This is a genomic window from Lysinibacillus capsici, assembly GCF_003367505.1.
Taxonomy (GTDB): Bacteria; Bacillota; Bacilli; order Bacillales_A; family Planococcaceae; genus Lysinibacillus; species Lysinibacillus capsici.
This window is the reverse complement of record NZ_PXXX01000007.1, coordinates 57,672-115,342: the sequence shown is the minus strand read 5'-3', so window position 1 is coordinate 115,342 and position 57,671 is coordinate 57,672. Positions and strand designations below refer to the sequence as shown.

Genomic DNA, 57,671 nt, shown 5'->3' with positions numbered 1-57,671 from the left:
ACTGAAAATATCGTGATCTCTAACCAATTTTCAGAGTACTTTGATCTGAATGCAGCAACAGCTGATGGTACTTCGACAACAACAGCTGAAGGCCAATTACAAATGAAGAAATTGGTAGAACGAGATCTACAACGTCAAGTACAAAATATGCTTGGAACGTTGATGGGACAAGATAAAGTAATGGTTTCTGTCACAACGGATATTGATTTCAAGAAAGAAAATCGTGAAGAAAATCTTGTGACACCTGTTGATGAAGAAAATATGGAAGGGATTGCTATAAGTGCTCAGCGAATTACAGAGCAATATTCTGGTACAGGAGCAGCTGCCGCTGCTGGAACACCTGAAGCTGAAACAACTACTGATAACTTCACAACTTATAATGAAGGTACAGCAGGAAATGGTGATTACGAACGTACGGAAGAAACGATTAATAATGATGTGAACCGTATACGTAAGGATATTCAAGAAGCTCCTTATAAAATTCAGGATATTGGTATTCAAGTAATTGTTGAACCACCGACAGCAACTGACGCAGCGTCATTACCAGACGGTGTTCGAGAAGATATTGAGAAAATTTTAAGTACAATTGTACGTACAACAATTTCCAAAGACGTAGCAGCAGAACTTACTCAAGAGCAGATCGATGAAAAAGTGGCGGTATCTGTACAACCATTATATGGTAAGGCAACAGAGATAGCTGATGAAAAACCAATCATTCCATGGTGGGTTTGGGTTATCGGAGGTATCTTGTTAGCTGTTATCTTATTACTAGCATTCTTCATTATCCGTTCACGTAAACGTGCGAAGGAAGAAGAAGAGTTAAGTATCCTAGAAGAACAAGAAGAATTAATGGTTGATGATATTAATGAAGAAATTGAAACGGAAGCTACAATGCGTCGTAAGCAGCTAGAAAAAATGGCCAAAGAAAAGCCAGACGATTTTGCAAAGTTACTGCGTAGTTGGATTGCTGAAGACTAACTAGGAGGTTCGGCTGTGTCCAAGAAAGATAAAGAATTAACCGGAAAACAAAAGGCCGCTCTCTTGTTAATTTCATTAGGGCCTGAAGTTTCAGCTTCTGTCTATAAGCACTTAACAGAGGAAGAAATTGAACGTTTAACATTAGAAATTTCAAGTGTTAAAAAAGTAGAATCAAATGTAAAAGAAGAGATTATTGAAGAATTTCACAATATTGCACTCGCGCAGGACTATATCACACAAGGTGGTATTGGCTATGCAAAAACAGTATTAGAAAAAGCACTTGGCGTAGAACAAGCACAAACAATCATCAATCGACTAACATCTTCATTACAAGTACGCCCGTTTGATTTTGCTAGAAGAGCTGATCCAGCGCAAATTTTTAACTTTATCCAAAATGAACATCCTCAAACAATTGCCCTAATCCTCTCTTATTTAGAGGCAGGGCAAGCGGGGGTTATTTTATCTTCTTTACCACAGGAAGTACAAGCTGACATTGCTAAACGTATAGCGGTCATGGAATCAACTTCACCAGAAGTGATTAGCGAAATTGAATCTGTGTTAGAACGTAAATTATCATCAACCGTTACGCAGGATTATACAGAAACTGGTGGTATTGATGCAGTCGTTGAAGTTTTAAATGGAGTAGATCGACAAACAGAAAAAACAATACTCGATGCACTGGAAATACAAGACCCAGAACTTGCAGAGGAAATCAAAAAACGTATGTTTGTGTTCGAGGATATTGTTACACTCGACAATCGTTCCATTCAGCGTGTTATTCGTGATTGTGAAAACGAAGACTTACTGCTTTCAATGAAGGTATCAAGTGAAGAGGTAAAAGATATTATATTCCGCAATATGTCACAACGTATGGCTGAAACATTTAAAGAAGAAATGGAAATTATGGGACCTGTACGTTTACGTGACGTAGAGGAGGCACAATCTCGAATTGTTGCTGTTATTCGTCGTCTAGAGGATGCTGGAGAGATTATTATTGCTCGTGGTGGAGGAGATGACGTCATTGTCTAGAATCATCCGTTCTATTTACACTAAGTCTGATAGCGATAATGTCAAAGAAATACAAATCCGTGATATGTTTGAAGCGATGGAAGAATACCAAGAAGAAGGACCTCCTCAGCATCAATTAACGTTAGATGAAGTCGTGGCAGAGCGAGATCGTTTACTTACTGAAGCAAGAACTGCTTTGCAAGCTGAACGAGAGATGTTTGAACAGGAAAAGCATAGGCACTTTCAAGAAATTGAACATTTAAAGCTAAATTGGGAGGAAGAGAGACCCAATCGTGTTCAAGAAGCTTATGATGAGGGATTTGGACAAGGCTATGAAGATGGCGTGAATAAGGCCACTGAAGCAATGGCTCAGTCACTTCAAACAGCGAACGAAATAATGATGTTAGCGAAAGAAAATGCTCAAAAATATATTGAAGATCAAGAAGCGGTAATTTTAGAGTTAGGTTTAACTGCTGCAGAAAGAATTATTGGTACTTCGTTAGAACAGGATAACGAACTATTTGTATCGATTGTGCGTAGAGGGCTAAAAGAAGCAAGAGAAATGAAGGAAATTAAAATTTATGTTTCGCCAGCTTATTATGCTTTAATTACGACCAACCGAGATGAATTAGCAGAAATGTTCCCAATAGACGTACCATTAATGATTTTTGTTAATGAAGATTTGGATAATGAGACAGATTGCTATATTGAAACAAATCATGGAAGAATTATGGTTAGCATCGATGAGCAATTAAATGCTCTCAGATTAAAGTTACATGAAATATTAGAGAGTAAGGAATGATCTTGATGAAAGCGGCTCAATTAATTGAACAAATTCCGCATATCCCAACTTTTAAAAAGTTCGGTAGGGTTACTAGAGTTGTTGGCTTAATGATTGAGTCGCAAGGTCCAGATAGTTCTATAGGTGATGTCTGTAAAATTCATGTGGAAACTGTAAATCATGGTCACCAGATTATTTTAGCAGAGGTCGTTGGTTTTAAAGATGAAATAGTCGTCTTGATGCCTTTTACCTCCTTACGTGAAATATCTATTGGCTGCCTTGTTGAAGGAACGGGAGCTCCACTGGAAGTAAAAGTGGGTCCTGAGTTAATCGGCAAAGTATTGGATTCTATGGGGAATCCAATTGATGGCACTCTATTACCTAAAGGTCTCATGACAGTCCCTACAGAACAAGATCCACCAAACCCACTAACTCGTCCACCAATTAATGAAAGGCTTGAAGTGGGAGTCAAGGCTATTGACGGTATGCTAACAGTTGGAAATGGACAACGTGTTGGTATTTTCGCTGGTTCTGGGGTAGGTAAAAGTACTTTACTTGGTATGATCGCAAGAAATACACAAGCAGATTTGAATGTTATTGCGCTAATAGGTGAGCGTGGTCGTGAGGTTCGGGAATTCATCGAACGTGATTTGGGTGCTGAGGGCTTAAGTCGATCGATTGTTGTTGCAGCCACATCTGATCAACCAGCATTAATGCGGATTAAAGGGGCATTTACAGCTACAGCAATCGCCGAATATTTTAGAAATCGAGGCTTAAATGTCATGCTGATGATGGATTCCGTGACACGTGTGGCTATGGCACAACGTGAAATTGGACTTGCCACAGGAGAACCACCAGCACAAAAAGGTTATACGCCTTCTGTTTTTGCGATATTGCCTAAATTACTAGAACGTACAGGCACCAATGAAAAGGGTTCTATAACAGCATTCTATACTGTTTTAGTAGATGGTGACGATATGAATGAACCCATTGCGGATACTGTGCGAGGGATATTAGATGGTCATATTGTATTGGATCGAAATCTTGCCAACAAGGGGCAATATCCAGCCATAAACGTCTTGAAAAGTGTGAGTCGTTTGATGAATCATGTTGCAGAGCCAACTCATAAGAAAGCTGCTGAACGATTAAGAGAACTCTATTATACTTACGACAAATCAGAGGATTTGATCAATATTGGTGCTTATAAAAGAGGAACCTCTAAAGAAATTGATGAAGCAATTCATTATGAACCGCTCATTACTGCTTATCTTAAACAGGGTTACTTAGATAAAGTGACACTAGAACAAAGTGTCAATGAGTTAATAACATTATCGAACGGTGGTGCGAAATAGATGGTCAGTTATGTGTATCGTTTTGAAAAAGTGTTAACTATTCGCGAACAAGAAAAAAACGAAACCGAAATGGCTTATAAGGAATCTGTCCGTTCTTTTGAAGAAATAGCAACGAAATTATATGACTTGCTAAAAAAGAAAGAAGATTTAATTGCATTTCAGCAGGAGCGTTTAATGGTTGGTTCATCCATAGATGAAATCCATCATTATAGTCGTTTCATTGATAGTCTCGAAAAAACAATTGCAGATGTACAACAGAAAGTGATACAAGCTCGTGCAAAGATGAATTGGCACGAAGAAAAACTATTAGAAAAAAACTTGGAAGTACGTAAATTTGAAAAAATGAGAGAAAAGGATTTTAAGCATTTCCAACAAGAGCAAGATCGTATAGAAAGCCTTTTTTTAGATGAAATTTCATTACAAACGTATAACAAGAAAGAAATCAGGTGATTTCATGGCAAAGAAAGACAATCGATTAGCAACAGAGTTAGTAGAAGAGCAACCAAAGAAAAAATCTGGGGGCTTTCTTAAGTTTTTTACTTGGATTGTACTGCCGATTATGTTTGTAGTAGCGGTTTTGCTTGTTGTGGCAACTTTAATGAATACAAATGTCTTTGATTTAGGAAAAAAGGCAATTGGTAGTTTACCTTTTATTCCCTCAGAAGAACAACAAGCAAAGGATGCTGTCGTTAATAACGACTCTAAAATAGTGAGTTTACAGGCAGAGGTACAAGAAAAAGAAGCAGAGATTACCCAGCTTCAAAAAAAATTAGATTCAACAATAACTGAAAAAGAGAAGCTGCTGACAGAAAAGGAACAGCTTCAATTTGAAATTGAAAAACTAAATCGTGAACAAGATGATGTGAAGCGTGACTTTAACGATATTTTATCAACATTTGATAAGATGTCGCCGAAAGCTGCGGCACCTGTGTTAATCAATATGAGTGATACAGAAGCACTGCGGATTTTAACGAATTTAAAGCCAGATAAATTAGCAGCTATTTTAGAAAAAATGGATGCAAAAGATGCAGCAAAATATACGGAGCTTATGGCTAAACAGTAGGATAATTGAAAGGAGGTGAAAAATAGTGGATGTAGCAATGATGCAAATGATTAATAAAACAGTACCTACTAAAACTGCAGCAACAAAGTCAACAACAGTTGGTAACGCTGAAGGAAAAATAGGCAGCACTCCGAAGAAAGAAAATTTATCAAATTTTGGTTCTGTTTTTGGGCAAGTATTAACTTCTTCAAATGAAACAACTCAAACATCAAAAACGACTTCATCAAATGAACTTGCGGATTTACAAGCATTATTAAATGCTGACTCAATGGAGGAAGTACTAGATTTACTGGGGATTTCTCACGATGATGGCTTATTAATGCTTCAATTTGGAGAAGACGGTAAGGCAGTGGCACTGGATGAAATGCTTCATTTAGAAAATATATTAAATGCATTAGGGATTGATGAAGAGCAGCTTCAAAAAATCGTCCAACAGCTACTAGGAGAAGAAAAGGAAGCAAGTGATGTTTGGGAGCTCTTAACATTAGTAGATGCCCAAGCGCCGGTATTACAGGCGAATATAAGCACTGCTTTACAAGGCGAAGGTCAAGTGACACCAAAAGAGGCATCACAACTTCTTCAAGTGTTGAAATTAGTGCAATTAGTAGGGCAAAAGACAGACTTAACAGCATCCCAAGAAGACCTGCTAACGACTGTGAAGAGCCTATTAACGTCATTACAAACGCAGGTAGGAACTTTGCAGGTAACAACAAAAACAACTGTTACATTGCCATTACTAGGCTTCCAGCAAGTTGTTCAGCAAGTCCAAGTAACGAAACAAAGTGATACAAATACAAATGACATGCTTACGCCACAAACTGTACAAACGAAACCAGACACATTTCATGTAACGTTACCAACGGCTAAGCCTGCTCAATCAGAAGCTTTACTAAAAGAAATGCAAGCCATTATCAATCGAGCTCAGATTTCGAACGCTCAAGGTATTACACGTTTAACCATAAAATTGTATCCAGAAAATCTAGGGACGGTTCGTATTGAACTTGTACAAAATGATGGTGTCCTTACAGCCCGTTTGCTGGCTTCTACAGCTCATGGACGTGAATTGCTTGATAGTCAAGCACACCAGCTAAAACAGGCATTTGCTCAGCAAAATATACAAGTAGATCGCCTTGATATTGCACAATCATTACAAGATGCCGATCGTCAACAACGTGATCAAAGCTTCTTCAATAATTTCTTTAAACAACAACAGGACGAAGAACAGGATCAAAAAAGTGATGATGAAGATGAAGGAATGTCCTTTAGTGACTATTTAATAAGTGAGGAGGTGTAACAATGGCAGATACTACAACAAAAGTGACAAATACATCCATAACAGATGATCTTTATTACTCAAATTATAGAAAGCCAACGAAGCAAACAGGAAATAGTGAGCTCGGTAAAGACGCCTTTTTACAATTGTTGATTACACAATTACAGCATCAGGATCCTACAAATCCAATGGACGACAGGGAGTTTATTTCTCAAATGGCGCAGTTTTCTTCTTTGGAACAAATGCAAAATATGACAAAGGCAATGGAATCATTATTGTCATCACAGCAACAATCACAAATGATGAACTATGCAACCTTTATTGGCAAGGAAGTCAAATGGCATGAAATAACAGAAGAAAAAGATGAAAAAGGAAATCCTGTGGTCAATGAAGGAACAGGTGTAATTGAATCACTTAAATTTGTAGATGGTAGTGTTGTTTTCAAATTAGCAGATGGAAAAGAAATTTCACCTGGTAATATATCTGGAATTTTAAGTGGAGCTAGCAATCCTAGTTCAAATGGCAATAATAATGTACAAGAATCTCCGTTAGTGAAGGCTAGCCAATTAATTGGAAAGAATGTAACGTATAAAGACGGTGACCAAGAGCTAACAGGACGAATTGTCTCTGTTTCTAATAAAGATGGGGTCATTAATTACGTACTAGACAATGATAAAAAGCTAACAGATAAAGATTTTACAGTTATTAGTGAATAAAGGTGGAGAATAGTGATGGATAAGTTTTCAATTCATCGTGTACCCTTGCATCCATCTATTCGCACAGTACAGCCTAAGCCAATCAATACACAACAATCGTTTAAAGCTCATTTACAGGAAGCGTCTAGACAAGAGCTAAAAGTGAGCAAACATGCACATGAACGTATCATGGAGAGAAAAATTGATATCTCTGAACTAGAATGGCAGGTTGTATCGGATAAGGTATTTGAAGCACACTCAAAAGGTGTCAAACAACCATTAGTCTTGATGGATCAAGCAGCTTTAATTATCAGTGCTAAAAACGCTACGGTAATTACAGCAATGGATCGCACGGAAGCAAAGCAACAGTTATTTACTAATATTGATGGCACAATTGTGCTTTGAAGGCTGGACCTTCTTACGTAAGGAAGCCTTGGTGAGCTGACTGATAGAGGCTCACCCTATATAAAACGAAGGGAGAACGAAAACATATGTTACGTTCTATGTACTCAGGTATTTCAGGTCTTAAAAACTTCCAAACTAAGTTGGATGTAATTGGTAATAATATAGCGAACGTTAATACAATTGGCTTTAAAAAAGGGCGTGTAAATTTTAAAGATTTAATGTCTCAAACGCAGGCAGGTGCATCCGCAGCAACAGCTACGCGAGGAGGAGTGAATCCACAACAAGTTGGTTTAGGTGCCCAATTAGCAGCAATTGATACAATACATGGTGGTGGCTCATTACAAGGGACTGGTCGAGGACTTGATTTAGGGATTGAAGGAGATGGTTTCTTCATGGTTGCCGATGCAAATGGAGCTCCAGACCCTGATAGTGGCTTTATTGATGAAGAGGGCTTCAACAATACCCTATTTACTCGTAATGGTGTGTTTTATATGGATAGCAATGGCTATTTAGTTAATGCTGATGGTAAATATCTAGTAGGTGTATCTGCTGGAGATGAAATTGTAATGGAAGCTGATGATGATGGTATTAATCCAGATGAGGCACCAGTTGCCTCAGGTGATGAAGGTGCAAACTTATTCGATGATGATGGGGTATTAACACCTGATGATGGAACTGTTGGTCCAATTCGTATTCCAACAACTGCTAAAGAGATTAGTATAGGAGCAAATGGTACGATTGAATATGTAGACTTAAATGGTAATCGTCAATGGGCAGGACAGCTGATTATGGCTAAATTCCCGAATGCTGGGGGTTTAGCTAAGGTAGGAGGCAACTATTACCAACAAACAGCTAACTCAGGAGCTGCTTATGCACAAGTAGCCACTGTTGCAGGTATGGGTAAAGTAGTACCTGGGACAGTAGAGATGTCAAATGTTGATTTATCAGAAGAGTTTACAGAGATGATCGTTGCACAGCGTGGTTTCCAAGCGAACACACGTATTATTACAACTTCAGATGAAGTGTTACAAGAACTAGTAAACTTAAAACGATAATAAAATAGTCCTTTCAAAACGGACGTTTTAACAAACATATTTTCATATGAGGGAGGGTCGGGCCGGCTCTCATGCTAGACCCGGCCCTAATTCATGATTGAACTAACACGTCTAAATGGCAAAGCATTTACATTAAATGCTTTATACATAGAAACAGTCGAATCATTTCCAGATACGACTATTACATTAACAACTGGAACAAAATTAATTGTTTTAGAGAGTGAAGATGAGGTGCGACAAAAGGTTACTGCCTTTTATAACAATATACAAATACTATCCAACCCGCATCTACGAGGTGAAGAAGATGAAGAATAATAAAATGCTAACAATGATTATTATTTTACTAGTAGCAGTCATTCTGATTGGGGTTATTTTGTTTGTATTGCTTACGCAATTTAATAAGCCCACAGGAGCTGTTGAGCCGTCCATTGATGAGATTGTAGAGGCAACAGTGGAGATACCAGAGATCACGACAAATCTTGCAGATAAAAGAGTTGTTCGCTTGTCATTGAAAATTCAAACGACAAGCAAAGATGCTGCTGCAGAATTAACAAAGCGCGTTTTCCAAGTGCAAAACATCGCCATTCAAGAGCTTTCTGAAATGGAGCAAAAGGACTTAGAAGGTAAGCAAGGGAAACAAATTTTCCAAAAATCATTAAAAACAAGATTAAATGAGTTGATGCAAGAGGGAGAAGTCCAGGAAGTATATTTTACCTCCTTCATTACTCAATAAAACAGAAACTGCTTGAATTGGAGGTGGGCAAATGGCAGGAGATGTGTTATCTCAATCCGAGATAGATGCGCTGCTTTCCGCTATATCGACAGGGGAAATGTCAGCGGATGACATAAAAAAAGAGGACGAGGGACGTAAGGTTAAAGTTTATGATTTTAAACGAGCACTTCGATTCTCAAAAGATCAAATCCGAAGTTTGACCCGAATACATGAAAATTTCGCACGACTATTGACAACCTTTTTCTCTGCACAGCTTAGAAGCTATGTACAAATTACGGTTGCATCAGTAGACCAAATACCATTTGAAGAGTTTGTTCGTTCCATTCCAAATATGACACTCATTAATGTATTTGAAGTGCCACCATTAGATGGTAATATATTAATGGAAATTAATCCGAATATTGCCTATTCGATGTTAGATCGCCTAATGGGCGGTAGTGGGGCAAGTCATAGTAATGTAGATAACCTAACGGAAATAGAAACAAAAATTATGACAAACCTTTTTGAACGCTCATTCGACAATTTACGCGAAGCATGGGAAAATGTTGCGGAAATTGATCCTATATTAGTGGAACTTGAAGTAAATCCACAATTTTTACAAATGATTTCACCTAATGAAACGGTTGTCGTAATTTCATTAAATACGATAATTGGTGAGACAAGCGGTATGATTAATATTTGTATTCCGCATGTTGTATTGGAGCCAATTGTTCCAAATCTTTCGGTTCGCTATTGGATGCAAACCAATACGAAAGAGATGTCACCAGAGCAAACAAAAATGCTTGAAACACGTGTGAAACAAGCCCAATTACCACTCTCAGTTGAATTAGGATTAACGGACATCACTATTGAAGATTTCCTAACAATGCAAGTTGGGGATGTCATACAGTTAGATCAAAAAATTGAAGCGCCATTACTACTAAAAGTAGGTACATTGCCGAAGTTCACTGTTCAACCAGGTAAAAAGGGCAAAAAATTAGCAATCCAGATTATCGACCCTTTGAAAGGAGGAGACGAAGATGAGTGATGAAATGCTCTCCCAAGAAGAAATTGAAGCGCTATTAAGGGGCGAGACGTTGGGAGATAAAAACAACGACACTGATGCTTCAACAAATGAAGAAATAAATGAGATACGAGTGGAGGATTACCTTGATTCGTTTGCACAAGATGCATTAGGAGAGGTAGGCAATATATCCTTTGGTAGCTCTGCCACAGCTCTTTCAGCGTTATTGGGTCAAAAAGTAGATATTACAACTCCTAGTATTTCGATGATTAATCGTAATAAATTAGAAGAGGAATTTCCTCATCCATATGTAGCTGTACAAGTTGAATATACAATTGGTTTAACAGGTATGAATTTACTTGTTATTAAACAATCTGATGCAGCAATTATCGCAGATTTAATGTTAGGTGGCGATGGATTAAATCCGAAGCCAGACTTAGGTGAAATTCAGCTAAGTGCTGTTCAAGAGGCTATGAATCAAATGATGGGCTCAGCTGCTACATCTATGTCGACGGTCTTCAACAAAAAAGTAGATATTTCTCCACCGACAATTGATTTAATGAACATCTCGCAAGATGAAGGTCGAGAAAATATTCCAGAAGACGATTTGCTGGTGAAAGTGTCATTTAGATTAAGAATTGGTAATTTAATTGATTCGAATTTAATGCAATTATTACCGCTTAAATTTAGTCAAAATATTGTAAAATCTTTATTAGGTGAAACAGGAGTGTTTGAGGAACCTGTGGCAGCAACTATTGCACCTGAGGCTCCACCAGTTACACCACCGCCTGTTCAACAGCAAATACCTGTAGCACCACCATCTGAACAACCAGTTTATCAACAGCAGTCAGCACCGATGCAGCAACCGATTTATCAGGAGCCACAGCAATTTGCACAACCAGCAAGACCAGCACAACCTGTAAATGTGCAACAAGCGCAGTTTGCTAGCTTCGATACAAATGTAATCTCTCAATCTGAAGCTAGAAATTTAAATATGCTACTTGATATTCCATTGCAAGTTACTGTAGAGTTAGGACGTACGAAACGTTCTGTTAAAGAGATTTTAGAACTATCAAGTGGGTCAATTATTGAACTGGATAAATTAGCGGGAGAACCGGTTGATATTTTAGTCAATAGTCGTTTAATTGCTAAAGGGGAAGTCGTTGTTATTGACGAAAACTTTGGTGTCCGTATTACAGATGTTTTAAGTCAAGCAGAGCGTTTAAATAATTTAAGATAGTTTCAATTGGAGGAGTTAACCATGTCTAAAAGAATTTTGATTGTAGACGACGCTGCATTTATGCGCATGATGATCAAGGATATTTTATCAAAAAATGGATTTGAAGTTGTTGGAGAGGCAGCAGATGGTTTACAAGCTGTCGAAAAGTACAATGAACTAAAACCAGATTTAGTAACAATGGATATCACAATGCCAGAGATGGACGGTATTGCAGCTCTTAAAGCAATTAAGGGAACAGATCCAAGTGCAACTGTAATCATGTGTTCAGCAATGGGGCAACAAGCAATGGTAATCGATGCGATTCAAGCTGGTGCGAAAGACTTTATCGTAAAACCTTTCCAAGCAGATCGTGTAATTGAAGCGATTCAAAAAGCGCTAGGATGATTGCATGAAAATGTTAAAATCATTTTGTTTAACGATGATTTTCGCATTTCTTGTATCCTTCCTGTTTTTGTACCCGACACCGACTTCTGTCTATGCAGACGCTGATACAAATAGTGTCACGGATTGCATTAAAGACCCAGAAGCTTGTAATGGAGATACGACTGATCCAGCTGCTAAACAAGAAACAACTGTAACAGCAGCTGGAGATATATCTGCATGGGAATACATAAAAATGGTTTTGGCGCTTATTTTTGTTGTAGCTTTATTTTATGGATTGATGAAGTTTTTAAATAAACGAAATTTAAACTTCCAACGTAATCAAATGGTACAAAATTTAGGCGGTTTATCGTTAGGTGCACAAAAGTCAGTTCAGCTTTTACAGGTAGGTAAAACATTGTATTTAGTTGGGGTCGGAGAAGACGTTCAACTTTTACGAGAAATTACAGATCCTGAAGAAGTTGAAGCTCTTTTAGCCCTATATAACGAAAGACAAGAATTTGCAGCAACATCACCGTATATTGCAGAAGTATTTTCTAAGTTTAAGAGAAAAGATAGCGCGAAGGTGCAAAATGAGCAGCAAAAGCAGGATTCATTTGGCAATCTATTCGAAAAAAAGCTATCAGAAATAAAACAGGAGCGTAGTGATGAGATAGAGAGATGGAAGCAGAAGGAGAAGGATGGTAAATGAATGATTTAATCAATATTTTTTCCAACAGCGATCCAACGAATGTCTCTACATCTGTAAAGCTCTTACTGTTACTAACAGTTTTATCACTTGCACCAAGTATTTTAATTTTAATGACATCCTTTGCTCGTATAGTCATAGTCTTATCATTTGTGCGTACAGCATTGGCAACACAGCAAATGCCACCAAATCAAGTGATCATTGGGCTGGCACTATTTTTAACATTTTTTATCATGGCACCAACCTTTCAAGAGGTCAATAAAGAGGCATTACAACCATTGTTTGCTGAAGAAATTGGTATAGAAGAAGCCTATGACCGTGCTAGTGTGCCATTTAAAGAGTTTATGAGTAAGCATACTAGGCAAAAAGATCTTGATTTATTTTTAACATATAATCAAGCAGAAAAACCAGCATCAGTGGAGGAAATCCCACTGACTATGCTTGTACCTGCCTTTGCTTTAAGCGAAATTAAAACAGCATTTCAAATTGGTTTTATGATTTTTATTCCATTCCTAGTGATCGATATGATTGTTGCAAGTACATTAATGTCGATGGGGATGATGATGTTACCGCCAGTAATGATTTCATTGCCATTTAAAATATTATTATTTGTACTGGTTGATGGCTGGTATCTCGTTATGAAATCGTTACTACAAAGTTTTTAGGGGATGATACAGTATGACAGGTGAGTTGGTTATTTCCATTGCAGAGCGTGCTATAATGATTATCCTTCTAACAAGCGGTCCGCTACTATTAGTTGCTTTAATCTCGGGTTTAGCGGTAAGTATCTTTCAAGCCACAACTTCGATACAAGAGCAAACGTTAGCATTTGTACCAAAAATTATTGCTGTCTTAGTGGCCATCGTATTCTTTGGCCCTTGGATGCTATCTCAAGTTACAAGCTATGCGAGAGACATATTCGAGAATTTAACGCGTTATATAGGGTGAGTACATGAATGAATTAATTCCGCATTTAACGGTTTTCTTATTAGTACTTGTACGTGTCTCAGCCTTTTTTGCTACGGTTCCTTTTTTTTCCTATAGAACCATTCCACCTCAAGTCAAAATTACTCTCGCACTGGTTTTAGCTTGGATGATGTACTATACAATTGATGTTGAGCCATTTGCATTCAATGATGATTACATATTATTAGTGGTGAAAGAAGCACTAGTTGGACTATTACTCGGTCTAATGGGCTATATCATCATGTCCGCAATTCAAATTGCAGGAAGCTTTATCGATTTTCAAATGGGTTTTGCCATTGCTAATATAATTGACCCGCAAACAGGTGCTCAAAGTCCATTAATCGGTCAGTTTTTTAATATGCTAGCACTGCTTTTATTGTTAGCGATTGATGGCCATCATATGATTCTTAATGGAATCTACTACAGCTATCAATTTTTCCCGATGGATCAATTCCCTAGTTTTATGAATGAAAACTTTCCTCAATTTATTATCACAACTTTCACAGCAGTTTTTGCCATAGCATTCCAGATGGCTGCTCCTGTTGTAGCGACCTTATTCTTGGTCGATTTAGCTTTAGGGATCACTGCAAAAACAGTACCGCAATTAAACATATTTGTTGTCGGTTTTCCTATTAAAATTGGTGTTAGTTTTTTAGTGTTATTTACAATGATGGCCGTTATGATTCAAGTTATTCAAAAGCTTATTACGATTATGATTTATGGGATGCGTGATTTAATGGCCATTTTAGGTGGTGGATAATATGAGACTACTACTGAATTTAGAGCTACAATTTTTTGCGGGTGAAAAAACAGAAAAGGCAACCCCTAAGAAACGACAGGATGCTCGGAAAAAAGGGCAAGTTGTCAAGAGTCAAGATATTTCTAGCGCCATTGTAATGTTAATGGTATTTATCTTTTTGTTTTTCTTTGCAGGCTCTTTGCGTGACGAGCTATTAGCTTTTTTCAGGCAAACCTTTATTCATAACATACGCATCGAATCACTGACTATTGATAGTGTGATGCACCTATTTACAGAAACTTTGATTCAAATGGCTTTTATCATTGTGCCCATTATGGCAATTGCATTTGTCGGAGCACTTGCAGGTAACTTTTTGCAATTTGGTTTTCTTTTTACGTTAGAGCCAATGAAGTTTGATTTGAAAAAGATGGACCCTATTAAAGGGTTAAAAAAGATATTTTCTGTCAAAGCCATTGTGGAGTTAATAAAGTCTGTTTTAAAGATTGGTTTTATCGGAAGTGTTACAACAATTATTATTTGGTCAAACTTACCAGAAGTTTTGGCGTTATCGTTTAAAAGTCCATGGATGACTCTCATTACGGTAGGGAAGCTTGTTGGTATTATGGGTATAGCAGCTTCTTTAGTATTACTTTGTGTATCCGTTTTAGACTGGATGTATCAAAAACATGAGTATGAAAAAAATCTTAAAATGTCTAAGCAAGATATTAAAGATGAATATAAAAATAGTGAGGGTGACCCCCTAATCAAATCAAAAATCAAACAACGCCAACGTGAGATGGCGATGAGACGTATGATGTCAGAGGTTCCGAGTGCGGATGTAGTTATTACCAATCCTACTCACTATGCAATTGCCCTCAAATATAATGAGGACAGTATGGATGCTCCTCGTGTTATTGCGAAGGGGACAGACTTTATTGCTCAAAAAATTAAACTGATCGCCAAAGAACATGATGTAATAATGGTTGAAAATCGACCTTTAGCACGAGCTATGTATGACCAGGTAGAAATAGGCGATCAGGTACCAGAAGAATTTTTCAAAGCAGTAGCAGAGATACTCGCTTATGTTTACCGTATTAAGCGAAAAATTTAAGGCTTTTTGTAGGAGGGACACAAATGAAAGTTCGCGATATTGGGGTTTTAGGTGCGGTTATTTTAATCGTTGCGATGCTCATCATCCCTCTTCCTCCGTGGATGTTAAGTTTTTTAATTGTCATTAATATTACATTAGGATTAATTGTACTGCTCACAGCAATGAGTATGAAAGAAGCATTGGATTTTTCCATTTTTCCTTCGGTAATTTTACTATTAACTTTGTTCCGATTAGGACTAAGTGTTTCCACTACTCGTGCCATCTTAGCAAATGGAGATGCAGGTTCGGTCGTTGAAACTTTTGGTGATTTCGTAGTTGGAGGAAATATACTTGTTGGTTTAGTCGTCTTCTTAATTTTAGTGTTAATTCAGTTTATTGTAATTACAAAAGGTGCAGAACGAGTAGCAGAAGTAGCGGCACGTTTCACACTTGATGCGATGCCAGGTAAACAAATGAGTATTGATGCTGACTTAAATGCGGGGATTATTTCCGAAAAAGAAGCGCGCGAGCGACGTGAAAAAGTTGCAGGGGAAGCGGACTTTTACGGTGCAATGGATGGTGCCACGAAATTTGTAAAAGGGGATGCCATCGCTTCAATGGTAATGGTTATTATCAATCTATTATTTGGTATCATCATTGGCGTTGTACAAATGGGGCTTCCATTTGCAGAAGCAGCAACACATTTTTCGAAACTAACAGTTGGGGACGGTATTGTATCCCAAATTCCTGCCTTGCTTATTTCGACTGCTACAGGAATTGTCGTAACACGAGCCTCTTCTAAAGGTAGTCTTGGTCAAGACATTACAGGCCAATTATTTGCTCAAGCTAAGCTGCTTTATGTAGCAGGAGGTACCATTGTATTACTAGGGCTATTTACGCCAATACCAAACTGGGTAACGCTGCCAATAGGTCTTTCATTAATTGCGGGAGCTTATATGATGGAACGTAAGAAGCCAGAGGATGAAGAAGAATTACAGGAGATTGAAGAAGAAGTGGCTACTGACGGCATGAAGAGCCCTGAGAATGTTGTGAATTTATTAAATGTGGACCCAATTGAATTCGAATTTGGTTATGGATTAATTCCCTTAGTAGATGCCGCTCAAGGTGGAGATTTATTAGACCGTGTTATCATGATTCGTCGACAGCTTGCCTTGGAGTTAGGTATCGTGATCCCAGTAGTCCGTATTCGAGACAATATTCAGCTTCAACCAAATGAATATCGAATTAAAATAAAGGGGAACGAAATGGCACGAGGCGAACTTTTACTAGATCATTATTTAGCGATGAGCCCTGGAGACGATGATTCTATTGAGGGTATTGATACTGTCGAGCCATCATTTGGATTACTAGCTAAATGGATTACAGAGCAAGTAAAAGAGGATGCGGAAATGTATGGTTATACAGTTGTGGACCCACCAAGTGTGGTGTCAACACATTTAACTGAAATAATTCGAGCAAATGCTCATGAGTTATTAGGCCGTCAAGAGACAAAGCAGTTAATCGATCACTTACGCGAATCCCATCCAATTTTAGTAGAAGAATTAACACCTGCACCTTTATCTACTGGAGAAATCCAAAAGGTACTGGGTAAGCTTCTTCGGGAGAATGTATCAGTGCGTAACTTACCTATTATTTTTGAGACACTTGCAGACTATGCAAAATTAACGAGTGATACAGATATCTTAGCTGAATATGTGCGTCAAGCATTAGCTCGTCAAATTACAGCGCAATATGTTGGGGATAGTTCAGTATTAAAGGTGATTACGGTTTCAGGTAAAGTAGAAAAAATGATTGCTGATAGTATCCAACAAACGGATCACGGTAATTATTTAGCTATGGACCCACAAGATTCTCAAACAGTATTAGAAACTATTGCAGCGGAAGTAGAGCGTGTTTCGTTTATGGAGCAATCAGCTATTATATTATGCTCGCCAGCCGTTCGGATGTATTTACGACAACTAACGGAGCGTTATTTCCCACAAATTCCGGTTCTATCTTATAATGAATTGGATGCTTCGGTTGAAATTCAAAGTGTTGGGGTGGTGAATGTTCAATGAAAATGAAAAAGTATTATGCATCATCCATACCAGAGGCGATGAAGCAAGTGCGAGCAGAATTAGGTGAGGACGCAGTCATTTTAAATTCAAAAGTCGTCATCACAAAGAAATTTTTTGGCATGATAAAAAAGAAAAGTTTTGAAGTGGTTGCGGGTATTGATGCAATGGAGCCCCAGCAGGTGGCTTCAGTTCCAACACCAGCTGTACTGCCTGTAGTAAAAAAAGAGAATGCAAGGTTACAAGAGATTACAAATGCTATTCAAGCAAAAATGCATCAGGAACCACCCCTTGATGTAGCAGCAGTACATGAGGACGCTAGCATGTCAGAAGAATTGAGAAAAGAAATTGCTGATTTAAAATCATTAATGCAATCGATGCATAAAAAGACTACCCAAGCTCAATATCCCGATGAACTCTTACCCTTCATTGAATACTTAAGACAGCAAGAGCTAAGTGAAGAGCTCATCACAACGATAGGTGATGAGCTTTTTATGCATTTTAAAGAAGCATCCGAAATAAATTTTTCACAATGTAAATTGATAGCAAAAAATTTATTACGTAAGAAGCTAGAAGTACTTCCAGTCGGAGGATTATCCTACGAAAGAAAATATATAAACATTTTAGGGCCAACAGGGGTTGGTAAGACTACAACTATTGCTAAAATGGCTGCTAGAGCTGTGTTAGAAAAAAAGAAAAAGATTGGCTTTATTACGACAGATACTTATCGGATTGCGGCAATAGAGCAGCTTAAAACATATGCTGGTCTTTTACAAGCTCCTGTAGAAATTGCTTACAATGCAACAGATTTTGAACAAGCAATCCAGAGATTATCACATTTAGATTTGGTTTTTATTGATACAGCTGGTCGAAATTATAAAGAAGTCAAGTATGTTGATGATCTCCAACGCCTTATAAAATTCGATGATCATGCAGAATCTTATTTAGTGCTTGCAATGACAACGAAAGAAAGGGATATGGAGAATATTGTAGATCAATTTAAACAATTACCAATTCAAAAATTTATTTTTACAAAAATTGATGAAACAAATTCTATTGGCACAATGATCAATTTAATGATTAAATATAATAAAGGACTTGCTTACTATACGAATGGTCAAGAAGTACCAGAAGATATTGAAGAAGCTGATTTAGAAGCAGTACTTAATTTGTTTTTTCAAGGTGAAGAAAAATGAGAGACCAAGCTGAAGCATTACGCTTAAAAATGATGAAACAGCAAGGCGAACTAGGTAGAGCGATTGCAGTTGTAAGTGGCAAAGGTGGAGTAGGTAAAAGTAACTTCACAATGAACTTTGCCATGACTTTAGCCCAAAAGGGAAAAAGAGTTGTCATTGTAGACATGGATATTGGGATGGGGAATATCCATATCTTAATTGGGAAAAATGCTTCTTATAGTTTAAAAGATTACTTAGAAGGAAATAAGCAACTAGATGAGGTAATATTTGAAGGGCCTTACGATTTAAGGTATATTTCAGGTGGGTCAGGTATGACGAGTGTGCTTGATTGGTCTCATAGTATGTTTGAACGACTTATTCAAGCATTTGAAGAACTTCAAAAAAACTATGATTATATTTTATTTGATATGGGCGCTGGTGCTACTAATTGGTCGTTAGATTTACTCACATCTATTGATGAAATTATCGTCATTTCAACAGCGGAACCTACTTCTATTACAGATGCGTACTCCATGATGAAATATATTCATGTTCGAGATCCAGATAAGCAGTTTTATATTCTCTGTAACCGCGCTTTCAGTAAAGAAGAAGGAATAGAAACGAATGAACGTTTACAGTTAACAATGAAACGTTTTTTAGACAAAGAAACGATCATTCTTGGTTCATTACCTGAAGACCCTGTTGTGCGTAAGGCAGTGCGCGAGCAAGTGCCATTCTCACTTGCTTATCCAGACGCATTAATATCAAAGACATTGCAACTTATAGTCGTTCGTTTTATGGAGCAACGTGCGGGGGAAATACATGCACATGATCAAACAACGAAAAAATTTTTAACGAAACTTAGAAGTATTTTCTCGAAAGGGCGTGATTAATTGGACTTTTTGCATAAAAGCAAGCTTTTAGTTGTGGATGATTCTGCTTTTATGAGAAAGCTAATTAGTGACTTTTTTGTTGGCAACTCGAAGGTGGAAGTAGTTGGAACAGCTCGAAATGGAAAAGATGCGATCAAAAAGATACAATCGTTGAAGCCAAACGTTGTGACAATGGATATTGAGATGCCTGAAATGAATGGGCTCGATGCTTTAAAAGAAATTATGATACAATGTCCAGTTCCTGTAGTAATGCTCTCAAGTACCACTCAACGTGGGACAGAAAATGCAATTGCTGCAATTGAGGGCGGGGCAGTAGATTTTGTTGCCAAGCCGAGCGGGACCATCTCCCTTGATTTACATAAAATTCAAAATGAACTTGTGCACAAAGTGGAACAAGCTGCAACGGTGCCAATTTCCAAATTGAAAAAACCTTCTGGTAGTAAACGACAACAAGAACAAGTGACAAGGGTGAGTACCGTAATAAAGGAACCACAACAGCATGGACGAACAAATACGTCTATTAATGTTGTTTCTACTAAGGTAGCCGTAACTAAACCAATGGTAGAATGGAGTAAAATAGGAAAGAAGATTGTGTTAATTGGCACATCAACAGGAGGACCTCGCGCACTTCAGGAGGTTGTTACTAAAATTCCTAAGTCTATTCAAGCTCCCATATTAATTGTACAGCATATGCCTGCTGGATTTACTAAATCGCTTGCTAACCGACTTGATCAGCTAAGTGAAATTTCTGTTAAAGAAGCTGAACAGGGCGATATTTTGCAAAATGGAGTAGCTTATATTGCACCAGGTGGATATCATTTAAAACTTAGAAAAGTAGGGACAACTTTTGGCATTGTTCTTGATAATCAAGAAGCACCAAGATCTGGCCATCGACCTTCTGTAGATGTAATGTTCGAAGATGTTAGTCAATATAAAGATTTTGATAAAGTAGCAGTGATTATGACAGGTATGGGTCATGATGGCTCTAATGGTCTAAAAGCATTAAAAAATACTGGCAATGTCATTGCTATTGCAGAATCAGCTGAAACTTGCATTGTATATGGTATGCCAAAAGCAGCAGTAGAAACGCAACTTGTTGATGAAGTTGCAGATGTAGATGATATTGCACAAACAATAATGAAATATTTGCCTTAAAAGGGGTGTCCTCTTATGGAAGTCAATCAATATTTAGAGATGTTTATTGAAGAAAGTAAAGAGCATTTACAAGCGTGTAGTGAACATTTATTAGAATTAGAAAAAAATCCAGACGATTTGGCAATTGTTGGGGAAATATTCCGCTCTGCACACACATTAAAAGGTATGTCTGCCACAATGGGCTTCGAAGATTTAGCAGATTTAACCCATAAAATGGAGAATGTTTTAGATGCCATCCGTAACGAGAAGATTCATGTTACACCTGAAATTTTAGATGTCGTATTTGAATCTGTTGATCATTTAGAAGAAATGGTAATGGATATTGCTAACGGTGGAGATGGTAAGCGTGATGTTTCCTCAACTGTCGCACAACTAAAGCGTATAGAACTAGGTGAGGAAGTAATACCAGAGGTGGTAGCAACGGTTGCTGCACCGGTTGTTGAAAGTGTATTAGAATATGATTCGTTTGAACAAACAGTCATTACACAATCGGCTGAACAAGGCTTTAATGCTTTTGAAATTTCAGTAACATTACGTGAGGATTGCCTTCTTAAGGCAGCACGTGTATTTATGGTGTTTGAGATTTTAGAAAAAGATGGGGATGTCATTAAATCAAGTCCATCTGTTGAAAAGCTAGAAGATGAGCAGTTTGATCAACAATTTTATGTAGCCTTTGTCACAAAAACAACAGCTGAGGATATGCAGAAAAAGCTAATGAAAGTTTCTGAAGTTGATGAGGTTATTGTGACTACAATTGACCAAAGGAAATTTAGTGAAAAAGTATTTGAAGCGCACCAAGAAGTAGCAGCAACTGCAACAGCAGTGGCTGAGGTAGCCGCAATACCAACAAATACGCCTGCTGCTAAAGCCGAGCCTGTTGCAAAACCTGCTAAAGAAGCTACACCTTCCAAGGCTGACAAAAATCATGCACCTGTAGGTAATAAAACAATTCGTGTAAATATTGAACGTCTAGATATTTTAATGAACTTGTTTGAAGAGCTTGTCATTGATCGTGGTCGATTGCAATCTATCTCTACTGAAGTAAATCATGGAGAACTAAATGAAACAGTAGAGCGTATGAGTCGTGTGATGGGTGATTTGCAAACTATTATTTTAACAATGCGAATGGTACCTGTAGAAACAGTTTTCAATCGTTTCCCGAAAATGATTCGTCAACTATCACGTGATTTAAATAAGAAAATCAACCTTGAAATTATTGGTGCTGAAACCGAACTAGATCGTACAGTAATTGATGAAATTGGAGATCCGCTTGTTCACTTGATTCGTAATTCTGTGGATCATGGCATTGAGAATCCAACTGCTCGTCGTGCAAAAGGCAAGCCTGAAGAAGGAACGGTCGTATTGCGTGCCTATCATAGCGGAAATTACGTCTTTATTGAAATTGAAGACGATGGCGCGGGCATAAATCGAGAAAAAGTATTAGCGAAAGCTATTTCAAAAGGTATTGTTACACAAGAACAATCCTATTCAATGTCTGATAAACAAATTAATGAGCTTATTCTAGCTTCAGGCTTCTCCACTGCAGATGTTATTTCAGATGTATCTGGTCGTGGAGTAGGTTTAGATGTTGTAAAAACAACGATTGAATCACTAGGTGGCAATATTTCAATTGAATCAACACAGGATGTTGGATCCATCTTCTCGATTCAATTACCACTGACATTATCAATTATTTCAGTTATGCTTGTGGAGATTGAAAAGGAAATTTATGCAATTCCACTATCTTCTATTATTGAAACATCTATTATCCGTTCATCAGAGATTATGAATGCGCATAATCAAAAAGTAATCGACTTCCGTGGCAAAGTTGTTCCGTTGGTATTCTTAGAGGAAATCTTTGAGGTACCTCGTCAAGAGCATCAAGATGAAGAATTCCACTCAGTAGTGATCGTCCGTAAAGGTGAAAAACTTGCTGGTTTAGTGGTGGATTCATTCATTGGCCAACAAGAAATTGTCTTGAAGTCTTTAGGAAATTACTTAACAAATATCTTTGCCATTTCAGGAGCAACAATCTTAGGCAATGGTAAAGTAGCCTTAATTGTAGATTGCAACGCACTAATTAAATAAGGTGAATGAATAAGAGAGGTGTAAAGTATGACAAATGCAGTGGAGCAAGAAAGTATTAAAGTAATAGTTTTTCAGTTAGCAGATAAAGAATATGCAATTCCAGTGTCCCATGTTCAAGGAATTGAGAAATTAATGCATATTACTCGTGTACCGAAAACAGCGAAATACGTAAAAGGTGTAATCAATCTACGAGGTGTTGTCACACCAATTGTGGATTTACGTGAACGTTTTGAATTACCTATTTCTGAACATGAAGAAACAACACGCATTATTATTATTTCATTAGAAGATATGGAAGTAGGCTTTGTAGTGGATTCCGCTAACGACGTTATCGATATTCCAGCAAGTGCTATTGAACCGCAACCAGAAGTCGTTGGCTCACTTGAAGAAGAATTTATTTCAGGCGTTGCTAAAGTAGAGAAGCGATTATTAATCTTATTACATTTAGAAAAAGTATTAAATCCACTAAAGTAGGGATCGATAATGACATTTAATCAAAAAATTACATCACTACATTTAGATGTATTAAAGGAGATTGGAAACATCGGTGCTGCGCATGCCGCGACAGCACTTTCCAATTTACTTGGGAAAAAAATTGATATGCGTGTTCCAAAGGTAGAGATGGTGTCCTTTAACGATATGATGGAGTTGGCTGGCGGATCAGAAAACGTAGTTGTTGGCATTTACCTTCGTATTGAAGGTGATGCAGAGGGAAGTATGTTCTTTATATTACCTATCGAACAAGCAAACCGCTTTATACGTCGGCTTATTTTCGATGACTCTTTTGACTTTAAAAAACGACCTGTTTCAGAGTTAGGTTTATCAGCTATGCAAGAAATGGGTAATATTTTATCAGGCTCCTATTTATCTGCCTTATCGGATTTTACTAATTTAAAAATTTATCCAACTGTGCCAGGTCTAAGTGTTGATATGTTTGGAGCTATAATAAGCATTGGTTTAATAGAATTATCTCATGTCAGTGATAATGTTATTGTGATAAATACATCCATTTTTGAAGAAGGTGTGGAAGACCATGAAACGGTGAGGGGCCATTTCTTCCTACTACCAGATCCTGACTCGTTTGATGCCATTTTTAAAGCATTAGGGGTTTCGTGATATGTTAACCAATAGTAGTGGACAAGTGATTAAAGTGGGAATTGCACAAATGGATGTAGTAAAGCTACCTAACACGATTCGAACTTCTGGTCTTGGTTCATGTGTTGGTGTTATTTTGTATGATGAGTCAAAAAAAATTGCTGGTTTAATCCATGTGATGTTACCAGATTCAAGTTTAGGAAGAGCTGAGTCAATCAATGTCGCGAAATTTGCAGATTCAGGGATTGCTGCAATGATTGATTTACTAAAGTTAGAAGGCGTTCAAAAATTTAAACTCAAGGCAAAAATTGCAGGGGGTGCGCAGATGTTCCAATTTACTTCCGACAAAGATACAATGCGTATTGGTCCCCGCAATGTAGAAGCTGTCAAAAATGAATTAAAGAGGCAGGGCATCCCTTTAGTGGCCGAGGATACTGGTGGAAATAGTGGTAGAACGATTGAATTTAATCCTGCAACGTCGATATTACATATCCGAACAGTTAACCAGGGAGTGAGTGAAATCTAATGTTTGGTTCTATATTTTACAATCTATGGGGAGCATTAATTGCCTTTTCTATTTATTTTTTTAGTACATTTCAAAAACCATTTACGCCTCTGCGAATCCTGATTGGCTCTTTTATTGTAGCAATCATCGCATTTTTTGTAATGTTTATTGTACGTTTTCTAATTGCTTACATCTTGTTTACACCAGAGGAAGATGAGGAAGCGGTTGAAGTCGATATAGAAGAAAAGGAACTTGAATCAATAGAAGGCGTAAAACAAGAAGTGCCAATAGCTAATTCCACGGTTGAATTTCAAGATGAAAATTCCGAGGAAATTGCACAAGTAGTAAGAACGATGATGAATCGAGAAGAAGATCAACAAGTAAATGCGTAAAAGTAAGAGTCGTGACTAACGACTCTTTTTTATTTTGGCTTTGGAGTTTGTAGTATACGAAAAACTTAAGTGAAATTAATTATTTTTATATTATTCATATATATAGTCCTCATGTTAGCATATTTATACAAAGGAAATAGCTTTAAATCTAAAAACTCCAAAATATAAAAATGTAGCTTGTCCGGGGAATTTATCAACTGAAAAGATATTGATTATGGCACCATTTACTGGTCTTGTAAGAGAAACACCTCAGACGGCAGTGCTTAGTTTTTCACAGGAGGATGTATTGGCAGTAGCATATATCCAATAAATGGTCCATTTCAATATATAAAAAGAAAAGAGAATTTCGCTTTTTCTAGGAGGGGAACGACATGAAATCTCATGACTTTATGAAACAAGCACTTGAGTTAGCTAAAGAAAATGAAAGAACAAAACATGGTGCTCCTTTTGGTGCAATTGTAGTTAAAAATGGACAGATTATTGGCTCTGGTGTAAATGAGGTTTCAATCACCAATGATTTGACGAATCATGCAGAGATTCAAGCAATCCGTCAAGCTTGTCACGCACTGAAAACGACCAATTTAGAAGGTTGTGAAATGTATGCAAGTACAGAACCTTGTCCTATGTGTTTGAGTGCCATTTACTATTCTAAAATTTCTACAGTTTATTATTTTAATGCTAATAATCCTAGTCAAGATTATATCTATCATGAACTTTCTTTACCCCATCAGGAGAGGGCCATTCAAATGGTTCATCTAGCTATCAATCTTTAATAAATTTCGGGAGGTTCAATCAATGATACCAACAGCGTATTGGCTAACAAATGTACGATTAGAAACAGGATATCATTACGATAATGGGGTCGTTATAGGAACAAAAACTGCTCTTTTTAATGTACAAGTAGAAAGTGGTGAAATAAACCAAATTCTTAGCGTAGATCAGCCTTTAAAAACTGATTTGCCTAAGCGAGATGCACATGGTTACTTAATGCTCCCTTCTTTTAGAGATATGCATATTCATATAGATAAAACCTATTTTGGTGGACCATGGAAGGCTCCTTCGATTCCCACAGAAGGTCTTATTACAAGATTAAAAGAAGAAGAGATTCTACTGCCAAGCTTATTGCCTGTTGCAGAGGAACGAGCAAAAAAGTTACTAGATTTGCTCATACATGCAGGATCAACACATATTCGTACGCATTGTAATATTGATCCATTTATTGGGTTGAAAAATTTAGAAGCAGTCTTAAGAGCTAAAGAGGCTTACAAAGATAAAGTTGATATAGAGGTTGTCGCTTTCCCACAACATGGCCTCTTACGTAGTAAATCCATTTCTTTAGTAAGAGAAGCTTTGCGAAGTGGAGCGTCTCTAGTAGGCGGTGTAGACCCTGCATCGATTGATGAAAATATAGAAAAATCCTTACAAACGGTGATGGAATTAGCGGTTGAAGCTGATGCAAATGTTGACTTGCATATCCATGATCCTGGTCATCTTGGTATTTTTACCTTTAAACGATTAGCTGCATTAACGGAGGAAGCGGGTTGGCATGGCCGAGTGACAATTAGTCATGCCATGGCCTTAGCCGATGTTTCAACTAATGAAGCAAGTGAAGTGGCAGCGTTACTAGCTCATCACGGTATTGACATTACTTCGTCTGTTCCATTGGATCATACCATTCCTATTCCGTTATTAGATCAAAAAGGTGTTCAAATCTCTTTGGGTGAAGATAGTATTACAGATCACTGGTCCCCGTTTGGTATAGGTGACAGCCTAGAAAAACTAGGCACGCTAGCTGAACGCTTTGGCTTAAGTGATGAACGTTCACTTAGTCAAAGTCTAAAGTATATTGCTGGCGGCATAACACCTTTAAACAAGGATGGACAGCCCCAATGGCCGAAAATTGGAGATATGGCGAATGTCGTGTTTGTAGATGCAACTTGCTCAGCAGAAGCAGTTGCAAGAAGAGCAAGAAGAGTGGCGGTGCTCTTTACAGGGAAAATAGTTGCGGGTGAGCTTTAATTTTTGAAGAAGAAAGGATAAATCTGAAATGAATTCTACTTTTTGGTTAACAAATGTACGTCTTGAAACAGATTATCACTTTGAAAACGACACGATTACTAAAACGAACTCGGCTTGTTCTCATCTATTCATTAAAGATGGGAAAATTGGAGAAATAGTTTCTGCTGATAGCCTATTAGATGATGATTATCCAAAAAAAGATATGAAACAGCTATTAGCACTACCTTCATTTATAGAAAAACATTGTCATTTGGATAAAACTCTGTTGAGCGACAAATGGCGGGCAGTTACACCAGTGAATAATATTTTTGAACGTTGTGAAATTGAAAAAGAGGTACTTCCAACCTTACATACAACTACGCAACAACGCGCTGAGAAACTACTTAGTCGTTATGTCCAGTTTGGAGTTACACATGTACGTACGCATGTGGATTTATATCCTGAGGTAGGGTTGAAAAATTTAGAAGAGGTTCAAAAAGCTTTACAAAATTTTGAAGGAAAGTTGTCTTATGAAATCGTTGCCTTTCCTCAACATGGTCTATTACGAACAAAGGCAACCAATTTAATAAGGGAGGCTCTACGTTTTGGGGTAGGATTTGTAGGAGGTGTCGATCCAGCTACTGTGGATGGAGATATTGAGGCTTCCTTACAACAAATGGTGGAACTCGCTGTTGAAGGAAACGCAGGGATTGACTTGCATTTGCATGACCCAGATCAATTGGGTACTTTTACAATGAAGAGATTAGCCAAATTAACAAAGGAAGCTGGTTTACAAGGCAAAGTAGCCATTAGCCATGCCTTTGGGCTAGGAGATGTTTCACACTCTGAGGCAGAAGAAATGGCAGACATCTTACGTGATGCAGGTATTACGATTGTAACGAGTGTCCCTCTGCGTAGAAAGTTTCCACCTGTTGGTTTATTACACAGTAAAGGAGTACCCGTTGCAATTGGGTGTGACAATATCTTTGATGTTTGGTCCCCATTTGGTAACGGAGATTTATTAGAACGAGCTGGTCGTTTGGCAAAAAGCTCAGGTTGGGAAGATGAACGCTCATTAGCCCAAACCCTTCAATTTATTACAGGGGGAAAAACCTCACTCAATCAAGCAGGTGAGCAAACATGGCCAAAAGTGGGAGATAGTGCAAATATGGTGTTTGTGGAGGCTTCTTGCTCTGCTGAAGCAATTGCTCGAAGATCTCTACGTAAGGCAACTATATTCAATGGAAACTTTGTCTTTAGTTCGATTTAAAGCATAATTTATTGATAAAGAGTGGTTTTTTTATATTGGGTATTATTGCTCTTTTGTTTAATTTGTTCTTTGCTCTACAGTAGTGCTAAAACTAAATCAAAAGAATTCAGTAGCTTCTTAGTAAAAGCTTAATCATATCCAACTGTATCCAAGTGTCATTACACAATGAGGATACAGTTTTTCTATGTCTTTCAAAAACAAAGGAATATATTAGAGACTAAGAGAAACAAATGAAATTATAGTCGATTCTTGTTATAATATAGGAAAGATGGCAACTGCTTATCGGGCTTTAACGATTCAGGCTCACGGCTAGATTAGCTTAAATGTGGATTTTTATAAAAAACAACTAAGAAATCCTGTTGAATGATAAATTTTAAGAGCGCAAGTAGTCGTTAGTAAACAGGCGTGAAAAAGCGTTTTTTAGAGAGGTGGATTTCATGACACAACCAATTCTGAACGATGAGCAAAAACTGTGGAATCGCTGGATACATGAGCGTGATCCCGATGCTGGTGATTTACTTATAAAAAAATACATTTCTTTAGTATCTTATCATGTCCAACGTATTGGTGCAGGTCTGCCCAAAAGCGTATCACGAGACGATTTAACGAGCTTAGGGATGGTAGGACTTTTTGATGCATTAAATAAATTTGACATTAACAGAGATTTAAAATTTGATACATATGCTTCGTTTAGAGTAAGAGGAGCCATCATCGATGGTTTACGAAAAGAAGACTGGTTACCACGGTCAGCGCGTGAAAAAGCCAAAAAATTAGATGCACAAATTGAACAACTAGAACAAAAATATATGCGTCATGTAACACCTGAGGAACTTGCGGAGCATATGGAAGTATCTGTTGAAGATGTTTATCAAACTGTGCAAGAGCATTTTTTTTCAAATGTTCTTTCTATTAATGAACAACAGGACCAAGAAGAAACAGATGGCAAGTCATTTGTCATACGAGACGATACAACAAAAACACCTGAGCAAGCTATCATTAAATCAGAATTGTTAGATGATCTTGCGGAAAATATTCAGAAACTCAATGAAAAAGAACAGCTTGTCCTTAGTTTATTTTACACGGAGGAGTTAACCTTGACAGAAATTGGTGAAATGCTTGAACTATCAACCTCTCGTATTTCACAAATTCATTCAAAAGCGCTATTAAAGCTACGAAAGCTATTATCTAGTGAAATGATTAATGCGTAAATATCCTTGAGGGAGAGATTCCAATGAGTTTAAAAGGTGTCGAGTTACAGATTGCTATTCCAAAAACATTTGAAGCAGGAAAAATGGTTGATCAGGCACAGCAGCAAGTATTGGCTCAACAAGCACATGCAAATGAAGCATTAAAAAAAGAAGTAGAGCGCAAACAAAAAATTGTCAACACATCAGAAGGTATGGATGAAATTAGTGAGGATGAAGATGCAGGTGGTGAGTATTTAACAGGGATTCATAAAAAGAAAAAAAAGGATCAACAAGAAAAACAGGCACAACATCCGTTTAAAGGGAATTTCGTGGATTTTAGTGGATAGGAGTTTACAATGACAACCATTCTAATAGCGGTGCTATTCTTTTTACAGCTAATTTCATTTTACTTTCTTATCATTTTAAATACAAAGTTAGCAAAGTTTAAAGATTTGGAAAAGAAGCAAGAACGTTTAATGAGAGAAATGGACGACACCATTAGTGTGTATTTAGCTGAAATGAAAGATGAAAATGACCGTCTTATTAAAGAGCTACAAAGTGTCTCACAGTCGGAAATAGCTGCTAGTAGCTTGCAGCAAACGGAACAATATATGACACCTCAGGAGCAGCCAACTTTGCCTGTAGTACACGAGGTGAAAAGTGATAGTTCTCTATCTTTAGAGAAAGATGCACGTATCTATGTACCTAAAAATATTGTCGCAAATGCTTATTCACGTCAGCAACATACAAGCTCGAAAATGGTGAAAACAGCTCCACCTCTAAAAGTGGAGGAGCAAAAAGAAGCTGAAAAATTGCTGACAGTGGAACAACAGGCTCTAGAATTAGCAAAACAGGGAAAATCACCAGAGGAAATAGCTAAACAACTGCAAAAGGGTAAAACAGAAATCGAGCTTTTACTGAAATTCCATCACTAAATTGTTGCGAATCGTTCAAAGCTATGATATAGTTGCAAATGGTGTTATTACTACACACGCATTTTGATGCAGTAAGTGGTGCTCTAAGATTAGGGTAGCTTGTTGTAGATGATAAATGCGGAGGATAAAAACCAAACATATTAGGAGGAAATTCACATGTCAGTAATTTCTATGAAACAATTACTTGAAGCTGGTGTACATTTCGGTCACCAAACTCGTCGTTGGAACCCAAAAATGAAGAAATATATCTTCGTTGAACGTAACGGGATCTACATCATCGACTTACAAAAAACTGTAAAAAAATTAGAGGAAGCTTATGACTTCATGCGTCAAGTTGGTCAAGACGGTGGTAAAGTTCTTTTCGTTGGTACGAAAAAACAAGCACAAGAAGCGATCAAAGATGAAGCTGAACGTTCAGGCAACTACTACATCAACCAACGTTGGTTAGGTGGTACTCTTACAAACTTCGGTACAATTCAAAAACGTGTTGCACGTATGAAACAAATCGAAAAAATGGAAGAAGAAGGAACTTTCGAAGTTCTTCCTAAAAAAGAAGTAATCCAACTTAAAAAAGAACACGAACGTCTAATCAAATTCTTAGGCGGTATCCGTGATATGCACGATCTTCCAGACGTAATGTTCGTGGTTGACCCACGTAAAGAACGTATTGCGGTTGCAGAAGCTCGTAAATTAAACATCCCTCTAGTAGGTATTGTTGATACTAACTGTGATCCAGATGAAATCGACTACGTAATCCCTGCTAATGATGATGCTATTCGCGCTGTTAAACTTTTAACTGCTAAAATGGCTGACGCTTTAATCGAGTCAAAACAAGGTGAAGAAGAAGCTCCAGCTGTAGAAGCTGCTGCTGAGTAATTCACGTTTACAAAAAGGTGATAAGTGGCTCAAAACCCTTATCACCTTTTTTAGAACCTATCATTAAATTATGTTCAACCAATTTGAGGAGGAAACACTAAATGGCAAACATTACTGCACAATTAGTAAAAGAATTACGTGAAAAAACTGGCGCTGGTATGATGGATTGTAAAAAAGCGTTAGTACAAACTGATGGCGACTTAGAAGCAGCTATCGACTTCCTACGTGAAAAAGGTCTTTCTTCAGCTGCTAAAAAAGCTGACCGCATCGCTGCAGAAGGTACAACTTATATTTTAGAACAAGGTAACGAAGCAATCATCCTTGAAGTAAATGCTGAAACTGACTTTGTTGCGAAAAACGACAAATTCCAAGTATTAGTTGCATCTTTAGCTGAGCAATTACTTGCTGCTAAACCTGCATCAGTTGAAGCTGCTTTAGAGCTTGCAAATGCTGAAGGCGTAAAAATTGTAGATCAAATCTCAACTGCTATTGCAACAATTGGAGAAAAAATTACACTTCGTCGTTTCGAAATTAAAACAAAATCTGATGCAGATGCATTCGGTTCATACTTACACATGGGTGGCCGTATCGGTGTATTAGTAACTTTAGAAGGCTCTACTGATGCAGCAGCTGCTAAAGATGTTGCTATGCACATTGCAGCAATCAACCCAACTTATGTTTCTCGTGATGAAGTTTCTGCTGAAGAAGTTGAACGTGAGCGTAAAGTATTAACTGAACAAGCTCTTAACGAAGGTAAACCAGAAAACATCGTTGCAAAAATGGTTGAAGGCCGTCTTGGTAAATACTTCGAAGATGTTTGCTTACTTGACCAAACTTTCGTTAAAAACTCAGATCAAAAAGTACGTGATTTTGTAGCTTCAACTGGTGGTTCTGTAAACGGCTTTGTACGTTACGCTGTTGGTGAAGGTATCGAAAAACGTGAAGATAACTTTGCAGAAGAAGTAATGAGCCAAGTTAAAGGTAACTAATTTAGCTTGCATTTGATTCTAATCAAATAATATCTAGATTATCTAGACAAAAAAATGGGGAACACAACATAGCGTGTTCCCTATTTTTCCGAAGTGAATGAAAAAATGAAGATAATTTTCTATTCTGCCTTATTCACAACTAGCAATTATTGTTAGATATACTATAATGGAAAAGGGAATAGGGATGTTTTAAATAAAGTCTTACGGAGGTTTACAATGAGTGTACCGCAATATAAACGAGTAGTTATTAAACTAAGTGGTGAAGCGTTAGCTGGAGAAGCGGGCTTCGGTTTATCACCAAAAATAATCAAGTCTGTTGCAGAAGAAGTAAAAGAAGTAGTAGATCTTGATGTAGAAGTTGCTGTTGTTGTAGGTGGCGGTAATATATGGCGTGGGAAAATAGGTAGTGAAATGGGAATGGATCGTGCTGCTGCGGACTACATGGGCATGCTGGCAACCGTAATGAACTCCCTAGCTTTACAAGATGCACTTGAAAAATTAGGCATTGAAACACGTGTTCAATCTTCTATTGTGATGACTCAAGTAGCGGAGCCATACATTCGTCGTAAAGCAGTTAGACATCTTGAGAAAAAGCGTGTCGTTATCTTTGCAGCAGGGACAGGTAATCCGTTCTTCTCTACTGATACGACTGCCGCATTACGAGCAGCAGAAATTGATGCTGATGCAATTTTAATGGCTAAAAACAATGTCGATGGCGTTTATTCAGCGGATCCTAAAGTGGATGAGACAGCCATTAAATATGATACACTCACATACTTAGACGTTATCCAACAAGGCTTACAAGTAATGGATTCAACGGCTTCAACTTTATGTATGGATAACGATATCCCGCTAATTGTTTTCTCAATTACGGAGCCGGGTAACATTAAACGTGCTGTACAAGGCGAAAAAATCGGAACAGTTGTTAGGAGGAATGTATAATGGCTAAACAAGTTTTAGAACAAGCTAAAGAAAAAATGAACAAAACAATCGCAGCTTTCTCACGCGAACTAGCATCTATTCGTGCAGGTCGTGCGAATGCATCTCTATTAGATCGTATTTCGGTTGATTACTATGGAGCAGCAACACCAATTAACCAACTTGCGGGTGTTTCTATACCTGAAGCTCGTTTATTAGTAATTACACCTTACGATAAATCTATTTTAGGTGATATTGAAAAAGCAATTATGAAATCAGATATTGGTATCACACCAACAAATGATGGTTCTGTCATTCGTCTTATGATTCCTGCTTTAACAGAAGAGCGTCGTAAGGATCTAGTAAAACAAGTGAAAAAAGAAGCGGAAGATGCAAAAATTGCTGTACGTAATGTTCGTCGTGATGCAAATGATGATTTGAAAAAACTTGAAAAAGCTGGCGAAATCACAGAAGACGATCTACGTGGCTATGGAGAAGATATTCAAAAGTTAACAGATGAATTCATTGTGAAAGTAGATCAAGTAGCGAAAGATAAAGAAAAAGAAATTTTAGAGGTGTAAATAAACCTTTTACACGTCTATGATGGAACTTTTTGATGAGATGAAGGCGTCCTATACTTAACAGGACGTCTTTTCTCTTTATTATTCATAGCCAAATTGCTTACTCAAATAGAGAGCATGTATGAATGTGAAAAGGTCATTAATGATACAATCATCATTATTTAACAAACTCATTCTTTAATATGTGTATAGTTCTAAAATAAGCTAGTACATACATAGTCAATTTAGAGGGAAAAAAAAGACAAAAGGCGCTTTTGTTTGTTATGATAGGTTAGTATACGTCCGATTAGTTGTAGTGGGGGAGTTAGCATGTTTAAAAAGCTATTAGGTAAACAAATAAATATGGATACACTATCATTGGAGGAGCGTGTGGCCCTAGCTAAAAGCGAGCCGATTCCTGCCCATGTAGCGATTATTATGGACGGAAATGGACGTTGGGCGAAGAAAAGAGCTATGCCACGTGTGGCTGGTCATCATGAAGGAATGAAGACGGTGCGTAAGGTGACGAGATTTGCATCAGACTTGGGTATTAAAGTCTTAACTGTCTATGCATTTTCCACTGAAAATTGGAAGAGACCAAAACCTGAGGTAGATTTTCTTATGCGGCTACCTGTTGAGTTTTTAGGTTCCTTTTTACCAGAAATGATGGAGCGTAATGTACGTGTCGAAATGATTGGAGACCCATCTTTATTACCTGCCCATACACAAAAAGCGTTGTATGAGGCAATGGAAGAAACGAAGCATAATACAGGGCTTATTTTAAATTTTGCGCTGAATTATGGTAGTCGTTCTGAAATGGTCAATGCCATGAAAATGATGCTTCAAAAAGTGCAGGACGGTCAATTAACGATGCAAGACATAACAGAAGATTGCTTAACATCTCATTTAATGACGGCCCATTTACCTGAACCAGATCTTTTAATTCGTACAAGTGGTGAAGTGCGATTAAGTAACTTTATGCTATGGCAGCTCGCCTATACAGAATTTTGGTTTACAGATACATTGTGGCCAGATTTTAGTGAGGAAAACTTACTCGAAGCGGTGGAAAACTATCAGAAACGTAATCGCCGTTACGGTGGGTTGAAGGGAGAAGAAACAACTTGAAACAAAGAATTATTACCGCAATAATTGCAGCAGCACTTTTTATCCCATTCGTTATTTATGGAAAAGTACCATTTGCCTTACTTGTGCTAGCAATGGCTATTGTCGGTTTTTACGAAATACTTAAGATGAAAGGGATTTCCATCTTATCTGTGCCTGGCTTCTTAGGACTGATCACTTTAATTTTACTGGTTATCCCGAAAGACTGGAGTGAAAGGGTTGTAGAATTAATAGGCTATTCGTCTAATCTAATGGTAGTCTATGGTCTAATGATGCTACTTCTTATTTACGTGGTTTTAGTAAAAAATAAAATTACTTTTGACGAAGTTGGCTTTATTTTATTAGGCGCATTTTATGTGGGATTAGGATTCCATTATCTAATTGAAACTAGAAATGTTGGATTAGAGTATGTTGTCTATTGCTTATTAGTTGTTTGGACAACGGATTCAGGTGCCTATTTTGTAGGTAGAAAATTAGGGAAAAATAAGTTATGGCCAGAAATTTCACCTAAGAAAACAATCGAAGGCTTTATAGGTGGAATAGTCATTGCTGTTATTTTTGCAGTAGGTATGCAACTCATTTACCCATTCGCAAATGGTTATATATCACTTGTTTTTATAACGATTTTTGCCTCAATTATTGGTCAAATGGGCGATTTGGTAGAATCTGCTATTAAACGTCACTTTGATGTAAAAGATTCAGGCAATATTTTACCAGGGCATGGAGGAATTTTAGATCGCTTTGATAGTCTATTATTTGTCGTGCCTCTACTTCATTTTTTACATTTATTTGGTAATTAATTGTATAGGAAAAGACATTTTGCTAAATCATTTGCTTAGATAGAAAAAGGGGACAATTTGTTGTGAAAAAAATTAGTTTATTAGGTGCAACTGGTTCAATTGGTTGGCAAACCTACGATATCTTAAAAGAACAACGTGATGCTTTTCAATTAGTAGCTTTTTCATCAGGAAAGAACCTAGAGAAAACGCGAGAAATGATTGAAACATTAAAGCCCGAATTAGTTTCTGTGCAATTAGAAGAAGACGCACTAACACTAGCTAAAGAGTTTCCAAATATCCAATTTACGTTTGGAGCAAAAGGACTTGTAGAGGTCGCAACACATCCAGATTCGACTGTACTTGTCAATGCTGTGCTTGGAAGTGTAGGCCTTGAATCAACATTAGCAGCCATTCGTATGGGCAAAACGATTGCTATTGCTAATAAAGAAACGCTTGTAACTGCTGGTCATTTAGTGATGGCAGAGGCCAAAAAATACAAAGTAGCCATCTTGCCTGTAGATAGTGAGCACTCTGCCATCTTCCAATCGATGAATGGTGAGAATCCGAAAAATATCGAACGTTTGATTATTACCGCTTCTGGTGGTAGCTTCCGTGATAAAACACGAGAACAATTAAAACACGTGACGGTCGCAGATGCACTGAATCATCCAAACTGGTCTATGGGTGCAAAGATTACGATAGATTCCGCTACAATGATGAATAAGGGATTAGAAGTCATTGAAGCACATGTTTTATTTGATATGCCTTATGATAAAATAGATGTACTTTTGCATAGAGAAAGTATTATTCACTCTCTAGTTGAGTATCATGATACTAGTGTTATTGCTCAGCTAGGTACACCCGATATGCGTGTGCCAATCCAATATGCTTTAAGCTACCCAGACCGTATACCATTACAAAATGGTCAGCGACTAAATTTAGCGCAAATTGGTCAACTACATTTTCAAGAGATGGACTTTGAGCGATACCCTGCTTTGCGTTTAGCGTATGAGGCTGGTCGTATGGGTGGTACGATTCTGACAGCAATGAATGCAGCAAACGAAGCGGCAGTTGCAGCCTTTTTACAAGGGAAAATCACATTCCTTGAAATTGATGAGACGATTGAACGTGTGATGCAGGCACACCAAAACATTGCAGTACCAGATTTACAAACCATATTACATGTGGATAGTGAGACAAGAAAAATAGTGTTAGACATGGTAAAATAACGAAAGCACTGTATCGTTAACTAATCGCTATTAAAGGTGGGATATTATGCAAACAGCCATTGCATTTATATTAATATTTGGTATGCTCGTCTTCTTCCATGAACTTGGACATTTCTTATTCGCCAAACGTGCAGGTATCTTAGTACGTGAATTTGCGATCGGAATGGGTCCCAAAATTTATGGAAAAACGCATGGTGAAACAATGTATACTATTCGATTATTACCAATCGGGGGATACGTACGTATGGCCGGCGAGGATATGGATGGCACGGAATTACAGCCAGGCTACCGAATAGGGCTTATTGTGAATGAAGATAATATTGTTAAAAAAATTATTTTCAATCAAAATAATAAGCAGTTACCAGATTTATTATTTTTAGAAGTTGAACGCGCCGATTTAGAGAAGGAGTTATTTGTAGAGGGTTATGATGAAGAAGAACGTCTAGTTCGTTATCAAGTAGCTAGAGACTGTGTGCTTGTGGAAAATGGTCGTGAACTTGTCATTGCGCCACAGGATCGTCAATTTAATGCAAAGACAGTTGGTCAACGAGCAATGACTATCTTTGCAGGCCCTTTGTTTAACTTTATTCTCGCGTTTGTGATTTATTTAGTGATTGGATTGATCCATGGTGTACCAACATACGAGCCAATTATCACAGAAGTAGTAGAGAATGATCCAGCTGCACAGGCAGGGATGCTGGCAGGAGATAGAGTAACAGCTATTAACGGACAAGCAGTTGAAAAATGGCAAGATTTAGCTGCAATCGTTCAAGATCATCCAAACGAAGATATTGCTGTGACAGTTGAACGAAATGGACAATCAGTGAACTTAAATATGACCGTTAAGGAAATCCAGCAGGATGGCGAGAAATATGGTCAAATAGGTGTACGCTATGAAAGTCCCAGAGAATTTAACCCATTAAAGGCAGTTGTTTATGGAGCTCAAGAAACCTATAATATGACAGTGAAAATATTTGAACTATTAGGTATGCTAATTACTGGTAAGTTCACAATAGACGCACTTTCAGGTCCTGTAGGTATTTATAAAGCAACAGAGCAAGTTGCCCAGTATGGTATTATGAACCTAATGAATTGGGCAGCAATGCTAAGTATTAACTTAGGAATTATGAACCTACTTCCATTACCAGCACTTGACGGAGGCCGTTTATTATTCTTTGGCTTTGAAGCTTTACGTGGTAAACCAATTGACCGTCAAAAAGAAGGTATTGTACATTTTGTAGGAATCGTCCTACTCATGATTCTAATGGTGGTTGTTACATGGAACGATATACAAAGATTTTTCTTTTAATTCATTTACAGTTAAATGAAATTTGATTTCCTAGCTTTGAGCGCAATTTCGATGAAACATTGCGCTCAAAGCTAAATTTGTTTATGCTATTGAGAGTATAAACTTATCTATTGAAAAAGGTGGAACACTGAATGAAGCAAAGTAAAACATTTATCCCAACGTTACGTGAAGTACCTGCTGATGCTGAGGTAAAGTCACATAAGCAATTACTACGTGCAGGGTTTATTCGTCAAAATACAAGTGGGGTATACTCGTATTTACCGCTTGCAAAACGTGTGCTAACAAAAATTGAAACAATTATCCGAGAAGAAATGGAAGCTATCAACTCCATTGAGCTACTAATGCCATCTCTACAATCTGCTGAGCTATGGCAGGAATCAGGTCGCTGGGAAAAATACGGACCTGAATTAATGCGCTTAAAAGACCGACATGACCGTGATTTTGCATTAGGGCCAACACATGAAGAAGTCATTACAACTTTAGTCCGTGATGAAATTAAATCATATAAAAAATTACCGCTAACATTGTATCAAATTCAAACCAAATTCCGTGATGAAAAACGTCCTCGCTTTGGCTTACTACGAGGAAGAGAATTTATCATGAAAGATGCTTATTCTTTCCATGCGTCACGTGAAAGTTTAGATGAAACATATGAAGATATGTATCGTGCTTATTCTAATATTTTCTCCCGTCTCGGCTTAAACTACCGTGCTGTTATTGCAGATGCAGGTTCGATTGGCGGTAAAGGAACACATGAATTTATGGTCCTTTCTGAAATTGGGGAAGATACAATTGCGTACTCAGATACTTCTGATTATGCAGCAAATATCGAAATGGCTGAAGTAATTGTTGACTATCAACCATCTGATGAAGCTTTAAAAGATGTAGAAAAAGTAGCAACTCCAGAGCAAAAAACAATTGAAGATGTTTCAGCATTCTTAAAAGTAGAACCTGCTAATGTCATCAAATCTCTAGTTTTTGATGTAGATGGAGAGCTTGTAGTAGTGCTTTCACGTGGGGATCATGAAATTAATGATATCAAATTGAAAAATGCACTTGATGCAGGGTCTGTGGAACTTGCAAGTGAAGCAGCGATTCAAGAATTATTAGGTTGTGGCGTTGGCTCAATTGGTCCAGTGAAATTACCGGTAGACGTAAAAGTAGTAGCAGACCATGCTATTAAATCTATCCGTAATGGTATTGCAGGTGCCAACGAAGATGGATTCCATTTAGTCAATGTTAACCCTGAGCGTGATTTTGCAGTTAATGACTATTTAGATATTCGTTTTATTCAAGAGGGAGATCCTTCTCCTGATGGACAAGGTAACATTAAGTTTGCAGAAGGTATCGAGGTTGGTCATATTTTCAAATTAGGTACTACATACTCTGCTAAAATGAATGGTACTTTCTTAGATGAGCAAGGTAAGGCTCAACCATTTATTATGGGGTGCTATGGTATTGGTGTTTCTCGTATTCTAGCTGCTGTAGCGGAGCACTTCCAAGATGACAATGGCTTTACATGGCCAACACAATTAGCGCCATATGATATTCATGTTGTGCCAGTAAACACAAAAGATGAGGCACAAGTGACATTAGCGGAGGAGCTTTATGGCTTATTAAAATCATACCGTTATGATGTGTTACTAGATGATCGTCCTGAACGAGCGGGTGTAAAATTCGCTGATGCTGATTTAATTGGCTTACCTGTTCGAGTAACTGTTGGTAAAAAAGCAACAGAAGGTATTGTAGAAGTGAAATTCCGTCAAACGGGTGAAACATTTGAATGGAAAAAAGAAGAAGTAATTGATCGTCTGAATGAATTTTTCCGTAAAAATTAATGACGAGCTAAAAATTGGTGATAATTAGAATTTGATGCTTTTAATAGAGGCTTTCGTATAATTTTGATAAGATAGATATAAATAATTCGCGACACTTCTGCGGGACAGTGAGCCAAGCAAGCAACAACAGATGGTAAAATATCTGTTAAACTTGAAGAGCGCCCGCAGTGTGGGAGCGAATTTTTTTCTTGAATTCATCATGCGTTTGAGACGAATTAGAACATGAGGCTAAAGAAATTGCCTCTTTCTGAAAGTAGGTGTCATTAGATTGGAACAGCAACAAGAGGCAAGAATGAGACTTCGAATGCTCTTGCAACAACTAGAGTTAACAGATGATGTATATATGTCATTTTTTGAGGAAGGTGAACTATCACGCCTGACAGTTCATAAAAAGGATAGACTTTGGCATTTCACAATTAAGTTAAAGGATATATTACCGTTTCCGCTATATCAGCTTTTCCGTACGCATTTGACAGAGAAATTTTCAGCGATAGCACAAGTTAATACGACATTTGAAACATTAGAAAAAAATGTCACAGAGGAACTTGTGCAAGCGTACTGGCTAAATGTTGTGGAACAAATTGATGAGATGGCTCCAACGCTTAAAAATTGTCTCATCACTCAAATACCAACATGGAACGGCCAAAAAATGACTTTATCCTGTATGCAGGAAATGGAATTTATGATGCTCAAAACGAAGTATGCGGACAAACTAGCAGAAAGCTATGGTCAATTTGGTTTCCCTCGTATGGCAATCGACTTTGTGCTACAAGAAGAAACGGAAGAAATGATAGCGGCACAGGAAGCATTTATGGAGCAGAAACGTCTGGAAGAAGTGGCTCTGGCACAGCAAGCGATGCAAGATTTCCAAAAGCGTGAGCAAGAGAAGAAAGACAATCCGGCACTGGCCAACCTTGGCGACCGTCCATTCCAACTTGGGATGCATATTAAAGATGATGAAATCATGGAAATTAAACGGATTGTTGAAGAAGAACGCCGTGTTATTATTGAAGGATTTGTCTTTGATACGGAAATAAAAGAATTAAAAAGTGGACGCTCCTTATTACAAATCAAAATTACCGACTATACAGATTCCATCATTGTTAAAATGTTTTCTCGTGACAATGATGATGCTGAATTAATGCAACATCTGAAAAAGGGCATGTGGGTTAAAGTTCGAGGCTCTGTGCAAACTGATACGTTTATTCGTGATTTAATCGTTATGGCGAATGATATTAATGAAATCAAAAAAGAAACACGACAAGATTTAGCACCAGAGGGTGAAAAGCGTGTTGAGTTACATTTGCATACACCAATGAGCCAAATGGACGCTGTTACACCTGTTGATCGGCTTGTTGCTCAAGCTGCAAAGTGGGGGCATCCAGCAATAGCTATTACAGATCATGCGGTGGTGCAATCTTTCCCTGAAGCATATGCAGCGGGCAAGAAACATGGCATTAAGATTATTTATGGTCTGGAAGCAAATTTAGTTGATGATGGTGTACCAATTGCCTATGCTCCAGAGCATCGTTTATTGGCAGACACAACGTATGTTGTTTTTGACGTAGAAACGACAGGGCTATCAACTGCATATGATACCATTATTGAATTGGCTGCAGTTAAAATTAAAGATGGACAAGTTATTGATAAATATGAAAGTTTTGCAAATCCACATCATCCACTTTCGGCTACTACCATTGAATTAACAGGTATTACGGATGATATGGTTCGAAATGCACCAGAGGTAGAGCAGGTCATTAAAGAATTTCATGCCTTTATTGGAGATGCAATCGTTGTCGCTCATAACGCATCATTTGATATTGGCTTCCTATATACAGGCTATAAAAAATTTGGTCTTGAAGACACAGTCCATCCTGTCATTGATACATTAGAGCTAGCAAGATTGCTTTATCCTACAATGAAAAACCATCGCTTGAATACACTGTGTAAAAAATTCAATATTGAATTAACACAGCATCACCGAGCAATTTATGATACAGAGGCGACAGGATTTCTACTGCTGCAGCTATTAAAGGATGCTGATGAGCTAGCTATTAAATACCATGATGACTTCAATAAGCATATTGGTGGTGGGGATGCTTATAAAAAAGGTAGACCTATGCATTGTACAATTTTAGCAGTTGATAATGCAGGCTTAAAAAACTTATTTAAAATCGTCTCACACTCTCATACAAAAACATTCTATCGTGTTCCTCGGGTGACACGTGCTGTGCTTGAACAATATCGTGAGGGTTTATTAGTTGGATCAGGTTGCAGTAATGGTGAAGTATTCGAAACAATGATGAATAAGTCTCCAGAGGAAGCAGAGAAAGTCGCTCGTTTTTATGATTATATTGAGGTGCAACCGAAGGCTGTATATGCACCATTAATCGAACGCAATGTTGTACGTGATGAATGGACATTAGAAGATATTATCCGTAAACTTGTTAAACTCGGGAAGAAGCTAGATAAACCTGTTGTTGCAACTGGAAATGTTCATTATTTAGATCCGACAGATGGGATGTTTAGGCAAATACTTATTGGTTCACAAGGTGGAGCAAATATTTTAAATCGTTCTAAGCTACCAGAAGTCCATTTTAGAACAACTGATGAAATGCTGAAAGAATTTGATTTTTTAGGACCGGACCTTGCAAAAGAAGTGGTTGTGACGAATGCTCAAAAAGTAGCAGCAAGTATTGGGGACGTTAAACCGATTAAGGATGACCTATATACACCAAAAATTGAGGGCTCCGATGATGAAGTAACCAATTTAACTTATGAAATGGCCCATCGTATTTATGGTGAGGAGTTACCGGAAATTGTGAAAGCTCGAATTGAAAAAGAGTTAAAATCGATTTTGGGACACGGTTTTGGTGTAATTTATTTAATTTCTGCCAAGCTAGTGAAAAAATCATTAGCTGATGGCTATTTGGTAGGGTCACGTGGTTCGGTGGGTTCCTCATTAGTAGCCACTTTTATGGAAATCACAGAGGTTAACCCATTACCGCCTCACTATATTTGTCCTAGTTGTAAACATTCCGAGTTTTTCGATGATGGATCTGTCAGCTCAGGCTTTGATTTACCAAATAAAGACTGTACGGAATGTGGAACACCTTATAAAAAAGATGGACAAGACATACCATTTGAAACCTTCCTTGGATTCAAAGGTGATAAGGTACCAGATATCGATTTAAATTTTTCGGGTGAATATCAGCCTCAAGCGCACAACTATACAAAGGTGCTATTTGGTGAGGATTATGTATTCCGTGCTGGAACAATCGGTACAGTTGCGGAGAAAACAGCATATGGCTATGTGAAAGGCTATGCAAATGATCATAATTTACATTTTCGTGGAGCAGAAGTTGATCGTTTAGTTCAAGGCTGTACAGGAGTAAAACGTACAACTGGGCAACACCCTGGAGGAATTATTGTTGTTCCAGATTATATGGACATTTATGATTTTTCTCCAGTGCAATTCCCTGCAGATGCACAGGATGCAGAATGGCGTACAACCCATTTTGATTTCCACTCTATTCATGACAATATTTTAAAGCTAGATATACTTGGACACGATGATCCAACGGTGATCAGAATGTTACAGGATTTATCGGGAATCGATCCTAAAACAATTCCGACCGATGATCCTGTCGTCATGAAAATTTTTAGTTCTCCTGAATCTTTAGGTGTTACAGAAAAGCAAATTGGCTGTAAGACAGGGACACTAGGTATACCAGAATTCGGTACGCGTTTTGTACGTCAAATGCTAGAAGATACGAAGCCTTCGACATTCTCGGAACTTGTACAAATTTCTGGACTTTCCCATGGAACAGACGTATGGCTAGGGAATGCACAAGAATTAATTCAAAACGGTACATGTGTGCTAAAAGAAGTAATTGGTTGTCGTGATGACATTATGGTGTATTTAATTTATCAAGGTCTAGAGCCGTCACTAGCCTTCAAAATTATGGAATCTGTTCGTAAAGGGAAGGGATTATCAGAAGAATTTGAAGCCGAGATGCTCGCCAATAAAGTACCAGGTTGGTATATTGAATCTTGTAAAAAGATAAAATACATGTTCCCGAAAGCCCATGCCGCAGCATATGTGCTAATGGCAGTACGAATTGCCTGGTTCAAGGTACATTTTCCAATCCTTTATTATGCAGCGTATTTCACAGTTCGAGCAGATGATTTTGATTTAATTGCAATGGTGCAAGGATCGCAAATGATTCGAGCACGGATTGATGAAATCAATATGAAAGGCTTAGATGCATCCACTAAAGAGAAAAACTTATTAACGGTGCTGGAGCTTGCATTAGAAATGTGTGAGCGAGGTATGAGTTTCCAAAAGGTTGACCTATATCGTTCCCAAGCTAGTGAGTTTGTCATTGATGGCAATTCACTAATCCCTCCGTTCGATGCAATTCCGGGTCTTGGAACCAACGTGGCGAAAACGATCGTAGCTGCTCGTGAAGAGGGAGAGTTTTTATCCAAGGAAGATTTACAGCAACGTGGTCGTGTTTCCAAAACGCTTATCGAATACATGGACCAGCTTGGTTGTTTAGAAGGCATGCCTGATGCTAATCAGTTATCGCTATTCTAGTATTACAATTGTTTTGCATGGAAAGGTCACAATGTAAATTCAAATTCCTGACACAATATGGTTATCTATAATGAAGGAAATTTGCATTGTGTCGAGAACTGTGCTATTCTAATGGTAATAATTTGTTGATATTTTTCCAGCAAAAGAGTGGGGCATACCCGCTCTTTTCTGTTGTTTAACCGTAGCAAAACAAATTTTGACTAACAGCAGGTAAGACCGTAAAATTTCACCAAAGCAACTGGTGGAATTTCTGTTTTATTATGGTTCATTACTGCGTTAACCTGATAGTGATGAACAATTCATACGCTAGAATTTGATAAATACAGGAGGAAATAATGAGCAAAGTACCATCTTTAATTGAAGAGCTCGCTAAACCAATTGTGGATGAGTTAAATCTTGAGCTAGTGGATATTGAGTTCGTAAAAGAAGGACGAAACTGGTTTTTACGTGTCTATGTTGATACACCTGAGGGTGGAATTGACATAGATCAATGTGCTCAAGTGAGTGAACGACTAAGCTTGTTATTGGATGAAAAAGATCCAATTACACAAAACTATTATTTAGAAGTTTCTTCGCCTGGAGCGGAACGTCCATTAAAAAAAGATACGGATTTTGTCAAAGCAGTTGGCAAGTTTATTTATGTAAAAACCTATGAGCCCATCAAGGACATGAAGGAATTCCAAGGCTACTTAACGTCATACGATGAACATACATTAGTGATGGAAGTGCGTATTAAAACACGTAAAATAACAGTAACAATTGAACAAGAAAAAATCGCATTGGCACGACTTGCCATCGATTTTTCTGCATAAAGCATATTTAGGAGTGAAAACAAAATGAGTAGTGATTTGTTAGATGCGCTGAATGCGCTAGAAGAACAAAAAGGAATTTCAAGAGATGTGTTAATCGAAGCCATTGAAGCGGCATTAGTTACAGCTTACAAACGCAACTTTAACCAAGCACAAAATGTTCGAGTAGACTTAAATTTAGATAAGGGCTCAATTCGTGTATTTTCACGTAAAGATGTTGTGGAAGAGGTAGAAGATGATCGTTTGCAAATTTCTTTAGAAGATGCAAAAGTCATTAATCCAGCCTATCAGCTAGAGGATATCGTGGAGCAGGAAGTAACACCACGTAACTTTGGACGCATTGCTGCACAAACAGCAAAGCAAGTAGTTACACAACGCGTACGTGAAGCGGAACGAGGTTTAATTTATGAGCAGTACGTAGACCGTGAAGATGATATCGTAACTGGCGTTGTTGAACGTTTAGATGCTCGTAATATCTATGTAGGTTTAGGGAAAGTAGAAGCAGCATTGCCTGTTAATGAACAAATCCAAGGTGAATCTTATCATCCACATGATCGTATTAAAGTGTATATTACAAAAGTGGAACGTACAACTCGTGGACCTCAAGTGATTGTGTCTCGTACACATCCTGGTTTATTACGTCGATTATTTGAGATGGAAGTACCTGAAATTTATGAGGGTATTGTAGAGATTAAATCAATTGCACGTGAAGCTGGAGATCGCTCTAAAATTTCTGTTTTCGCTCATAATGAGGAAGTGGATCCAGTTGGTTCATGTGTTGGGGCAAAGGGAGCTCGTGTACAAACAATTGTCAATGAACTAAATGGTGAAAAAATTGATATCGTAGAATGGTCTGAAGACCCAGTTGTATTTGTAGCTAATGCATTAAGCCCATCAAAAGTATTAGATGTACAAGTGAATGAAGAAGAAAAGTCGACAACAGTCGTTGTACCAGACTATCAATTATCTCTAGCTATCGGTAAACGTGGGCAAAATGCTCGTCTAGCAGCGAAGCTTACTGGCTGGAAAATTGATATTAAGAGTGAGACTGATGCTCGTGAATTAGGTATTTATCCTTCGGCTACAAGCACTTTCATCCCTGCTCATGATGAAGAAAGTGATTTTGATGATGTAGCAGTTGACTTATATCAAGACGACGAAGAATAAGTAAGAAAGCCCGTGTGACAAGTAGCTGACAGTATTCAGTGGGCCCCCTACGCCGACTGAATACTGTCAGAGCGTCAAGTAGAGCATGACTTGTCCACCTCTTACGACAAGCTTCAGAGAGGAATGGTGATTCTTATGGCTGTAAACAAAAAAGTACCTCTTCGTAAATGTGTAGCAACTGGAGAAATGCTACCAAAGAAAGAGATGATACGTGTTGTTCGTTCGAAAGAGGGCGAAGTAAGTGTAGATGTCTCCGGGAAAAAGCCTGGGCGTGGTGCCTATGTCTCTAAATCAGAGCAGGCAGTTGACCTCGCGCGTAAGAAAAATGTATTAGGGCACCAACTTGATGTGAAAATTCCTGAAGAAATATACGAGGAACTTATTTTGCTGATTCGTAGGGAGTCAATTTTATGATAAATCAAGCAATATTTAATTTGCTTGGAATCGCAGCAAGAGCACGTAAGGTGATTTCAGGAGAAGAGTTAGTAGTAAAGGAAGTCCGCAATGGCAATGCTAAACTAGTACTGCTTGCAAACGATGCTTCTAAAAACTCTAGTAAAAAAATTCAAGATAAGTGCACGTACTACAACGTTGAGTATCATGTAATTGGAGATCGATATGATCTAGGACATGCTACAGGTAAGGAGGCCCGTGTGGCTTTAGCTATTACCGATAAAGGTTTTGCAAGTAAATTGTCTAGTCTACTCAACGAAAACTAATCGGGGGTGAGCAGATGACCAAAATCAGAGTTCATGAATATGCGAAGCAAGTGAATAAAACGAGTAAAGAGGTTATTGAAGCACTAAGTAAATTAAATGTGAGTGTAACAAACCATATGTCTATGTTGGAAAAAGACGCTGTGGCAAAGTTAAATCAAACATTTAAAGCAACACCTGAGAAAAATGTAGCAAAACAATCAACTCAAAACATGGCACAAAAACCTCAATCAAATGGCCAGCAAAAACCACAGCATTCGGTGAAAAAGCAAGAAGGACAAAGGCAGCAATCTGCTACTTCTAAGCCAAAAGTAAACAATCAGCAACATGCACAGCAAAACTCAAATTCGTCTAACGAAAAATCTAAGAATACAAAAGGTAATCAAAATAGAAATATGACACAAAATAATAATAATAACAATAATAATCGTAGAGGTGGCGGTGGTTACAACCAACGTCCAAAACCAGGGATTCATGGAGGCAAACGTCGCCATCCAAAAACGCATCAACCATCAATTCCAGTGAAACAAAAGGAACTTCCAGAAAAAATTACTTTTGTTGAATCATTATCAGTTGCAGAATTAGCAAAAAAATTACACCGTGAACCATCTGAAATCATTAAAAAATTATTCATGCTTGGCGTAATGGCAACAATTAACCAAGAATTAGATAAGGATGCAATTGAATTAATTTGCGCAGACTACGGTGTAGAAGTGGAAGAAGAAATTCGTGTAGATATTACGGATTTAGAAACACACTTCGAGCAAACAGAAGAAGTAAACGAGGCAGATTTATCAGAACGTCCGCCAGTTGTAACAATTATGGGTCACGTTGACCATGGTAAAACAACTTTATTAGACTCTATTCGCCATACAAAAGTAACAGCAGGAGAAGCTGGTGGTATTACACAACATATTGGTGCATACCAAGTTACAGAAGGCGACAAGAAAATTACATTCCTTGATACACCAGGACATGCGGCTTTCACAACAATGCGTGCGCGTGGTGCAAAAGTAACGGATTTAACAATTTTAGTTGTAGCTGCTGATGATGGTGTTATGCCACAAACAGTAGAAGCGATCAATCATGCCAAGGCTGCTGAAGTACCAATAATTGTGGCTGTGAATAAAATGGATAAACCATCGGCAAATCCAGATCGTGTGATGCAAGAATTAACAGAACATGGCTTAGTTCCTGAAGCATGGGGTGGAGATACAATTTTCGTTCCAATTTCAGCTTTAAAAGGTGAAGGCATTGATACATTGTTAGAGATGATTTTACTTGTAGCTGAAGTAGGCGAGCTTAAAGCAAATCCAGAACGTTTAGCACTTGGAACAGTAATCGAAGCTCAGCTTGATAAAGGTCGTGGCTCTGTTGCTACGCTTTTAGTACAAGATGGAACATTAAAAGTAGGTGACCCAATCGTTGTAGGTCATACGTATGGTCGTGTACGTGCGATGGTAAATGACAAAGGTCGTCGAGTAAAAGAAGCTGGCCCATCAACTCCAGTTGAAATTACAGGTTTAAATGATGTACCTCAAGCAGGTGACCGTTTCGTTGTCTTTGAAGACGAGAAAACAGCACGTCAAGTTGGAGAAACAAGAGCAATGTCAGCGATTCAAGCACAACGTTCAGAAAAACAACGTGTAACGCTTGATAACTTATTTGAACAAATGAGCCAAGGCGAAATGAAAGAGCTCAACTTAATTGTGAAAGCTGACGTTCAAGGTACTGTTGAAGCTATGGCAGCCTCCCTAATGAAAATTGATGTGGAAGGCGTAAATGTGAAAATTATTCATACAGGTGCTGGAGCTATTACCGAATCTGATATTTCTCTTGCAGCAGCTTCTAATGCCATCGTTATTGGATTTAATGTACGTCCGGATGTTAACGCAAAACGTGCAGCAGAAGAAGAGGGTGTAGATATTCGCTTACACCGCATTATCTATAAAGTAATTGAAGAAATTGAACAAGCAATGAAAGGTATGCTTGATCCTGAATTTGAAGAAAAAATTATTGGTCAAGCAGAAGTTCGTCAAACAATTAAAGTATCAAAAGTTGGTACAATTGCTGGTTCATATGTAACAGAAGGAAAGGTAACACGTGATTCAGGTGTACGTGTGATCCGTGATAACGTCGTTATTTTTGAAGGTGAGCTAGATACGCTTAAACGCTTCAAAGATGAAGTAAAAGAAGTGGCAAAAGGATACGAATGTGGTATTACGATTACAAACTTCAATGATATTAAAGAAGGCGACATTATTGAAGCCTATATTATGGAAGAGGTTAAACGCGCCTAATGATCGTGTATGCAGAGGTTGAATTTATCATTCAAACTGCCCATTCGTTAAAGGAAAAGCGTGCTGTCTTACAGCGTATGATTACCCGCACAAAGCAGAAATTTAACGTTTCTATTGCGGAAATTGACCATCAAAATGTATGGCAGCGTACGAAATTAGCACTTGTTGCTGTTTCTTCGTCCAAAGAAGCAGCTGAACGAGAAATTAATCACGCGCTCCACTATTTAGAGTCAAATCCGTCATGGGAACAGCTTAATGTGTGGCGAGATTATTTATAAGTAGTAGTAGATAGTTGTCTAGCTTACGAAGGCATGGAACACACAACTATCTGTACATCGAAATAGAGGTGACAAATTATGTCTCTACGTTCAAACCGTGTTGCCGAGCAAATGAAAAAGGAGCTTGGTGATATTCTTGGCCGTAAAATAAAAGATCCGCGTGTTGGTTTTGTGACTGTTACAGGTGTTGAAGTAACGGGTGATTTACAGCAAGCGACAATCTATATTACATCTTTAGGCAACGAACGTGAACGAGAGGAAACGCTTAAAGCTTTAGTAAAAGCTTCGGGCTTTATTCGCTCTGAAATCGGATCACGCATTCGTTTACGACGTACACCAGAATTAATCTTTGAATTTGATTCATCGATTGAATATGGGAACCGTATTGATTCATTGTTAAGAGATTTACACAAAGAATAAGCTAAAAAAGTCTGCCACATGCATGTTTATGCAGGCAGACTTTTTAGCTTCATGGAAAAAGTTATATTGCCAATGAATAAATAAATGATAGAGTAAGCAGTTTGGGAGGAGCTATATGAACGGTATTTTACCGCTTTGGAAAGAAAGAGGCATGACAAGCCATGATTGTGTCTTTAAATTACGCAAAATTTTGCGGACAAAAAAAGTTGGGCATACAGGTACACTGGATCCAGGTGTTGAGGGCGTACTACCAATTTGTATTGGCCAAGCAACTCGAATAGCAGAATATTTAACTGACGCAGGGAAAACCTATGAAGCAATCATTTCAATCGGTCGTACCACGACAACCGAGGATGCAGAAGGTGAAACCGTTGAAGAAGATCTTACGATAAAAAAATTTTCTCGTGAGCAGTTGTTAGAGGTTTTAGCTTCATTGACTGGAGTTATTGAACAAACACCACCCATGTTTTCAGCAGTAAAAGTTAATGGGAAGCGCCTCTATGAATATGCGCGAAAAGGTGAAAGTGTTGAAAGACCAACTCGCCAAGTAACAATTTATAATTTAGAGCTACTTGATGAGCTAGCACATTATGAGGGACAAGAAATCACATTTCCAGTACGTATCGCTTGTAGTAAAGGGACATATATTCGAACACTAGCTGTGCAAATTGGTGAGGCTCTTGGCTATCCAGCACATATGAAGGAGCTTGTACGTACTGCTTCTGGTACTTTTACACAGGATAATTGTTTTACGTTAGCACAGGTTGCTGAGCTAATGGAGACTGAGCAAGTAGCTTCCTGCATTTTACCTGTCGAGTATGCATTAGCAGACTATCCATATATTGAAATTACGAATGCCAATGAAAAAGAAATTTTCAATGGACAAGTGCTTCCAGCAGATGCATTATTAAATAGTCATGATAAAATTGTGTATGGAATCAATGGAAAGGCAGTTGCGGTTTATCAAGCTCACCCAACAAAGGATGGTTTGATGAAGCCACATAAGATGTTTCCGACGATAGAGTAGGAGGATTTTTCAATGGAGGTCATTCATTTAAAATACCCACATCAATTACAGCAACGAGAAAGCATGCAGCCGTATTCATTAGCTCTTGGCTTTTTCGATGGTGTACATAGAGGGCATCAAGCAGTTATCAAGGCAGCTAAGGAAGAGGGCAACAAGCGACAAATTCCAACTGCAGTGATGACATTCGATCCACATCCTTCATTAGTCCTTGGTGGACGTAACGAAAAGGTTTTTTATATTACACTCTTACAACAGAAATTACAGCTGTTTGAAGAACAGGGTGTGGATACGGTATTCGTTGTCCACTTCACTTCAGATTTTGCCAAACTTTCACCAGCGGCATTTATTGATACATTTATCCGTGGATTAAATATTCAGCATGTGACAGCTGGCTTCGATTATTCGTTTGGAGCATTTGGTAAGGGAACAATGGAAGATATGCGTTTATTAAGTAATGGTGATTATGGCGTTACAATTGTTGAGAAGAAAACAGATGATGTTGAGAAAATCAGCTCTACCCGTATACGCAAGCTATTACAAGAAGGCGATATGGAAGAAGCAACAGTTTTATTAGGGAGACCGTTTGAAATCAATGGGATTGTTGTCCATGGTGATAAACGTGGTCGTACTATTGGTTTCCCTACTGCAAATGTCCAAGCATTAGAAGGAACGTTTATTCCAGCTAGTGGTGTTTATGCTGTTCGTCTGCTTGTACAAAATAACTGGTATGATGGTGTTTGCAACGTGGGCTATAAGCCAACTTTCAAAGATCCAAATGATAAGCAATTATCGATTGAAGTCCATATTTTAAACTTTGATAAAAATATCTACGGTGAAGAAGTACATGTGGCATGGTATAAACGTATACGAAGTGAACGGAAATTCGATGGTATTGAGGCCTTGAAAACACAAATTGAAAAGGATAAACAAGAAGCAATACGTTACTTTAACCAGCTATAAGAAGTACTTCATTACTGTAGTCACATTAGCCAAGTCGACGTTTTACTTGCTTGACTATGTGATTTATGGTAATATTCATAAGTGCATAAATGCTTAACCTTAGCTCGGTATATCGATGACTCCAACGTTTACTGTGCTAATGGGGATTAATTATAATTTAGGAGGTCCATACAAATGGCTATTACAAAAGAACGTAAAAACGAAATTATCGCTGAGTACCGTACTCACGAAAGTGACACTGGTTCACCAGAAGTACAAGTTGCAGTATTAACAGAGGAAATCAATGCTCTAAATACTCACTTACGTACTCACAAAAAAGATTTCCACTCTGAGCGTGGTCTTCTTAAAATGGTAGGTCGTCGTCGTCACTTATTAAAATACCTTCGTGAAACAGACGTACAACGTTACCGTGAATTAATCAACCGTTTAGGCTTACGTCGCTAATTAATAGCAAAAGTAATCCTATATTAGACTGTAGACAAACTGATGTTTGTCTACAGTCTTTTTTTGAGATAATCTTGTTAATTTTGTTCAACAATAAGCCATAACTTTTTTACACTACGATGAACGATAGATAAAAATGATTTGATACTTGATAAAAGGGTGATATATTCTAATCACATTTCACAGCCCATTTATAGTCATTGCGTTCATCATTTGCAAGTGTAATTGAAGTAGATAAATTGAAGGCTAGATTGCTATTATATTTCATGAAATACAATCCAGCAAATTATAGGATAGAGGCTCAAAATTGGTACATAAGCGTCAATCATACAATCTAAATGCTATCATTGAATACTAGTAAACGATGGCTATGGGTTAGAAAACTTTCTATGTTAATAGTTGGTGAAATGTAAACTAAATCATTTAGAAGGGTGAGTAGGATGTTTAACCAATTATTAAGAGAGAATAATATTGTTGCAAGTATTTTAACAGTTATTCGTGTTTATTTAGGCTGGCATTGGCTTACAGCAGGTTGGGGAAAATTGTTTAATGGCTTTGATGCATCTGGCTTTTTAGCCAATGCTATTGCAAATCCAGTGACAAGTGGAGAAGAGCTCGCCTACCCACTGTATGTAAAGTTTATTGAATCATTTGCTTTGCCAAATGCTGAGCTAATTAATATTCTTGTGCCTTGGGGAGAATTTTTAGTAGGGCTAGGATTAATTCTGGGGTGCTTAACGACATATGCTGCATTTTTTGGTATGGTCATGAATTTTGCCTTCCTAATGGCAGGTACTATATCTAGCAATCCTTGGGATATTTTACTTGCAATCTTTATAGCCGTTGCTGGTTATAATGCTGGGAAATTCGGGCTTGACCGCTTCATTATGCCAATCATAGGTGAAAAGATGGCGAGAAATAAGAAAAAAGAAGTTGTTCAACCTGTTAAAATTACATAATAAACTTTTTACATATCTTATATTAGGAGACTACTCATTAGTCTGAATATACCCCGCCCATTATATGGGTGGGGTATTTAAGTTGTTGAAAAAAGAAATGTCACTAGCAGAAAAGCCCTTTTTGCAAGGTGAGGGGGTGACTTCCGTTTCACTGGGCGTCCGATGATCCAGTTTTACTCACTTACGCAACTTTCACAAAAATTCTATTGATGGTTTTACTTTTCAACACTATGTAAATCCCGACTATTATTTGCCTGACTTACTAACTTTCCTAGATGATCCAACTTTCTTTTACCTTATAGGATGTTGTATGATAAGCTCCATGTTATAATAAGTCTATTGTTTAAACTTGTATTTGAAAAACTAATGTTAGCGAAGCAGTTATTTCCATTTACATACATTACTTTTCGTCAAGAAGGAATCAATATAGAAAAAACCATATACCAAAAATGCTTTTTCAATAAAATAATGAAATAAATCTTAAATAAATTGGCAATAACTGAATTTAAATGTATGATTATTTCATGAAATATTATTTAGCATAGAACAAGCATTTTTGGTACACTTACTATTAGTACATACAGACGAAGTAAGTGTTTTTATAATAGAGAGGGGTTCATTGAATGAACGAAAAGAAAGTCTATTCCTATGAATGGGCTGGCCGTCCACTTGTAATTGAAGTAGGACAGTTAGCAAAACAAGCAAACGGAGCCGCATTAGTACGCTATGGCGATACTTCTGTACTTGCTACAGCAACAATGTCAAAATCACCTAAACCACTTGATTTCTTCCCATTAACAGTAAACTATGAAGAGCGTCTATATGCTGCAGGTAAAATTCCTGGCGGCTTTATTAAGCGTGAAGGACGTCCATCTGAAAAGGCGATTTTAGCAAGCCGTTTAATCGACCGTCCGATTCGTCCGATGTTCCCGGATGGTTTCCGTAATGAAGTACAAGTTATTTCTATGGTTATGTCAAATGATCCTGACTGTACATCTGAAATGGCAGCAATGGTTGGTTCATCATTAGCATTAGCGATCTCTGATATTCCATTTGATGGGCCAATAGCAGGTGTACAAGTTGGTTATATTGATGGAGAATTCATTGTAAACCCGACAGTAGAGCAATCGAATCGCTCAACAATTCATTTGTCTGTAGCAGGGAACAAAGATGCTATCAATATGGTTGAAGCGGGAGCACTTGAAGTACCAGAGGAAATCATGTTAGAAGCGATTATGTTCGGTCATGAAGAAATCAAAAAAATCATTGCTTTCCAAGAGCAAATTGTGGCAGAGGTTGGTAAAGAAAAGTTACCAGTGACACTATTTGAAATTGACGAAGCAATTCAAGCCGATATAAAAGCAGCTTGTGAGACTGATATGCATGACGCAATTCAAACGGCAGAGAAACATGCTCGTGATGAGGCAATTCAAGCTGTTAAAGAGCGAGTTATCGCTTCCTATGAAGAGCAAGAAGCAGATGACGAAACAATGAAACAAGTGTACACAATTCTTGACAAGATGGTAAAAGAAGAAGTACGCCGTCAAATCACGGAAGATAAGATTCGTCCAGATGGTCGTAAGCTCGACGAAATCCGACCACTTTCTTCTGAAACAGGCTTATTACAACGTACACATGGTTCAGGTCTGTTTACACGTGGACAAACACAAGCACTTTCTATTTGTACATTAGGTGCGCTTGGTGATGTACAAATTATTGACGGTTTGGGTGTGGAAGAGTCAAAACGCTTTATGCACCATTATAACTTCCCACAATTTTCTGTAGGGGAAACGGGTCCAATTCGTGGGCCAGGTCGTCGTGAAATTGGTCATGGTGCGTTAGGTGAGCGTGCACTTGAAGCAGTCATTCCTGATGAGTCGGTCTTCCCTTATACAATTCGTTGTGTATCAGAAGTACTTGAATCAAACGGATCAACTTCTCAAGCTTCTATTTGTGCGTCTACATTAGCCATGATGGATGCAGGTGTCCCATTAAAAGCACCAGTTGCAGGTATTGCAATGGGCCTTATTAAAAAAGGTGAACATTATTCTATTTTAACGGATATTCAAGGAATGGAAGACCATTTAGGCGATATGGACTTTAAAGTGGCTGGTACAGCTAAAGGTGTAACAGCTCTACAAATGGACATTAAAATTGATGGTTTATCTCGCAATATTTTAGAAGAAGCACTGACACAAGCAAAAGTTGGACGTATGCATATTCTTGAATCAATGCTTGCTACACTGCCAGAGCCACGTAAACAATTATCTGCGTTTGCACCAAAAATTGTTATTGTAAAAATTAATCCTGATAAAATTCGTGATGTAATTGGACCAGGTGGTAAACAAATTAATAAAATTATTGAAGAAACGGGCGTTAAGATTGATACAGAGCAAGATGGTACAATCTATATTTCTTCTGCTGATGAAGCAATGAATGCACGTGCAAAACAAATTATTGAAGATATCGTACGTGAAGCAAAAGTAGGGGAATACTACTTATCAACAGTGAAACGTATTGAAAAATTCGGCGCCTTTTGCGAAATCTTCCCAGGGAAAGATGGCTTGCTTCACATTTCTGAAATTCAAGAGGAACGAACAAAGCAAGTGGAGGACGTCTTAAAACTTGGCGATCAATTACTTGTGAAAGTGATTGAAATCGACAAGCAAGGTCGTGTGAATTTATCTCGCAAAGTAGTAATTCAAGAGGAAAAAGAGCGCGCTGAACAAGAAAAATAATATTGATTAAAAGGCTGCGTAAATTGCGCAGCCTTTTTCGATAGTAGCAAGAAGAAAAGTAGAGGATTTTTATAATTGGGGGAGATAGTTTGGTTCAAGTACATACATGTCAGAATGGTGTTCGAATTGTATCAGAGCAAATTGATCATGTAAGATCAGTGGCATTAGGTATCTTTGTGAATGCTGGCTCTCGCTATGAGCTACCTGAAGAGAATGGTATCACACATTTTATTGAGCATATGTTGTTTAAAGGCACAACAACTCGTTCAGCTCGTCAAATTGCTGAAGAATTTGATCGAATCGGAGGAGAGCTAAATGCCTTCACATCGAAAGAAAATACATGTTACTATGCTAAAGTTTTAGATCATCATGCGGAGCTTGCGGTCACAATACTAGCAGATATGTTTTTCAATTCTACCTTTGCGGAAGAAGAATTAGAAAAAGAGCGACAAGTAGTATTAGAAGAAATTTTAATGAGCGAAGATGCTCCTGATGATGACGTTCATGAGAAGCTGTGGGGTGTCATGTATCCGAATGATGCACTCGGTCGTCCAATACTAGGTACGGCTGCTACATTAAAGACATTTACAGCAGATGCTATACGAAAATATATGGATAAACATTATGGGCCAGAGTCCGTTGTTATTTCTATTGCAGGTAATATTTCATCTCAGCTTATGCAAACGATTGAAGATTTATTTGGTCACTATCAACCTTCACCGCATGCTATTGCGCCTGTCCTGACAAATCCTTCATTTTATCCAGGGGAAATTACAAAAATACGCGATACAGAGCAGGCACATGTCGCGATTTCCTATCCAGCAATTGGTGTAAAAGATCCAGATATGTATAGCTTTATTGCGCTTAACAATATAATTGGAGGCAATATGAGTTCTCGATTGTTTCAGGAAGTACGAGAAGAACGTGGGCTAGCCTATTCTATTTTCTCCTATCAATCGTGTTATGCAGATGTAGGTGCTTTTACGATTTATGGTAGTACTAGTCGACAGCAATTAGCACAGCTTCAGCACACGATTGATGCCACTTTATTAGATATTGTAGCGGGTGGTGTGACAGAGGAGGAGCTTGATAATGCGAAAGAGCAGCTTAAAGGAAGCTTTGTCCTTGGATTAGAAGGGACGGGAGCTCGTATGAATCGAAATGGAACAAGTGAACTTGTTCATCGCAAGCATCGAACAGTAGACGAGGTTCTTAAATCGATAGATGCCGTATCGATGGAGTCAGTGGATCGGCTGATTGCTAAAATTTTAAAAGCAGAGCCAGCTATCTCAATCATAGGTCCTAGCGAATAAAGATATTTTAATAAGATAGCATTTGTTCAAGCTATTATTAGATAGGAGATTGGCATTTATTTTCAATGTGGATAAGTGACAACAGCCCTCCATAAAATGAGT

General features: G+C 37.8%; 58 protein-coding genes (1 of these 58 only partly in view). All 58 read left to right on the top strand.

Annotated elements, in window-relative coordinates:
* A protein-coding gene (fliF, locus tag C7B89_RS03880; protein WP_115673191.1) for a flagellar basal-body MS-ring/collar protein FliF crosses the window boundary here: on the top strand, positions 1–978 show its 3' portion. 618 nt of this gene lie to the left of the window's left edge; 978 of the gene's 1,596 nt are visible here — the last part of the coding sequence; the start codon falls outside the window, past its left edge; its stop codon occupies positions 976–978.
* Positions 979–993: 15 nt separating this feature from the next.
* Entirely contained in the window at positions 994–2,007 is a 1,014-nt protein-coding gene (gene fliG, locus C7B89_RS03875) for a flagellar motor switch protein FliG (protein WP_008180783.1), read from the top strand.
* On the top strand, positions 2,000–2,788 hold the full coding sequence (gene fliH, locus C7B89_RS03870; protein WP_054550514.1) for a flagellar assembly protein FliH: 789 nt from the start codon (positions 2,000–2,002) through the stop codon (positions 2,786–2,788). The genes fliG and fliH overlap by 8 nt, the downstream gene beginning before the upstream one ends.
* Before the next feature lie 5 nt (positions 2,789–2,793).
* Positions 2,794–4,119 (top strand): flagellar protein export ATPase FliI, encoded by a 1,326-nt coding sequence (fliI, locus tag C7B89_RS03865; RefSeq protein WP_054550948.1) that lies wholly within the window; start codon positions 2,794–2,796, stop codon positions 4,117–4,119.
* The gene (gene fliJ, locus C7B89_RS03860; RefSeq protein ID WP_048391613.1) at positions 4,120–4,569 is read left to right on the top strand and encodes a flagellar export protein FliJ; all 450 of its coding nucleotides are present in this window, start codon (positions 4,120–4,122) and stop codon (positions 4,567–4,569) included.
* Positions 4,570–4,573: 4 nt separating this feature from the next.
* Positions 4,574–5,182, top strand: coding sequence for a MotE family protein (locus C7B89_RS03855; protein WP_009371153.1), 609 nt, complete (start codon positions 4,574–4,576; stop codon positions 5,180–5,182).
* Positions 5,183–5,207: 25 nt separating this feature from the next.
* Positions 5,208–6,476 (top strand): flagellar hook-length control protein FliK, encoded by a 1,269-nt coding sequence (locus C7B89_RS03850; protein WP_054550515.1) that lies wholly within the window; start codon positions 5,208–5,210, stop codon positions 6,474–6,476.
* 2 nt (positions 6,477–6,478) lie between these two features.
* Positions 6,479–7,171 carry a flagellar hook assembly protein FlgD gene (gene flgD, locus C7B89_RS03845; RefSeq protein WP_054550516.1) on the top strand — a complete coding sequence of 231 codons (693 nt, stop codon included), beginning with the start codon at positions 6,479–6,481 and terminating at the stop codon, positions 7,169–7,171.
* A 15-nt stretch (positions 7,172–7,186) separates the two neighbouring features.
* Positions 7,187–7,555, top strand: a complete 369-nt coding sequence (locus C7B89_RS03840) for a TIGR02530 family flagellar biosynthesis protein (protein WP_054550517.1) — start codon at positions 7,187–7,189, stop codon at positions 7,553–7,555.
* A gap of 86 nt (positions 7,556–7,641) precedes the next feature.
* Complete coding sequence (flgG, locus tag C7B89_RS03835; RefSeq protein WP_054550518.1) at positions 7,642–8,610, top strand: flagellar basal body rod protein FlgG; 969 nt, start codon at positions 7,642–7,644, stop codon at positions 8,608–8,610.
* Between the two features lie 93 nt (positions 8,611–8,703).
* Positions 8,704–8,925 carry a flagellar FlbD family protein gene (locus tag C7B89_RS03830; RefSeq protein WP_048391601.1) on the top strand — a complete coding sequence of 74 codons (222 nt, stop codon included), beginning with the start codon at positions 8,704–8,706 and terminating at the stop codon, positions 8,923–8,925.
* The gene (gene fliL / locus C7B89_RS03825; RefSeq protein WP_004269291.1) at positions 8,915–9,343 is read left to right on the top strand and encodes a flagellar basal body-associated protein FliL; all 429 of its coding nucleotides are present in this window, start codon (positions 8,915–8,917) and stop codon (positions 9,341–9,343) included. Before C7B89_RS03830 ends, fliL begins: the two co-directional genes overlap by 11 nt.
* Positions 9,344–9,374: 31 nt before the next feature.
* The gene (fliM, locus tag C7B89_RS03820) at positions 9,375–10,370 is read left to right on the top strand and encodes a flagellar motor switch protein FliM (RefSeq protein WP_004269290.1); all 996 of its coding nucleotides are present in this window, start codon (positions 9,375–9,377) and stop codon (positions 10,368–10,370) included.
* Positions 10,363–11,586, top strand: coding sequence for a flagellar motor switch phosphatase FliY (fliY, locus tag C7B89_RS03815; protein ID WP_048391599.1), 1,224 nt, complete (start codon positions 10,363–10,365; stop codon positions 11,584–11,586). The genes fliM and fliY overlap by 8 nt, the downstream gene beginning before the upstream one ends.
* Positions 11,587–11,607: 21 nt before the next feature.
* Entirely contained in the window at positions 11,608–11,970 is a 363-nt protein-coding gene (locus C7B89_RS03810) for a response regulator (RefSeq protein ID WP_004269288.1), read from the top strand.
* Between the two features lie 4 nt (positions 11,971–11,974).
* Positions 11,975–12,658, top strand: a complete 684-nt coding sequence (locus tag C7B89_RS03805) for a flagellar biosynthetic protein FliO (protein ID WP_054550519.1) — start codon at positions 11,975–11,977, stop codon at positions 12,656–12,658.
* Entirely contained in the window at positions 12,655–13,320 is a 666-nt protein-coding gene (gene fliP / locus C7B89_RS03800; RefSeq protein ID WP_048391597.1) for a flagellar type III secretion system pore protein FliP, read from the top strand. Before C7B89_RS03805 ends, fliP begins: the two co-directional genes overlap by 4 nt.
* Positions 13,321–13,333: 13 nt before the next feature.
* Positions 13,334–13,603 (top strand): flagellar biosynthesis protein FliQ, encoded by a 270-nt coding sequence (gene fliQ / locus C7B89_RS03795; protein WP_004269285.1) that lies wholly within the window; start codon positions 13,334–13,336, stop codon positions 13,601–13,603.
* 4 nt (positions 13,604–13,607) lie between these two features.
* The gene (fliR, locus tag C7B89_RS03790) at positions 13,608–14,381 is read left to right on the top strand and encodes a flagellar biosynthetic protein FliR (RefSeq protein ID WP_048391595.1); all 774 of its coding nucleotides are present in this window, start codon (positions 13,608–13,610) and stop codon (positions 14,379–14,381) included.
* A 1-nt stretch (position 14,382) separates the two neighbouring features.
* On the top strand, positions 14,383–15,471 hold the full coding sequence (gene flhB, locus C7B89_RS03785) for a flagellar biosynthesis protein FlhB (protein WP_048391594.1): 1,089 nt from the start codon (positions 14,383–14,385) through the stop codon (positions 15,469–15,471).
* Positions 15,472–15,494: 23 nt separating this feature from the next.
* On the top strand, positions 15,495–17,528 hold the full coding sequence (gene flhA, locus C7B89_RS03780; RefSeq protein WP_115673190.1) for a flagellar biosynthesis protein FlhA: 2,034 nt from the start codon (positions 15,495–15,497) through the stop codon (positions 17,526–17,528).
* Positions 17,525–18,721 carry a flagellar biosynthesis GTPase FlhF gene (gene flhF, locus C7B89_RS03775; protein ID WP_115673189.1) on the top strand — a complete coding sequence of 399 codons (1,197 nt, stop codon included), beginning with the start codon at positions 17,525–17,527 and terminating at the stop codon, positions 18,719–18,721. The genes flhA and flhF overlap by 4 nt, the downstream gene beginning before the upstream one ends.
* Positions 18,718–19,593 carry a MinD/ParA family protein gene (locus tag C7B89_RS03770; RefSeq protein ID WP_115673188.1) on the top strand — a complete coding sequence of 292 codons (876 nt, stop codon included), beginning with the start codon at positions 18,718–18,720 and terminating at the stop codon, positions 19,591–19,593. The genes flhF and C7B89_RS03770 overlap by 4 nt, the downstream gene beginning before the upstream one ends.
* The gene (locus C7B89_RS03765; RefSeq protein ID WP_103117586.1) at positions 19,594–20,748 is read left to right on the top strand and encodes a protein-glutamate methylesterase/protein-glutamine glutaminase; all 1,155 of its coding nucleotides are present in this window, start codon (positions 19,594–19,596) and stop codon (positions 20,746–20,748) included.
* Positions 20,749–20,763: 15 nt separating this feature from the next.
* Positions 20,764–22,836 (top strand): chemotaxis protein CheA, encoded by a 2,073-nt coding sequence (locus tag C7B89_RS03760; RefSeq protein WP_048391586.1) that lies wholly within the window; start codon positions 20,764–20,766, stop codon positions 22,834–22,836.
* 27 nt (positions 22,837–22,863) lie between these two features.
* Positions 22,864–23,310, top strand: a complete 447-nt coding sequence (locus C7B89_RS03755) for a chemotaxis protein CheW (protein ID WP_004269272.1) — start codon at positions 22,864–22,866, stop codon at positions 23,308–23,310.
* 9 nt (positions 23,311–23,319) lie between these two features.
* The gene (locus C7B89_RS03750) at positions 23,320–23,952 is read left to right on the top strand and encodes a chemotaxis protein CheC (protein WP_004269270.1); all 633 of its coding nucleotides are present in this window, start codon (positions 23,320–23,322) and stop codon (positions 23,950–23,952) included.
* Position 23,953: 1 nt separating this feature from the next.
* Positions 23,954–24,457 (top strand): chemotaxis protein CheD, encoded by a 504-nt coding sequence (locus C7B89_RS03745; RefSeq protein ID WP_004269269.1) that lies wholly within the window; start codon positions 23,954–23,956, stop codon positions 24,455–24,457.
* Positions 24,457–24,828, top strand: a complete 372-nt coding sequence (locus tag C7B89_RS03740) for a hypothetical protein (RefSeq protein WP_054550522.1) — start codon at positions 24,457–24,459, stop codon at positions 24,826–24,828. Before C7B89_RS03745 ends, C7B89_RS03740 begins: the two co-directional genes overlap by 1 nt.
* Positions 24,829–25,199: 371 nt before the next feature.
* Entirely contained in the window at positions 25,200–25,601 is a 402-nt protein-coding gene (locus tag C7B89_RS03735) for a nucleoside deaminase (protein ID WP_115673187.1), read from the top strand.
* Positions 25,602–25,623: 22 nt separating this feature from the next.
* Positions 25,624–26,847 carry an amidohydrolase gene (locus C7B89_RS03730; RefSeq protein ID WP_115673186.1) on the top strand — a complete coding sequence of 408 codons (1,224 nt, stop codon included), beginning with the start codon at positions 25,624–25,626 and terminating at the stop codon, positions 26,845–26,847.
* Positions 26,848–26,875: 28 nt separating this feature from the next.
* Positions 26,876–28,096 carry an amidohydrolase gene (locus tag C7B89_RS03725; RefSeq protein ID WP_115673185.1) on the top strand — a complete coding sequence of 407 codons (1,221 nt, stop codon included), beginning with the start codon at positions 26,876–26,878 and terminating at the stop codon, positions 28,094–28,096.
* A 437-nt stretch (positions 28,097–28,533) separates the two neighbouring features.
* Positions 28,534–29,304 carry a FliA/WhiG family RNA polymerase sigma factor gene (locus tag C7B89_RS03720; RefSeq protein ID WP_036080567.1) on the top strand — a complete coding sequence of 257 codons (771 nt, stop codon included), beginning with the start codon at positions 28,534–28,536 and terminating at the stop codon, positions 29,302–29,304.
* 23 nt (positions 29,305–29,327) lie between these two features.
* On the top strand, positions 29,328–29,630 hold the full coding sequence (locus C7B89_RS03715) for a hypothetical protein (RefSeq protein ID WP_048391575.1): 303 nt from the start codon (positions 29,328–29,330) through the stop codon (positions 29,628–29,630).
* Between the two features lie 9 nt (positions 29,631–29,639).
* On the top strand, positions 29,640–30,218 hold the full coding sequence (locus C7B89_RS03710) for a hypothetical protein (RefSeq protein WP_115673184.1): 579 nt from the start codon (positions 29,640–29,642) through the stop codon (positions 30,216–30,218).
* Positions 30,219–30,374: 156 nt separating this feature from the next.
* Positions 30,375–31,094 carry a 30S ribosomal protein S2 gene (rpsB, locus tag C7B89_RS03705; protein ID WP_004269262.1) on the top strand — a complete coding sequence of 240 codons (720 nt, stop codon included), beginning with the start codon at positions 30,375–30,377 and terminating at the stop codon, positions 31,092–31,094.
* Positions 31,095–31,195: 101 nt separating this feature from the next.
* Positions 31,196–32,083 (top strand): translation elongation factor Ts, encoded by an 888-nt coding sequence (tsf, locus tag C7B89_RS03700; RefSeq protein ID WP_016994555.1) that lies wholly within the window; start codon positions 31,196–31,198, stop codon positions 32,081–32,083.
* Between the two features lie 216 nt (positions 32,084–32,299).
* A complete protein-coding gene (gene pyrH, locus C7B89_RS03695) occupies positions 32,300–33,025 on the top strand; it encodes a UMP kinase (RefSeq protein WP_004269260.1) in 726 nt (241 codons plus the stop codon).
* The gene (gene frr, locus C7B89_RS03690; RefSeq protein WP_004269259.1) at positions 33,025–33,582 is read left to right on the top strand and encodes a ribosome recycling factor; all 558 of its coding nucleotides are present in this window, start codon (positions 33,025–33,027) and stop codon (positions 33,580–33,582) included. The genes pyrH and frr overlap by 1 nt, the downstream gene beginning before the upstream one ends.
* 309 nt (positions 33,583–33,891) lie before the next feature.
* On the top strand, positions 33,892–34,686 hold the full coding sequence (locus C7B89_RS03685) for an isoprenyl transferase (protein ID WP_004269258.1): 795 nt from the start codon (positions 33,892–33,894) through the stop codon (positions 34,684–34,686).
* Entirely contained in the window at positions 34,683–35,483 is an 801-nt protein-coding gene (locus C7B89_RS03680; RefSeq protein WP_115673183.1) for a phosphatidate cytidylyltransferase, read from the top strand. Before C7B89_RS03685 ends, C7B89_RS03680 begins: the two co-directional genes overlap by 4 nt.
* A 62-nt stretch (positions 35,484–35,545) precedes the next feature.
* Positions 35,546–36,691, top strand: coding sequence for a 1-deoxy-D-xylulose-5-phosphate reductoisomerase (dxr, locus tag C7B89_RS03675; RefSeq protein ID WP_004269256.1), 1,146 nt, complete (start codon positions 35,546–35,548; stop codon positions 36,689–36,691).
* A 46-nt stretch (positions 36,692–36,737) separates the two neighbouring features.
* Positions 36,738–38,000, top strand: coding sequence for an RIP metalloprotease RseP (gene rseP, locus C7B89_RS03670; RefSeq protein ID WP_048391568.1), 1,263 nt, complete (start codon positions 36,738–36,740; stop codon positions 37,998–38,000).
* Positions 38,001–38,131: 131 nt separating this feature from the next.
* A complete protein-coding gene (locus C7B89_RS03665) occupies positions 38,132–39,838 on the top strand; it encodes a proline--tRNA ligase (RefSeq protein ID WP_048391566.1) in 1,707 nt (568 codons plus the stop codon).
* A gap of 268 nt (positions 39,839–40,106) precedes the next feature.
* Positions 40,107–44,438, top strand: a complete 4,332-nt coding sequence (locus C7B89_RS03660; RefSeq protein WP_115673182.1) for a PolC-type DNA polymerase III — start codon at positions 40,107–40,109, stop codon at positions 44,436–44,438.
* A 335-nt stretch (positions 44,439–44,773) separates the two neighbouring features.
* Entirely contained in the window at positions 44,774–45,250 is a 477-nt protein-coding gene (gene rimP, locus C7B89_RS03655) for a ribosome maturation factor RimP (RefSeq protein WP_004269252.1), read from the top strand.
* Positions 45,251–45,274: 24 nt separating this feature from the next.
* On the top strand, positions 45,275–46,414 hold the full coding sequence (gene nusA / locus C7B89_RS03650) for a transcription termination factor NusA (RefSeq protein ID WP_048391564.1): 1,140 nt from the start codon (positions 45,275–45,277) through the stop codon (positions 46,412–46,414).
* 135 nt (positions 46,415–46,549) lie between these two features.
* Positions 46,550–46,828: an RNase P modulator RnpM gene (rnpM, locus tag C7B89_RS03645; protein WP_004269250.1), complete on the top strand. Its 279-nt coding sequence runs from the start codon at positions 46,550–46,552 to the stop codon at positions 46,826–46,828.
* Positions 46,825–47,133: a YlxQ family RNA-binding protein gene (locus C7B89_RS03640; protein WP_004225011.1), complete on the top strand. Its 309-nt coding sequence runs from the start codon at positions 46,825–46,827 to the stop codon at positions 47,131–47,133. The genes rnpM and C7B89_RS03640 overlap by 4 nt, the downstream gene beginning before the upstream one ends.
* A 14-nt stretch (positions 47,134–47,147) precedes the next feature.
* A complete protein-coding gene (gene infB, locus C7B89_RS03635) occupies positions 47,148–49,430 on the top strand; it encodes a translation initiation factor IF-2 (protein ID WP_048391561.1) in 2,283 nt (760 codons plus the stop codon).
* Positions 49,430–49,708 carry a DUF503 domain-containing protein gene (locus tag C7B89_RS03630; RefSeq protein ID WP_008178987.1) on the top strand — a complete coding sequence of 93 codons (279 nt, stop codon included), beginning with the start codon at positions 49,430–49,432 and terminating at the stop codon, positions 49,706–49,708. Before infB ends, C7B89_RS03630 begins: the two co-directional genes overlap by 1 nt.
* Before the next feature lie 78 nt (positions 49,709–49,786).
* Positions 49,787–50,128, top strand: a complete 342-nt coding sequence (rbfA, locus tag C7B89_RS03625; RefSeq protein WP_004225003.1) for a 30S ribosome-binding factor RbfA — start codon at positions 49,787–49,789, stop codon at positions 50,126–50,128.
* Between the two features lie 115 nt (positions 50,129–50,243).
* Positions 50,244–51,155, top strand: a complete 912-nt coding sequence (truB, locus tag C7B89_RS03620; protein ID WP_004225000.1) for a tRNA pseudouridine(55) synthase TruB — start codon at positions 50,244–50,246, stop codon at positions 51,153–51,155.
* A gap of 12 nt (positions 51,156–51,167) precedes the next feature.
* On the top strand, positions 51,168–52,115 hold the full coding sequence (gene ribF, locus C7B89_RS03615; protein WP_004224996.1) for a riboflavin biosynthesis protein RibF: 948 nt from the start codon (positions 51,168–51,170) through the stop codon (positions 52,113–52,115).
* Between the two features lie 174 nt (positions 52,116–52,289).
* Entirely contained in the window at positions 52,290–52,559 is a 270-nt protein-coding gene (rpsO, locus tag C7B89_RS03610) for a 30S ribosomal protein S15 (RefSeq protein WP_004224992.1), read from the top strand.
* A 440-nt stretch (positions 52,560–52,999) separates the two neighbouring features.
* Positions 53,000–53,518 carry a DoxX family protein gene (locus C7B89_RS03605; RefSeq protein ID WP_115673181.1) on the top strand — a complete coding sequence of 173 codons (519 nt, stop codon included), beginning with the start codon at positions 53,000–53,002 and terminating at the stop codon, positions 53,516–53,518.
* 623 nt (positions 53,519–54,141) lie between these two features.
* Complete coding sequence (gene pnp, locus C7B89_RS03600) at positions 54,142–56,256, top strand: polyribonucleotide nucleotidyltransferase (RefSeq protein WP_048391556.1); 2,115 nt, start codon at positions 54,142–54,144, stop codon at positions 56,254–56,256.
* An 89-nt stretch (positions 56,257–56,345) separates the two neighbouring features.
* On the top strand, positions 56,346–57,569 hold the full coding sequence (locus tag C7B89_RS03595; protein ID WP_048391554.1) for a M16 family metallopeptidase: 1,224 nt from the start codon (positions 56,346–56,348) through the stop codon (positions 57,567–57,569).
* Positions 57,570–57,671: the final 102 nt, after the last annotated feature.

Excerpts from the sequence above, each read along its gene's own strand:
- C7B89_RS03665 (WP_048391566.1), top strand. The coding sequence starts at position 38,132 with ATGAAGCAAAGTAAAACATTTATCCCAACGTTACGTGAAGTACCTGCT.
- C7B89_RS03720 (WP_036080567.1), top strand. The coding sequence starts at position 28,534 with ATGACACAACCAATTCTGAACGATGAGCAAAAACTGTGGAATCGCTGG.
- C7B89_RS03730 (WP_115673186.1), top strand. The coding sequence starts at position 25,624 with ATGATACCAACAGCGTATTGGCTAACAAATGTACGATTAGAAACAGGA.
- C7B89_RS03715 (WP_048391575.1), top strand. The coding sequence starts at position 29,328 with ATGAGTTTAAAAGGTGTCGAGTTACAGATTGCTATTCCAAAAACATTT.
- fliP (WP_048391597.1), top strand. The coding sequence starts at position 12,655 with ATGAATGATTTAATCAATATTTTTTCCAACAGCGATCCAACGAATGTC.
- C7B89_RS03840 (WP_054550517.1), top strand. The coding sequence starts at position 7,187 with ATGGATAAGTTTTCAATTCATCGTGTACCCTTGCATCCATCTATTCGC.
- nusA (WP_048391564.1), top strand. The coding sequence starts at position 45,275 with ATGAGTAGTGATTTGTTAGATGCGCTGAATGCGCTAGAAGAACAAAAA.
- flgD (WP_054550516.1), top strand. The coding sequence starts at position 6,479 with ATGGCAGATACTACAACAAAAGTGACAAATACATCCATAACAGATGAT.
- C7B89_RS03750 (WP_004269270.1), top strand. The coding sequence starts at position 23,320 with ATGACATTTAATCAAAAAATTACATCACTACATTTAGATGTATTAAAG.
- fliM (WP_004269290.1), top strand. The coding sequence starts at position 9,375 with ATGGCAGGAGATGTGTTATCTCAATCCGAGATAGATGCGCTGCTTTCC.
- C7B89_RS03725 (WP_115673185.1), top strand. The coding sequence starts at position 26,876 with ATGAATTCTACTTTTTGGTTAACAAATGTACGTCTTGAAACAGATTAT.
- C7B89_RS03810 (WP_004269288.1), top strand. The coding sequence starts at position 11,608 with ATGTCTAAAAGAATTTTGATTGTAGACGACGCTGCATTTATGCGCATG.
- fliY (WP_048391599.1), top strand. The coding sequence starts at position 10,363 with ATGAGTGATGAAATGCTCTCCCAAGAAGAAATTGAAGCGCTATTAAGG.
- rseP (WP_048391568.1), top strand. The coding sequence starts at position 36,738 with ATGCAAACAGCCATTGCATTTATATTAATATTTGGTATGCTCGTCTTC.
- fliI (WP_054550948.1), top strand. The coding sequence starts at position 2,794 with ATGAAAGCGGCTCAATTAATTGAACAAATTCCGCATATCCCAACTTTT.
- C7B89_RS03770 (WP_115673188.1), top strand. The coding sequence starts at position 18,718 with ATGAGAGACCAAGCTGAAGCATTACGCTTAAAAATGATGAAACAGCAA.
- C7B89_RS03605 (WP_115673181.1), top strand. The coding sequence starts at position 53,000 with ATGTTTAACCAATTATTAAGAGAGAATAATATTGTTGCAAGTATTTTA.
- flhB (WP_048391594.1), top strand. The coding sequence starts at position 14,383 with ATGAGACTACTACTGAATTTAGAGCTACAATTTTTTGCGGGTGAAAAA.
- tsf (WP_016994555.1), top strand. The coding sequence starts at position 31,196 with ATGGCAAACATTACTGCACAATTAGTAAAAGAATTACGTGAAAAAACT.
- fliQ (WP_004269285.1), top strand. The coding sequence starts at position 13,334 with ATGACAGGTGAGTTGGTTATTTCCATTGCAGAGCGTGCTATAATGATT.
- flhF (WP_115673189.1), top strand. The coding sequence starts at position 17,525 with ATGAAAATGAAAAAGTATTATGCATCATCCATACCAGAGGCGATGAAG.
- fliL (WP_004269291.1), top strand. The coding sequence starts at position 8,915 with ATGAAGAATAATAAAATGCTAACAATGATTATTATTTTACTAGTAGCA.
- C7B89_RS03745 (WP_004269269.1), top strand. The coding sequence starts at position 23,954 with ATGTTAACCAATAGTAGTGGACAAGTGATTAAAGTGGGAATTGCACAA.
- rnpM (WP_004269250.1), top strand. The coding sequence starts at position 46,550 with ATGGCTGTAAACAAAAAAGTACCTCTTCGTAAATGTGTAGCAACTGGA.
- flhA (WP_115673190.1), top strand. The coding sequence starts at position 15,495 with ATGAAAGTTCGCGATATTGGGGTTTTAGGTGCGGTTATTTTAATCGTT.
- C7B89_RS03740 (WP_054550522.1), top strand. The coding sequence starts at position 24,457 with ATGTTTGGTTCTATATTTTACAATCTATGGGGAGCATTAATTGCCTTT.
- truB (WP_004225000.1), top strand. The coding sequence starts at position 50,244 with ATGAACGGTATTTTACCGCTTTGGAAAGAAAGAGGCATGACAAGCCAT.
- C7B89_RS03640 (WP_004225011.1), top strand. The coding sequence starts at position 46,825 with ATGATAAATCAAGCAATATTTAATTTGCTTGGAATCGCAGCAAGAGCA.
- rpsO (WP_004224992.1), top strand. The coding sequence starts at position 52,290 with ATGGCTATTACAAAAGAACGTAAAAACGAAATTATCGCTGAGTACCGT.
- rimP (WP_004269252.1), top strand. The coding sequence starts at position 44,774 with ATGAGCAAAGTACCATCTTTAATTGAAGAGCTCGCTAAACCAATTGTG.
- C7B89_RS03830 (WP_048391601.1), top strand. The coding sequence starts at position 8,704 with ATGATTGAACTAACACGTCTAAATGGCAAAGCATTTACATTAAATGCT.
- C7B89_RS03630 (WP_008178987.1), top strand. The coding sequence starts at position 49,430 with ATGATCGTGTATGCAGAGGTTGAATTTATCATTCAAACTGCCCATTCG.
- C7B89_RS03760 (WP_048391586.1), top strand. The coding sequence starts at position 20,764 with ATGGAAGTCAATCAATATTTAGAGATGTTTATTGAAGAAAGTAAAGAG.
- frr (WP_004269259.1), top strand. The coding sequence starts at position 33,025 with ATGGCTAAACAAGTTTTAGAACAAGCTAAAGAAAAAATGAACAAAACA.
- fliR (WP_048391595.1), top strand. The coding sequence starts at position 13,608 with ATGAATGAATTAATTCCGCATTTAACGGTTTTCTTATTAGTACTTGTA.
- C7B89_RS03755 (WP_004269272.1), top strand. The coding sequence starts at position 22,864 with ATGACAAATGCAGTGGAGCAAGAAAGTATTAAAGTAATAGTTTTTCAG.
- ribF (WP_004224996.1), top strand. The coding sequence starts at position 51,168 with ATGGAGGTCATTCATTTAAAATACCCACATCAATTACAGCAACGAGAA.
- rpsB (WP_004269262.1), top strand. The coding sequence starts at position 30,375 with ATGTCAGTAATTTCTATGAAACAATTACTTGAAGCTGGTGTACATTTC.
- pnp (WP_048391556.1), top strand. The coding sequence starts at position 54,142 with ATGAACGAAAAGAAAGTCTATTCCTATGAATGGGCTGGCCGTCCACTT.
- C7B89_RS03855 (WP_009371153.1), top strand. The coding sequence starts at position 4,574 with ATGGCAAAGAAAGACAATCGATTAGCAACAGAGTTAGTAGAAGAGCAA.
- C7B89_RS03805 (WP_054550519.1), top strand. The coding sequence starts at position 11,975 with ATGAAAATGTTAAAATCATTTTGTTTAACGATGATTTTCGCATTTCTT.
- fliJ (WP_048391613.1), top strand. The coding sequence starts at position 4,120 with ATGGTCAGTTATGTGTATCGTTTTGAAAAAGTGTTAACTATTCGCGAA.
- flgG (WP_054550518.1), top strand. The coding sequence starts at position 7,642 with ATGTTACGTTCTATGTACTCAGGTATTTCAGGTCTTAAAAACTTCCAA.
- pyrH (WP_004269260.1), top strand. The coding sequence starts at position 32,300 with ATGAGTGTACCGCAATATAAACGAGTAGTTATTAAACTAAGTGGTGAA.
- rbfA (WP_004225003.1), top strand. The coding sequence starts at position 49,787 with ATGTCTCTACGTTCAAACCGTGTTGCCGAGCAAATGAAAAAGGAGCTT.
- infB (WP_048391561.1), top strand. The coding sequence starts at position 47,148 with ATGACCAAAATCAGAGTTCATGAATATGCGAAGCAAGTGAATAAAACG.
- C7B89_RS03735 (WP_115673187.1), top strand. The coding sequence starts at position 25,200 with ATGAAATCTCATGACTTTATGAAACAAGCACTTGAGTTAGCTAAAGAA.
- C7B89_RS03685 (WP_004269258.1), top strand. The coding sequence starts at position 33,892 with ATGTTTAAAAAGCTATTAGGTAAACAAATAAATATGGATACACTATCA.
- C7B89_RS03710 (WP_115673184.1), top strand. The coding sequence starts at position 29,640 with ATGACAACCATTCTAATAGCGGTGCTATTCTTTTTACAGCTAATTTCA.